General features: G+C 62.8%; 56 protein-coding genes, 1 tRNA gene and 1 pseudogene (2 of these 58 cut by a window edge). 33 read left to right on the top strand and 25 right to left on the bottom strand.

Annotated features, from left to right (window positions below; all coding sequences use genetic code 11):
* From murJ to ACF3ND_RS06805, 3 genes are all read left to right on the top strand, one after another.
* Positions 1-674 carry the 3' end of a murein biosynthesis integral membrane protein MurJ gene (murJ, locus tag ACF3ND_RS06815; protein WP_394065321.1) on the top strand. 880 nt of this gene lie to the left of the window's left edge, so the window shows 674 of its 1,554 coding nt (coding positions 881-1,554); its start codon lies beyond the left edge, outside the window; its stop codon occupies positions 672-674.
* A gap of 53 nt (positions 675-727) precedes the next feature.
* On the top strand, positions 728-991 hold the full coding sequence (rpsT, locus tag ACF3ND_RS06810; RefSeq protein ID WP_394065320.1) for a 30S ribosomal protein S20: 264 nt from the start codon (positions 728-730) through the stop codon (positions 989-991).
* 276 nt (positions 992-1,267) lie between these two features.
* Entirely contained in the window at positions 1,268-2,215 is a 948-nt protein-coding gene (locus tag ACF3ND_RS06805; RefSeq protein WP_394065319.1) for a 2-hydroxyacid dehydrogenase, read from the top strand.
* A 49-nt stretch (positions 2,216-2,264) separates the two neighbouring features.
* Here the strand turns inward: ACF3ND_RS06805 and ACF3ND_RS06800 are convergent, their stop codons facing one another.
* Entirely contained in the window at positions 2,265-2,579 is a 315-nt protein-coding gene (locus ACF3ND_RS06800; protein ID WP_394065318.1) for a DUF3579 domain-containing protein, read from the bottom strand.
* 253 nt (positions 2,580-2,832) lie between these two features.
* Here ACF3ND_RS06800 and argF point away from each other — a divergent pair, with 253 nt between their 5' ends.
* On the top strand, positions 2,833-3,774 hold the full coding sequence (argF, locus tag ACF3ND_RS06795) for an ornithine carbamoyltransferase (RefSeq protein ID WP_394065317.1): 942 nt from the start codon (positions 2,833-2,835) through the stop codon (positions 3,772-3,774).
* Here argF and ACF3ND_RS06790 read toward each other — a convergent pair.
* The 9 genes from ACF3ND_RS06790 to argG form a co-directional block, all read right to left on the bottom strand.
* Positions 3,771-4,502 (bottom strand): response regulator, encoded by a 732-nt coding sequence (locus ACF3ND_RS06790; RefSeq protein ID WP_394065316.1) that lies wholly within the window; start codon positions 4,500-4,502, stop codon positions 3,771-3,773. The genes argF and ACF3ND_RS06790 overlap by 4 nt on opposite strands.
* Positions 4,499-7,168 (bottom strand): DUF4118 domain-containing protein, encoded by a 2,670-nt coding sequence (locus ACF3ND_RS06785; RefSeq protein ID WP_394065315.1) that lies wholly within the window; start codon positions 7,166-7,168, stop codon positions 4,499-4,501. Before ACF3ND_RS06785 ends, ACF3ND_RS06790 begins: the two co-directional genes overlap by 4 nt.
* A 49-nt stretch (positions 7,169-7,217) precedes the next feature.
* Positions 7,218-9,299, bottom strand: a complete 2,082-nt coding sequence (gene kdpB / locus ACF3ND_RS06780; RefSeq protein ID WP_394065314.1) for a potassium-transporting ATPase subunit KdpB — start codon at positions 9,297-9,299, stop codon at positions 7,218-7,220.
* A 15-nt stretch (positions 9,300-9,314) separates the two neighbouring features.
* Entirely contained in the window at positions 9,315-9,992 is a 678-nt protein-coding gene (gene kdpC / locus ACF3ND_RS06775; RefSeq protein WP_394065313.1) for a potassium-transporting ATPase subunit KdpC, read from the bottom strand.
* 12 nt (positions 9,993-10,004) lie between these two features.
* The gene (kdpA, locus tag ACF3ND_RS06770) at positions 10,005-11,708 is read right to left on the bottom strand and encodes a potassium-transporting ATPase subunit KdpA (protein ID WP_394065312.1); all 1,704 of its coding nucleotides are present in this window, start codon (positions 11,706-11,708) and stop codon (positions 10,005-10,007) included.
* A 137-nt stretch (positions 11,709-11,845) separates the two neighbouring features.
* Entirely contained in the window at positions 11,846-11,941 is a 96-nt protein-coding gene (gene kdpF, locus ACF3ND_RS06765) for a K(+)-transporting ATPase subunit F (protein WP_394065311.1), read from the bottom strand.
* Positions 11,942-12,384: 443 nt separating this feature from the next.
* Positions 12,385-13,497, bottom strand: coding sequence for an S-(hydroxymethyl)glutathione dehydrogenase/class III alcohol dehydrogenase (locus ACF3ND_RS06760; protein ID WP_394065310.1), 1,113 nt, complete (start codon positions 13,495-13,497; stop codon positions 12,385-12,387).
* A gap of 66 nt (positions 13,498-13,563) precedes the next feature.
* Positions 13,564-13,839: a formaldehyde-responsive transcriptional repressor FrmR gene (gene frmR / locus ACF3ND_RS06755; protein ID WP_394065309.1), complete on the bottom strand. Its 276-nt coding sequence runs from the start codon at positions 13,837-13,839 to the stop codon at positions 13,564-13,566.
* Between the two features lie 161 nt (positions 13,840-14,000).
* A complete protein-coding gene (gene argG / locus ACF3ND_RS06750) occupies positions 14,001-15,338 on the bottom strand; it encodes an argininosuccinate synthase (protein WP_394065308.1) in 1,338 nt (445 codons plus the stop codon).
* 174 nt (positions 15,339-15,512) lie between these two features.
* On the opposite strand from argG, the gene ACF3ND_RS06745 reads away from it, so the two are divergent.
* The 4 genes from ACF3ND_RS06745 to ACF3ND_RS06730 all read left to right on the top strand — a co-directional run bounded on the left by ACF3ND_RS06745 (position 15,513) and on the right by ACF3ND_RS06730 (position 17,552).
* Entirely contained in the window at positions 15,513-16,103 is a 591-nt protein-coding gene (locus ACF3ND_RS06745; RefSeq protein WP_394065307.1) for a peroxidase-related enzyme, read from the top strand.
* A gap of 5 nt (positions 16,104-16,108) precedes the next feature.
* Positions 16,109-16,516: a YbaN family protein gene (locus ACF3ND_RS06740; RefSeq protein ID WP_394065306.1), complete on the top strand. Its 408-nt coding sequence runs from the start codon at positions 16,109-16,111 to the stop codon at positions 16,514-16,516.
* Between the two features lie 29 nt (positions 16,517-16,545).
* On the top strand, positions 16,546-16,950 hold the full coding sequence (locus ACF3ND_RS06735) for an NUDIX domain-containing protein (protein ID WP_394065305.1): 405 nt from the start codon (positions 16,546-16,548) through the stop codon (positions 16,948-16,950).
* 119 nt (positions 16,951-17,069) lie between these two features.
* Complete coding sequence (locus ACF3ND_RS06730; RefSeq protein WP_394065304.1) at positions 17,070-17,552, top strand: hypothetical protein; 483 nt, start codon at positions 17,070-17,072, stop codon at positions 17,550-17,552.
* Between the two features lie 86 nt (positions 17,553-17,638).
* On the opposite strand, the gene metC is transcribed toward ACF3ND_RS06730, so the two are convergent.
* A complete protein-coding gene (gene metC / locus ACF3ND_RS06725; protein WP_394065303.1) occupies positions 17,639-18,832 on the bottom strand; it encodes a cystathionine beta-lyase in 1,194 nt (397 codons plus the stop codon).
* Between the two features lie 155 nt (positions 18,833-18,987).
* On the opposite strand from metC, the gene ACF3ND_RS06720 reads away from it, so the two are divergent.
* Entirely contained in the window at positions 18,988-19,446 is a 459-nt protein-coding gene (locus ACF3ND_RS06720; RefSeq protein WP_394065792.1) for an Lrp/AsnC family transcriptional regulator, read from the top strand.
* 33 nt (positions 19,447-19,479) lie between these two features.
* On the opposite strand, the gene ACF3ND_RS06715 is transcribed toward ACF3ND_RS06720, so the two are convergent.
* Entirely contained in the window at positions 19,480-20,349 is an 870-nt protein-coding gene (locus ACF3ND_RS06715; RefSeq protein ID WP_394065302.1) for an MOSC domain-containing protein, read from the bottom strand.
* 577 nt (positions 20,350-20,926) lie between these two features.
* Between ACF3ND_RS06715 and ACF3ND_RS06710 the strand changes: the two genes are divergently transcribed.
* The 5 genes from ACF3ND_RS06710 (at position 20,927) to ACF3ND_RS06690 (ending at position 24,298) form a co-directional block, all read left to right on the top strand.
* Positions 20,927-21,199 carry a hypothetical protein gene (locus tag ACF3ND_RS06710; protein WP_394065301.1) on the top strand — a complete coding sequence of 91 codons (273 nt, stop codon included), beginning with the start codon at positions 20,927-20,929 and terminating at the stop codon, positions 21,197-21,199.
* A 151-nt stretch (positions 21,200-21,350) separates the two neighbouring features.
* A complete protein-coding gene (locus ACF3ND_RS06705) occupies positions 21,351-22,805 on the top strand; it encodes a diguanylate cyclase (RefSeq protein WP_394065300.1) in 1,455 nt (484 codons plus the stop codon).
* Positions 22,806-22,863: 58 nt separating this feature from the next.
* On the top strand, positions 22,864-23,088 hold the full coding sequence (locus ACF3ND_RS06700) for a hypothetical protein (RefSeq protein WP_394065299.1): 225 nt from the start codon (positions 22,864-22,866) through the stop codon (positions 23,086-23,088).
* A gap of 162 nt (positions 23,089-23,250) precedes the next feature.
* On the top strand, positions 23,251-23,943 hold the full coding sequence (locus tag ACF3ND_RS06695) for a 3'-5' exonuclease (protein WP_394065298.1): 693 nt from the start codon (positions 23,251-23,253) through the stop codon (positions 23,941-23,943).
* Between the two features lie 118 nt (positions 23,944-24,061).
* The gene (locus tag ACF3ND_RS06690) at positions 24,062-24,298 is read left to right on the top strand and encodes a DUF3892 domain-containing protein (RefSeq protein WP_394065297.1); all 237 of its coding nucleotides are present in this window, start codon (positions 24,062-24,064) and stop codon (positions 24,296-24,298) included.
* Positions 24,299-24,379: 81 nt separating this feature from the next.
* Here ACF3ND_RS06690 and ACF3ND_RS06685 read toward each other — a convergent pair whose 3' ends face one another.
* Positions 24,380-25,528, bottom strand: a complete 1,149-nt coding sequence (locus tag ACF3ND_RS06685; protein ID WP_394065296.1) for an ABC transporter substrate-binding protein — start codon at positions 25,526-25,528, stop codon at positions 24,380-24,382.
* 210 nt (positions 25,529-25,738) lie between these two features.
* Between ACF3ND_RS06685 and ACF3ND_RS06680 the strand changes: the two genes are divergently transcribed.
* Positions 25,739-26,440: a tellurite resistance TerB family protein gene (locus ACF3ND_RS06680; RefSeq protein ID WP_394065295.1), complete on the top strand. Its 702-nt coding sequence runs from the start codon at positions 25,739-25,741 to the stop codon at positions 26,438-26,440.
* 217 nt (positions 26,441-26,657) lie between these two features.
* A complete protein-coding gene (locus ACF3ND_RS06675; RefSeq protein ID WP_394065294.1) occupies positions 26,658-27,371 on the top strand; it encodes a DUF4377 domain-containing protein in 714 nt (237 codons plus the stop codon).
* Between the two features lie 277 nt (positions 27,372-27,648).
* Here ACF3ND_RS06675 and ACF3ND_RS06670 read toward each other — a convergent pair whose 3' ends face one another.
* The gene (locus ACF3ND_RS06670) at positions 27,649-27,993 is read right to left on the bottom strand and encodes a DMT family protein (protein WP_394065293.1); all 345 of its coding nucleotides are present in this window, start codon (positions 27,991-27,993) and stop codon (positions 27,649-27,651) included.
* A gap of 257 nt (positions 27,994-28,250) precedes the next feature.
* Here ACF3ND_RS06670 and ACF3ND_RS06665 point away from each other — a divergent pair, with 257 nt between their 5' ends.
* Positions 28,251-29,735, top strand: coding sequence for a diguanylate cyclase domain-containing protein (locus ACF3ND_RS06665; RefSeq protein WP_394065292.1), 1,485 nt, complete (start codon positions 28,251-28,253; stop codon positions 29,733-29,735).
* Positions 29,736-29,817: 82 nt separating this feature from the next.
* On the opposite strand, the gene aqpZ is transcribed toward ACF3ND_RS06665, so the two are convergent.
* The 7 genes from aqpZ to glf all read right to left on the bottom strand — a co-directional run bounded on the left by aqpZ (position 29,818) and on the right by glf (position 38,465).
* Complete coding sequence (aqpZ, locus tag ACF3ND_RS06660; protein WP_394065291.1) at positions 29,818-30,516, bottom strand: aquaporin Z; 699 nt, start codon at positions 30,514-30,516, stop codon at positions 29,818-29,820.
* A gap of 496 nt (positions 30,517-31,012) precedes the next feature.
* Positions 31,013-31,771, bottom strand: coding sequence for a M48 family metallopeptidase (locus tag ACF3ND_RS06655; RefSeq protein ID WP_394065290.1), 759 nt, complete (start codon positions 31,769-31,771; stop codon positions 31,013-31,015).
* A gap of 177 nt (positions 31,772-31,948) precedes the next feature.
* The gene (locus tag ACF3ND_RS06650; RefSeq protein ID WP_394065289.1) at positions 31,949-33,097 is read right to left on the bottom strand and encodes an MFS transporter; all 1,149 of its coding nucleotides are present in this window, start codon (positions 33,095-33,097) and stop codon (positions 31,949-31,951) included.
* Positions 33,098-33,372: 275 nt separating this feature from the next.
* Complete coding sequence (locus tag ACF3ND_RS06645) at positions 33,373-34,572, bottom strand: minor capsid protein (RefSeq protein WP_394065288.1); 1,200 nt, start codon at positions 34,570-34,572, stop codon at positions 33,373-33,375.
* 94 nt (positions 34,573-34,666) lie between these two features.
* Positions 34,667-34,933 (bottom strand): hypothetical protein, encoded by a 267-nt coding sequence (locus ACF3ND_RS06640; protein WP_394065287.1) that lies wholly within the window; start codon positions 34,931-34,933, stop codon positions 34,667-34,669.
* 55 nt (positions 34,934-34,988) lie between these two features.
* The gene (locus tag ACF3ND_RS06635; protein ID WP_394065286.1) at positions 34,989-36,149 is read right to left on the bottom strand and encodes a beta-glucosidase; all 1,161 of its coding nucleotides are present in this window, start codon (positions 36,147-36,149) and stop codon (positions 34,989-34,991) included.
* Positions 36,150-36,167: 18 nt separating this feature from the next.
* Complete coding sequence (gene glf, locus ACF3ND_RS06630) at positions 36,168-38,465, bottom strand: UDP-galactopyranose mutase (RefSeq protein ID WP_394065285.1); 2,298 nt, start codon at positions 38,463-38,465, stop codon at positions 36,168-36,170.
* Positions 38,466-38,709: 244 nt separating this feature from the next.
* On the opposite strand from glf, the gene ACF3ND_RS06625 reads away from it, so the two are divergent.
* A tRNA-Ile gene (locus tag ACF3ND_RS06625) sits at positions 38,710-38,788 on the top strand.
* 71 nt (positions 38,789-38,859) lie between these two features.
* Here the strand turns inward: ACF3ND_RS06625 and ACF3ND_RS06620 are convergent.
* Positions 38,860-39,936, bottom strand: a complete 1,077-nt coding sequence (locus tag ACF3ND_RS06620; RefSeq protein ID WP_394065284.1) for a tyrosine-type recombinase/integrase — start codon at positions 39,934-39,936, stop codon at positions 38,860-38,862.
* Between the two features lie 361 nt (positions 39,937-40,297).
* Here ACF3ND_RS06620 and ACF3ND_RS06615 point away from each other — a divergent pair, with 361 nt between their 5' ends.
* The gene (locus ACF3ND_RS06615; protein ID WP_394065283.1) at positions 40,298-40,990 is read left to right on the top strand and encodes a hypothetical protein; all 693 of its coding nucleotides are present in this window, start codon (positions 40,298-40,300) and stop codon (positions 40,988-40,990) included.
* A gap of 154 nt (positions 40,991-41,144) precedes the next feature.
* On the opposite strand, the gene ACF3ND_RS06610 is transcribed toward ACF3ND_RS06615, so the two are convergent.
* Both ACF3ND_RS06610 and ACF3ND_RS06605 read right to left on the bottom strand, forming a co-directional pair.
* On the bottom strand, positions 41,145-42,437 hold the full coding sequence (locus tag ACF3ND_RS06610; RefSeq protein ID WP_394065282.1) for a hypothetical protein: 1,293 nt from the start codon (positions 42,435-42,437) through the stop codon (positions 41,145-41,147).
* Between the two features lie 303 nt (positions 42,438-42,740).
* Positions 42,741-44,063, bottom strand: coding sequence for a hypothetical protein (locus tag ACF3ND_RS06605; protein ID WP_394065281.1), 1,323 nt, complete (start codon positions 44,061-44,063; stop codon positions 42,741-42,743).
* A gap of 397 nt (positions 44,064-44,460) precedes the next feature.
* Here ACF3ND_RS06605 and ACF3ND_RS06600 point away from each other — a divergent pair, with 397 nt between their 5' ends.
* The 3 genes from ACF3ND_RS06600 to ACF3ND_RS06590 all read left to right on the top strand — a co-directional run bounded on the left by ACF3ND_RS06600 (position 44,461) and on the right by ACF3ND_RS06590 (position 46,310).
* The gene (locus tag ACF3ND_RS06600; RefSeq protein ID WP_394065280.1) at positions 44,461-44,904 is read left to right on the top strand and encodes a hypothetical protein; all 444 of its coding nucleotides are present in this window, start codon (positions 44,461-44,463) and stop codon (positions 44,902-44,904) included.
* Positions 44,905-45,032: 128 nt separating this feature from the next.
* Positions 45,033-45,269, top strand: a complete 237-nt coding sequence (locus ACF3ND_RS06595) for a hypothetical protein (RefSeq protein ID WP_394065279.1) — start codon at positions 45,033-45,035, stop codon at positions 45,267-45,269.
* A 426-nt stretch (positions 45,270-45,695) separates the two neighbouring features.
* Positions 45,696-46,310 (top strand): GNAT family N-acetyltransferase, encoded by a 615-nt coding sequence (locus ACF3ND_RS06590; protein ID WP_394065278.1) that lies wholly within the window; start codon positions 45,696-45,698, stop codon positions 46,308-46,310.
* 388 nt (positions 46,311-46,698) lie between these two features.
* Here ACF3ND_RS06590 and ACF3ND_RS06585 read toward each other — a convergent pair whose 3' ends face one another.
* Positions 46,699-48,069 (bottom strand): hypothetical protein, encoded by a 1,371-nt coding sequence (locus ACF3ND_RS06585; RefSeq protein ID WP_394065277.1) that lies wholly within the window; start codon positions 48,067-48,069, stop codon positions 46,699-46,701.
* 304 nt (positions 48,070-48,373) lie between these two features.
* Between ACF3ND_RS06585 and ACF3ND_RS06580 the strand changes: the two genes are divergently transcribed.
* From ACF3ND_RS06580 to nhaA, 11 genes and pseudogenes are all read left to right on the top strand, one after another.
* Positions 48,374-48,496, top strand: a complete 123-nt coding sequence (locus ACF3ND_RS06580) for a hypothetical protein (RefSeq protein WP_394065276.1) — start codon at positions 48,374-48,376, stop codon at positions 48,494-48,496.
* Between the two features lie 49 nt (positions 48,497-48,545).
* Positions 48,546-48,869 (top strand): ArsR/SmtB family transcription factor, encoded by a 324-nt coding sequence (locus tag ACF3ND_RS06575; RefSeq protein WP_394065275.1) that lies wholly within the window; start codon positions 48,546-48,548, stop codon positions 48,867-48,869.
* A 19-nt stretch (positions 48,870-48,888) separates the two neighbouring features.
* Positions 48,889-50,179: pseudogene (locus ACF3ND_RS06570) on the top strand (arsenic transporter).
* Between the two features lie 24 nt (positions 50,180-50,203).
* Complete coding sequence (gene arsC / locus ACF3ND_RS06565) at positions 50,204-50,626, top strand: arsenate reductase (glutaredoxin) (RefSeq protein ID WP_394065274.1); 423 nt, start codon at positions 50,204-50,206, stop codon at positions 50,624-50,626.
* Positions 50,619-51,341, top strand: a complete 723-nt coding sequence (gene arsH / locus ACF3ND_RS06560; protein ID WP_394065273.1) for an arsenical resistance protein ArsH — start codon at positions 50,619-50,621, stop codon at positions 51,339-51,341. The genes arsC and arsH overlap by 8 nt, the downstream gene beginning before the upstream one ends.
* 576 nt (positions 51,342-51,917) lie before the next feature.
* A complete protein-coding gene (locus tag ACF3ND_RS06555) occupies positions 51,918-52,322 on the top strand; it encodes a YchJ family protein (RefSeq protein ID WP_394065272.1) in 405 nt (134 codons plus the stop codon).
* On the top strand, positions 52,315-52,785 hold the full coding sequence (locus tag ACF3ND_RS06550) for a GNAT family N-acetyltransferase (protein WP_394065271.1): 471 nt from the start codon (positions 52,315-52,317) through the stop codon (positions 52,783-52,785). The genes ACF3ND_RS06555 and ACF3ND_RS06550 overlap by 8 nt, the downstream gene beginning before the upstream one ends.
* Positions 52,786-52,819: 34 nt before the next feature.
* Positions 52,820-53,341, top strand: a complete 522-nt coding sequence (locus ACF3ND_RS06545) for a DedA family protein (RefSeq protein WP_394065270.1) — start codon at positions 52,820-52,822, stop codon at positions 53,339-53,341.
* 7 nt (positions 53,342-53,348) lie between these two features.
* On the top strand, positions 53,349-53,693 hold the full coding sequence (locus ACF3ND_RS06540; protein WP_394065269.1) for a DMT family transporter: 345 nt from the start codon (positions 53,349-53,351) through the stop codon (positions 53,691-53,693).
* A gap of 26 nt (positions 53,694-53,719) precedes the next feature.
* Positions 53,720-54,178, top strand: coding sequence for a D-aminoacyl-tRNA deacylase (dtd, locus tag ACF3ND_RS06535; protein ID WP_394065268.1), 459 nt, complete (start codon positions 53,720-53,722; stop codon positions 54,176-54,178).
* 118 nt (positions 54,179-54,296) lie between these two features.
* Positions 54,297-55,114 carry the 5' portion of a Na+/H+ antiporter NhaA gene (gene nhaA / locus ACF3ND_RS06530; RefSeq protein ID WP_394065267.1) on the top strand. Its footprint extends 538 nt past the window's final position, so 818 of the gene's 1,356 nt are visible here — the first part of the coding sequence; the start codon lies at positions 54,297-54,299; the stop codon falls past the right edge of the window.

Below are 55,114 nucleotides of genomic sequence, written 5' to 3'. Positions count from 1 at the left end.
TGCCCAAGCTGTCGGCCGCGCACGCCAGGGGCGATGCGGACAATTACAACGCGCTGCTGGACTGGGGCCTGCGCCTGGTGCTGCTGCTGGGCCTGCCGGCCGCCGTGGGCATGGCCCTGCTGTCCGACGGCCTGGTGGCCACGCTGTTCCATTACGGCGCCTTCGGCACAGCCGATGTGGCCCAGACCCGGCTGGCGGTGGGCGCCTATTCCGTGGGCCTGGTGGGGCTGCTGGCCATCAAGATCCTGGCGCCGGGCTTCTATGCCAAGCAGGACATACGCACGCCGGTCAAGATCGCCATAGGCGTGCTGGTGCTGACCCAGCTTTTCAACCTGCTGCTGGTGCCCTACTACGCGCACGCCGGCCTGGCGCTGTCCATCGGGCTGGGCGCCACCGTCAACGCCCTGACGCTGCTGACGCTGCTGGTGCGCCGCGGCATCTACCGCCCCCGACGCAACTGGCTCTCGTTCCTGCTGCGCCTGGCGCCCGCCCTGCTGGCGCTGGCCGCCGTGCTGGTGCTGGCCGACCGGCACATCGACTGGATCGCCCTGGGGACCGCGCCCCTGCTGCGCGTGCTGTGGCTGGCCGGCGTGCTGGCGGCGAGCGGAGCCGTCTATCTGGGCGTGCTGTTTGTGTTGGGTTTTCGACCCTCTTACTTTACAAAGCGGGGTTGATGACTTAGAATTGCTGTCTTTGCCGATTAAACTTTAAAACTTAGTAAATACATATGGCTAATTCCGCACAAGCTCGCAAGCGCGCCCGCCAAGCAGTGGCCCGCAACAAACACAACGCCAGCATCCGTTCCATGCTGCGTACCGCGATCAAGCGTGTTCGCCAGGCCATCGACGCCGGCGACAAGGCAGCTGCCAACGAAGTCTTCCGCAAGGCCACCAGCATCATCGATCGCGTGGCTGACAAGAACATCATCCACAAGAACAAGGCCGCTCGCCACAAGAGCCGCCTGTCCGCCGCCATCAAGGCTCTTGCCTGATCGCAGACGGTTTTAATGGTTTAATCGGCCCTGGCCTAAAAAACCAGACAAAAAGGGGTGCCAGGCACCCCTTTTTCATTGGCCGAAAAACCATCGCCTCGCCTTGCGAGGCCGGCGTCCCCTTCCAGGCGCGGGCCCGTGCGGACATATCCCGCAGCACCGGAATACGGCGTATTCAACGCCATGGCCACCCGTGCGCCGGAACGCAAAGCCATGCCTTGCCCTGCAAGGCAAACATGCTAAGTTATGGTTTTGAATGCGCCTGCGTTAAATACCATGACTCGACCTGTTCTGCTCCAGCTTGTCCCTCTGGCTGACCACCCTGCCCTGCAGCGTGTGGACGAACACTATGAACGGGTCCAGGTCAGCGATCCGGGCCAGCTTCCTTCCGGCCTTGCCCGGCGCGTCCAGATCATACTGGCAAGCGCCATGACACCCATCACCGCCGCCCTTATGGACCAGTTGCCCGCGCTCAAGGCCATCTGCAGCATAGGCGTGGGCTACGACGCCATCGACCGCCGCCATGCGCACCAGCGCGGCATTGCCGTCAGCAACACGCCCGACGTGCTCAATGACTGCGTGGCCGACATGGCCTGGGCCCTGATGCTGGACACGGCGCGTCGGGTCAGCGAAGCCGACCGCTACGTGCGCGCCGGCCAATGGCGCCAGGCCAACAGCTTTCCGCTCGCTATGCGCGTCAGCGGCAAGAAGCTGGGCATCGTCGGGCTGGGCCGCATCGGCCAGGTCATCGCGCGCCGGGCCGGCGGCTTCGACATGGAGCTGCGCTACCACAATCGGCGGCCCCGCAAGGATGTGGACTGGCATTACGAGCCCTCGCTGATCGAACTGGCCCACTGGGCGGACATCCTGGTGATCGCGGCCGTCGGGGGCGACGAGACGCGCGGCCTGATCAATCGCGCCGTCATGGACGCCCTGGGCCCGCAGGGCATCCTCATCAACATCTCGCGCGGCAGCGTGGTGGACGAACGCGCACTGGTCAAGGCGCTGCAGGAAGGCCGGCTGGGCGGCGCGGGGCTGGACGTCTTCGAAAGCGAGCCAGGCGTACCCGAAGAACTGGCGCGCCTGGACCAGGCGGTGCTGACGCCGCATGTGGCCAGCGCCACCCGCGAAACGCGCGACGCCATGCTGCGCCTGACCCTGGACAATATCCTGCATTTCCAGCGGACCGGCTCCCTGCTGACCCCGGTCGCTTTCCACGAGTAAGGCCGGCGGAATAAAAAAAACCCTGTCACGGACAGGGCTTGCTTGCAGATCAGGACTCGGTCTTGCTCATGTCGGCGGGATCGATGCCGCTGGTTTTCAGGTTGTTGTCCTGGGCAAATCCGCACACGAACTTCCAGGCCAGCGGTTCGAGTTCGCGCAGGCGGGCGTCCACCACCACGCAGCGCACCCCGTCGATCAGGCGAGGCACCACATAAGGGGAGTAGGTCAGGTGACCGCCGGCCGCGCCCGCCGGACGGAACTGGGACATCACCCCGGCCAGGCGCTCTGCCCAGTCGCTGGGACGGAAACGCTGGTCCTGCCGGGTCACGCCATGGATTACAAGTTGCTTAACTGGCTCTGTCATAACAATTAAAGACTGATCGCGCCCGCCGGATAGGCTGCGCCGTTTTTTCCCCCGCCCCGCATTGTATCCGATCGGACGGGCCCGTATGCTTTCCACTCCCAAATTAAGCCGCTTGACAAGCGGCGTTCAAGCGGGCCCGAGCCTTCTTTTTGCCCGCCTGCCGCCAAGCCGGGCCCAAAAGCGGGGAACAGCCCCGACTTTGCTCTAACAGCCGGGACAGGGTAAGATGTTTTTCTTTTACGCAGGATTCTTTATGGATGCCACCGTGCAAGCAGGGCCGCTTCGGCACTTTCTGCAGTTTCGCGACTTTTCTCACGAAGAAATTTTGTATGTGCTGGAACGTGCTCGCCTGATCAAGGACAAGTTCAAGCGCTACCAGCCGCATCACACGCTGCACGACCGCACCCTGGCCATGGTGTTCGAAAAAGCCAGCACCCGCACCCGCGTGTCCTTCGAAGCCGGCATGTACCAGCTGGGCGGCTCCGTCATCCATCTGACCACCACCGATTCGCAGCTGGGCCGCTCCGAGCCCATCGAAGACACCGCCCGCGTGGTCTCGCGCATGGTGGACATCGTCATGATCCGCACCTTCGAGCAGACCCGCCTGGAACGCTTCGCCTCCCATTCGCGCGTGCCCGTCATCAACGGTCTGACCAATGAATTCCATCCCTGCCAGATCCTGGCGGACATTTTCACCTTCATCGAGCACCGCGGCGACATTCGCGGCAAGACGGTGGCCTGGATCGGCGACGCCAACAATATGGCCTACACCTGGCTGCAGGCCGCCGAAATCCTCGGCTTCACCTTGCACGTCTCGGCCCCCAACGGCTACCGCCTGGAACCGGCCCGCACCGGCAATCCCGCCCCCTCCGTACTGCAGGAGTTCGACGATCCGCTGCAGGCCTGCAAGGGCGCGCACCTGGTCACCACAGACGTCTGGACCAGCATGGGCTACGAAGCTGAAAACGAAGAACGCCGCAAGGCCTTCGCCGACTGGTGCGTGGACGAGGAAATGATGGCCGCGGCCGACCCTTCGGCCATCTTCATGCACTGCCTGCCCGCGCATCGCGGCGAGGAAGTCACCGGAGAGGTCATCGACGGGCCGCAAAGCGTGGTCTGGGACGAGGCCGAAAACCGCCTGCACGTACAGAAAGCCCTGATGGAATTCCTGATCCTGGGCCGCCAGCAAAGTTAGGACGGACCGGCCTGGGCGGCCCCGCCCTCCACCATCACGCCCGAAAGCCGGTAGCCGACCTGCAGTTCGGTCAGCAGATGCCTGGGCTGCGAGGCGTCATCCTCGAGTTTCTGCCGCAGCTGCATCATGTAGACGCGCAGATAATGGGGCCTGTCCGAATAGGATGCCCCCCAGGTTTCATGCAGCAGATGCTGATGGGTCAGCACCTTCCCATGCCCCCGGATCAACGCTCCCAGGAGGCGGAATTCGATCGGCGTCAAATGCACCGCCTCATCGCCGCGCATGACTTCATGCGTGGAAAGATCAACCGTCACCTGGCCGAACCTGACCCGGGACGAAGCGGCCTGCGACTGGAAGAACTGCTGCGAGCGACGCAAGAGCGCGCGGATTCTGGCCAGCAGCTCAGGCACGCCGAAGGGCTTGACCAGATAGTCGTCTGCGCCCGCATTCAGCGTCTCCACCTTTTCCTCTTCGCGCTCCCGGGCGGACAGGACCAGGATCGGCGCCGACATCCAGCCGCGCAGCTCGCGGATCAACTCCTTGCCGTCGCCATCGGGCAGCCCCAGATCCACGATGAGCAGGTCGGGTCTGCGCGTGGCGGCATCCACCCTCGCCTGCTCAACCGAAGCGACCTCGCAGACCGTCATCTCCTCCCGCTCCAGGGCAATGCGGACGAAACGCCTGATGTTCGGTTCGTCCTCGACAATCAATATCTTCGGCTTGTTCATGCTTGGGCCTGGTCGATGTCTATCTTGGGTGCGGCGCGCCAGGGCAGGCGGATTTCAAAAATGGCGCCCTGAGGCTGGCGCGGCTTGGCGCAGATGGCGCCGCCATGCGCAGCGACAATGGTACGGCACAATCCCAGTCCCAGACCGACCCCGGCAGTGGAAGACTCTTTCTGCCCGCGGCTGAACGACTCGAACAGCCGTTCAGGATCGCCGGCCGGCAGGCCGGGGCCATCGTCGCCGATCAGCAGATACATGGAATCGCCCGAGCACAGGCAGCGCACCGTAATGGTGCTGGTCGGGGGCGTGTACTTGGCGGCATTGTCGAGCAGATTGGCGAGCACCCGCTCCATGAGCACGGCATCCGTCTCGACCAGCGGCAGATCCGGCGGGACATCCGTCAGTACCGACCGGGGCGACAAGGCCGCCGCACAGCGCGCCAGCGCGGCCCCGACGATTTCGCCCGGCGCATGCCATTCTTTGTGCAGCTTCACCCCTTCGTGCTGCATGCGGGCCAGATCCAGCAGATTGGACACCTGGCGACGCAACTCGTCCGCTTCGATGCGGATGGATCGGGCGATGTCGATGCGTTCGACCTCTGCCAGCCCATTGGGATGCTCCAGGGTTTCGGCCAGGCCGCGGATCGCCGTCAACGGCGTCCGGAGATCGTGCGATACGGCCGACAAGAGCGTATTGCGCATCTTCTCGCCTTCCATGCGGACCACCGTGTCCTGGGCGACTTCCACATAATGGATGCGCTCCAGCGCTTGGGCGATGGTGAAGCAGCAGGCATCCAGCAAGCGCCGGGTGCCCGGCGCGCCGAACGAGGCGGCCCCGGACGGCCGGATCGCCAGCACGCCGCGCGGGGCCATGGGCCCCTTCAAGGGCAGATAGAGCGCAAGAGCGCCATTGAGCGTCTGCGTACCGTGCCCGGCCTGCTCCACATGATCGAAAGCCCATTGCGCGACCGACAGCTCCACGAAGTCCGCGCAGCGCGTGGCCACGAGCCGCCCCTTTTCGTCCGGGACGATCAGGACGACGGGCGTCTCGAACAGCGGCTCTATCGTGTCCCGGCACACGGCGACCACCTGCTCGAGCGCAATCGAGCCGGCCAGTTCGCGCGTCACGCGCGCCAGCGCATTCGCGCGGCGCTCGCCGTCCCGCGCCATGCGGGCTTCCGCCTGCAGCCTGGCCGCAAGCTGGCCTATGATGAGCGCCACGGACAGCATCACCCCGAAGGTGAAGACATACTGAGTGTCGGTGACCGAAAACGAAAACCGCGGCTCGACGAAGAAGAAATCGAAGAAGGCCACGGACAGCAAAGACGCCCACATCCCGGCAAGGCGGCCCAGACGCAGGGCGATGAATACCACGGTGATCAGAAACAGCATGACCACATTCGACAGGTCAAAGACGCCGAGCAACTGTGCAGCCACCAGAGCGGTGGCGACGCAGACGGCCGTGGCGGCCGCCAGCGCGCCGCCCTGCCCCTTGGGCCAAAGACTCCAAGGGCGCCGCGGCGGTCGTCGACCTGAGTCGGTGCGCAGCAGTACCAGGCCCATCTCGGGACTGGTGCGGGCGATCCGCTCGGCCAGGCGGGGCTGAAACGAAAAGCCAGACCGCGCCCCGCCTGCACCCAGGATGAGCTTGGTTGCATTGCGCTGGCGCGCATAGGCCAGAATCGTGCGCGCCACCTCCAGGCCGGCGATATTGACGAACTCGGCCCCGGCATGCTGCGCGCTGGCGGCCAGGCGCGCCAGCGCCTCCTGCGCCTCGGGCCTGGCGCTTTCATGGGGCTGATCCACATGCAGGACAATCCATTGGGCCTGCAGCTGCTGGGCGAGCCTGGCCCCCTCCCTGATCAAGGCGTCCTGGCCGCCTTCCGCGCTGACGCACACCATCAGCAGCTCGCGCGTGGGCCAGACCGTGCGGATCGCATGCGAGATCCGGTACACGCGGACATCCGCGTTGACCCTGTCCGCCATGCGGCGCAGGGCCAGTTCGCGAAGTGCGATGAGATTGCCGCGCCGAAAGAAATTCCGGCGCGCCTGGGCCATCGACGAAGGCAGGTAGACCTTGCCCGAATTCAGCCGCTCCAGCAGATCGTCGGGCGGAAGATCGACCAGCACCACATCGGCCGCCCGGTCAAAGACCCGGTCAGGCACCGTTTCCCGGACGCGCACCCCCACGATGCTTCCCACCACGTCGTTCAGGCTGTCCAGATGCTGCACGTTCAAGGCCGTGTAGACATCGATGCCGGCGTCCAGCAGCTCCTCGACATCCTGCCATCGCTTGGCATGGCGGCTGCCCGCGGCATTCGAGTGGGCGAGCTCGTCGACCACCAGCAGCCGACAGCCCGAGGCGAGCGCACCGTCCAGGTCGAACTCGGCCTGCACGCGGCCGTTGCGCACGCGCTCCTGGCGCGGCAGCACAGGCAGCCCCTGGGCCAGCGCCAGCGTTTCCTGGCGCCCATGGGTTTCGACGATGCCTATGGCGACGGCCACGCCGTCCGCCTGCTGCTGGTGCGCCGCCTTGAGCATGGCGCAAGTCTTGCCCACGCCGGCGCAGGCACCGAAGAATATCTTGAGCTGGCCCCGGCGGGGCCGATGCGGGTCATCGCCCACGATCTTCAAAAGTGCGTCCGGATCAGGCCGCTCCTCGATCATCATCTGCTCCCGTGCTCCTTTCAGGAAAGTTGGCCTCGATATTACGCTCTCATCAGAAGAAAGGCGTCAAGAGCATGTCGATCAGCTTGATGCCCGCGAACGGGGCGACAAGCCCGCCCGCCCCGTAGATGAGCAGATTGCGCCGCAGCAGGCGGCTTGCCGGTTCCGCCCTGTACTTCACCCCGCGCAGGGCAAGCGGAATCAGGGCGACAATGATCAGGGCGTTGAAGATCACGGCGGACAGAATGGCGGTAGCCGGGCTGTGCAGCTGCATGATGTTCAGCGCCTGCAGCGCCGGATAGGTGGCCACGAACGCCGCCGGGATGATGGCGAAATACTTGGCCAGGTCATTGGCGACGCTGAAGGTCGTCAGGGCGCCGCGCGTCATGATCATCTGCTTGCCGACTTCGACCACGCGCAGCAGCTTAGTCGGACTGCTGTCCAGGTCCACCATGTTGCCGGCTTCCTTGGCCGCCTGGGTGCCGCTGTTCATCGCGACGGCGACATCGGCCTGCGCAAGCGCGGGCGCGTCATTGGTGCCGTCGCCGGTCATCGCGACCAGATGCCCCTGCTCCTGGTAGCGGCGGATCAGCTGCAGCTTGTCCTGCGGCGTGGCCTCCGCCAGATAGTCATCCACGCCCGCCTCGGCCGCGATCGCCGCAGCCGTGAGCTTGTTGTCGCCAGTGATCATGACGGTCTTGATGCCCATTGCGCGCAGCTCGGCAAAACGCTCCTTGATGCCGCCTTTCACGATATCTTTCAGTTCGACCACGCCAAGCGCCATATTGCCGTCCGCCACGACCAGCGGCGTGCTCCCGCGCCTGGCGACCTCGTCGACGAGTCTGTCCAGCTCGTCGGGAAACACGCCGCCCAGCGATTGCACATGCGAACGGATGGCGCTGGCCGCGCCTTTGCGGATCCGGCGCCCGCCGATATCGATGCCGCTCATCCGGGTATGCGCGCTGAATGCGACCGTCCGGGCGCCGTGCAGTTCGCGCCCCCGCAGGTTGAATCTGCGCTTGGCCAGCACGACGATCGAGCGCCCCTCCGGCGTCTCGTCCGCCAGCGAGGCGAGCTGCGCCGCATCTGCCAGCCCCTGTTCCGTCACGCCCGGAGCGGGGATGAATGCCGAGGCCTCCCGGTTGCCCAGCGTGATGGTCCCCGTCTTGTCCAGCAGCAGCACATCGACATCGCCCGCAGCCTCGATGGCGCGGCCGGAGGTGGCGAGCACATTGGCCTTCATCATGCGGCTCATGCCCGCAACGCCGACGGCCGACAGCAGCGCGCCGATGGTGGTCGGAATCAGACAGACGAGCAAGGCGATCAAGGCCGTGATCGTCACCGGCGAGCCTGCTCCGGTCACCAGGGTGGCAAAGCGGGAAAACGGCAGCAGCGTCACGCACACCAGCAAAAACACCAGGGTCAGCGCGACCAGCAGGATGTTCAGCGCGACTTCATTGGGCGTCTTGCCCCGTTTGGCGCCTTCCACCATGGCGATCATGCGATCGAGGAAGGCCTCGCCGGGCCGGGCCGTGACGCGCATCACGATCCAGTCGGACAAGACGCGGGTGCCGCCCGTGACCGAGCAGAAATCGCCTCCCGACTCGCGGATCACGGGGGCCGATTCGCCGGTGATCGCCGATTCATCCACGGACGCTGCGCCCTGCAGCACCTCGCCATCGGCCGGAATGAGCTCGCCGGCATCCACCCGCACATAGGCGCCCACCACCAGTTCGTCGCTGGGCACAGGCCAGGAGGGGCTGTCGCGCCTGGGCTCTTTGAGCACCCGCGCCAGCACTCGCTGGCGCGTGGCGCGCAGCGCGTCCGCCTGCGCCTTGCCCCGGCCTTCGGCCACGGCTTCGGCGGCATTGGCAAAAAGCACCGTGAACCAGAGCCAGGCCGCTACCGCCAGGATGAAGCCGGCCGGGGCCTCGCCCTGGCCGAGCAGCGCCTGGACGCCCAGCAAGGTGGAGACGATGCTGCCCAGGTAGACGACGAACATCACCGGATTGCCGATCTGCACGCGCGGCGACAGCTTCCTGAAGGCGGCGGCGCACAGCGCCCGCCAGGCAAGAGGTCCGGGGGCTTCGGAAACAGCGGCGTCTTGTCGCGTTTTCATATCGATGAAGGACATGGCGACCTCTCTGCCTTAACGCGCTTCGGGCCGAGCGGGGACGGCCAGATCAAGCGCGAGATTGAGTTCCAGCACGTGGACCCGCGGATCACCCAGCACGCCTAGCTGGCGCGGGCTGGTGTATCTATCCATGAGCAGCCGCACCTGTTCCACCGGCACGCCCCGGGCCCTGGCGACGCGCGGCGCCTGCAATTGCGCGTTGGCGACCGAAATATGAGGATCCAGGCCCGACGCCGAGGCCGTCACCGCATCGACGGGAACGAGGGCGTCGGCCGCCAGGCCGTTCATCTTCCGGTAGGCCAGGGTGCGCTCGGCCACGGCGTCGCGCAGCTGCCTGCTGAGCACGCCCTGATTGCTCGCCGCGCCGGCTGCGGCGTTGTAGGGCTGGGCGGCGGCGCGGGACGGGTCGTCCGGGGCGGCGCCCATGGTCGCGCTGGGTCGGCCGTGGAAATACTCCGGCCCGGTGAAGTGCTGGCCGATCAGGCGGGACCCCGCCACCTTGCCGTCCTTCACGACCAGGCTGCCCTGAGCCTGATCCGGAAAAAGGGCGACGCCGACCCCTGTCGTGGCGAGCGGGTATGCGACCCCCGCGAGCAGCATGAAAAAGACGGCCGAAACGATCACGGGCCGGGCCAGGCTCTTGAAAAATGATGGCGATGAGCTGCCCGCAGCGGAAATAATGCTGGTCGACATGAAATTCGCACCTCAGAAACTTGTTCCGTCGAGCATCAGCAGATGTTCGACAATCGGGCCGAGCGCGAGCGCCGGCATGAAGGTCAGCCCGCCAACCACCAGGACCACGAAGATCAGCAAGCCGGTGAACAGCGCCGAGGAGGTCGACAAGGTGCCCGGCCCCTCGGGAATGGTTTTCTTGGCCGCCATGACGCCCGCGACGGCCAGCATGGGCAGCAAGGTCAGGTAACGGCCGATCAGCATGGCCAAGCCTATGCTTGTATTGAAGAATGGGGTATTGGCATTGAAACCCGCGAACGCCGAACCGTTGTTGGCCGTGCCCGACGCATAGGCGTACAGCACTTCGCTGAAGCCGTGCGGCCCCAGGCTGGATAGGCTGTCCAGGGTCGCCGGCATCAGGCTGGCGAGCGCTGTAAAGCCCAGAATGCTGAACGAATGCGCAAGCAGGGCCAGCATCACGTACTTCATCTCGCGCGCCTCGACTTTCTTGCCCAGGAACTCCGGCGTGCGCCCTATCATCATGCCCACCAGGAAAACCGTCAGAATGGCGTAGCTGACCAGGCTGATGAACCCGACGCCTATGCCGCCGAACACATTGTTCAGCATCATCTGCGCCATCGGAACCAGGCCGCCGAGCGGCGTCAGCGAAGAATGCATGGCGTCCACCGAGCCGGTCGTGGCCGCCGTGGTCACGGTGGCGAACATGCTGCTTTGCGCGATGCCGAACCTCACTTCCTTGCCTTCCATATTGCCCCCGCCCTGCACGGCGCTCGGCCTCTGATCCACTCCCAGGGACGACAGCAAGGGATTGCCGGCCTGCTCGGCGCTGTAGGCCAGCCACAGAAATCCGATGAACATCACGACAAAGGCGGCGAACAATGCCCTGCCCTGGCTCCTGCGCCGCACCATCGCGCCGAAGGCATAGGTCAGGGCGGAGGGCACCAGCAACATGCCGAGCATGTGCAGCGTATTGGTGAGCGGGGTCGGATTCTCGAAGGGGTGCGCGGCATTCGTGCCGAAGAAGCCGCCGCCGTTGGTGCCTATGTGCTTGATGCTCTCCAGGCTGGCGACAGGGCCCAGAATGATCTGCTGCCTGGCACCTTCCAACGTGTCCGCCACGATCTGCGCGTCCAGCGTCTGCGGCACTCCCTGCCAGACGTAGACCAGCGCCATCAGAAAGCTGGCGGGCAGGAGCAGGCGATACAGAGAACGGGTGAAGTCCACCCAGTAATTGCCGATGTCGGCCGCGCTCTTGCGACTGAGGCCGCGCATGAACCCGCCGGCCGCCGCCAGCCCCGTGGCCGCGCTGACCGACATCAGGAAGGTGATCACGGCCATCTGCGACAGGTTGGAGAGGCTGGATTCGCCTGAATAAGCCTGCCAGTTGGTATTGGTGGTAAAGGACACCGCCGTGTTGAACGCCAGATCAGGCGGCTGTGCGGCGCGCGCGAGCGTATCGCCGGGCAGCAGGCCCTGCAGGCGCAGCAGCACATAGCCCAGCAGCAGCATGGCTGCGTTGCTCAGCAGCAAGGCCAGGCCGTAGCGCTTCCAGGACATTTTCTCGTCCGGATCGACGCCCAGCATCCGGTAAGTGCCTCGCTCCAGAAAGCCATGACGGGGACTAGTGAAAAGATGCGCTATCCATTTGCCTAGCGCCACGGCCAGCAGCGCCATGACCGCAAGAATAACGGCGAATTGAAAAATGTCCTCAAGCATGACGGCCTCCATCAGATTTTCTCGAGACCGATGGCAAAACCGACCGCCGCCGCAAAGAACATCAATATCAGGGACACGAATACAAGATCACCCATATATGCACCTATGAAAAACGCGAAGGTCCCTTGGACCGGACATCAAAACTTTTCAGCCTTCACCAGGGCATACAGCAGATAGACAAAGAGGCAGGCTGAAACGGCGCCCGCCAGCATGGTGGTCAATGAGGCATTCATCGAGAACTCCCAGTCGAATCCGGAAGGCGGCCGCCTCAGGCAGGCACTGGCCGGAAACCGGAATTTCAAGTTTTCAGGACTGCCGATCCTGGAGCGCCCGGACCGTCGGTGGACCGGACGGCGCAGACACTGCGCAAACCGGCAGCAGACGTGAAAAGTCTAAGATTTCCCGTATAAATTCAGAGATGTGTTTAGACGCCTGCGTATAAAGACGGCATATGGATGAGCGCCGCGCCCGACGGGGCCAGCTTGTCGATGCGCCTTGGGCTGGTCCGGTTTGCCAAGGATGGACCAGGCGTTCGAGCCGCCCCTCGAACCAGCGCTGAGCAAAAAAATCCCCGGCCAGAACCGGGGGGCTTCGATTCGCCCCGGGCGCGTCGGCTCCGGGGCGTTCACGCAGCGCAGCCGCGGCATCGAGCCTCGGCCGCCGGCTGCGCATGATCTCAGGCGTAATGCACGACCGAACGAATGGACTTGCCTTCGTGCATCAGATCGAACGCTTCGTTGATCTGCGTGAGCGGCATGGTATGCGTGACGAAAGGCTCGAGCTGGATGCGGCCGGCCATGGCGTCCTCCACCATGCCGGGCAGTTCGCTGCGCCCCTTCACGCCGCCGAAGGCCGTGCCCATCCACTTGCGGCCCGTCACCAGCTGGAACGGACGGGTGGAAATCTCCTGCCCCGCGCCGGCCACGCCGATGATGACGCTCTGCCCCCAGCCGCGGTGAGCGCTTTCCAATGCGGCGCGCATCACATTGACGTTGCCGATGCACTCGAAGCTGTGGTCCACGCCCCAGCCGGTCATCTCCACGACCACTTGCTGGATCGGCTTGTCGTGATCGTTGGGGTTGACGCAATCGGTAGCGCCGAAGGTGCGAGCGAGTTCGAACTTGGCGGGGTTGGTATCGATGGCGATGATGCGGCCGGCTTTGGCCAGCTTCGCGCCCTGGATCGCCGCCAGGCCGATCCCGCCCAGGCCGAACACGGCCACGGTGTCGCCTTCCTGCACCTTGGCGGTATTCTTGACCGCGCCCAGGCCCGTGGTCACGCCGCAGCCCAGCAGGCAGACATGCTCGGGATTGGCCTCGGGGTTGACCTTGGCCAGCGAAACTTCGGCCACCACGGTGTATTCGCTGAAGGTGGAGCAGCCCATGTAGTGGTAGATGGGTTCGCCATTGTAGGAAAAGCGGGTGGTGCCGTCGGGCATCAGGCCCTTGCCCTGCGTGGCGCGCACGGCGGTGCACAGATTGGTCTTGCCGCTCTTGCAGAACAGGCATTCGCCGCATTCGGCGGTGTACAGCGGGATGACGTGATCGCCGGGCTTGACGCTGGTCACGCCTTCGCCGACCTCCACCACGATGCCGGCGCCTTCATGGCCCAGCACGGCGGGAAAAACGCCTTCAGGGTCGTCGCCGCTGAGCGTGAAGGCGTCGGTGTGGCAGACGCCCGTATGCGTGATCTTCACCAGCACTTCGCCTTTTTGCGGCGGGGCGACGTCGATCTCGACGATTTGCAGTGGTTCTCCAGCTTTGAAGGCGACGGCTGCGCGTGATTTCATGTAACTGTCCTTTGGTTGGTGAGCGTAAGAATGAGATGTCCAGGAAGCGATCCGCGGCCAGGCGGATCAGCGCAGATACGCGCGCACCAGAGCGATGGCGTCATCCACGGACGATTGCCGGGCATCATCCTCGCTGGCCAGTGGAGCGAGCTCCTCGCGCAGATGGCTCTCCAGCACTCCGGCCATCAGTCCATTGACGGCGCCGCGCACGGCGGCGATCTGTTGCAGCACGGGCCCGCACTCTTCCCCCTGCTCCAGCGCCCGTTCCAGGGCATCGAGCTGCCCGCGTATGCGACGGACACGGGAAAGAACACGTTTCTTTTCTTCTGGCGTGTGTGGCACGAAGAGCTCCCTGAACATACATGCCCCCAGTATATCAAATATACTGCCCAGGGGTATATGGAAAACCCCTAGACGCAGGCTGCGCACCGGAAAGAGTCAAGACGCCATGCAAAAAAAAACCGGGAACATCGTTCCCGGTTTTTTTCATCGCGACAAGGCGGTCAGTCCTGCTTGCCATCCTTGAGCTGGGGCAGAGCCGAACCGGCCGCAGGCGCCAGCAAGCCGGTCTGGGTATAGGTGAACAGCTTGTTGCGGGTGTCCACGATATCCAGGTTGCGCATGGTGAGCTGGCCGATGCGATCGCGCGGCGAGAACATGCTGTCGACCTTTTCCATGCTCAGACGCTCGGCCTTGTAGGTCAGGTTGGGCGAGACGGTATCCAGGATGGAATAGTCGTTGCCGCGGCGCAGTTCCAGCGTGACTTCGCCGGTGATGGCGCGGGCCACCCAGCGCTGGGCGGTTTCGCGCAGCATGATGGCCTGGGGGTCGAACCAGCGACCCTGGTAGAGCAGGCGGCCCAGGCGCAGGCCGTTGATGCGGTACTGTTCGATGGTGTCTTCGTTGTGGATGCCGGTGACCAGGCGTTCGTAGGCGATGTGCAGCAGCGCCATGCCGGGAGCTTCGTAGATGCCGCGGCTCTTGGCTTCGATGATGCGGTTCTCGATCTGGTCGCTCATGCCCAGGCCATGACGGCCGCCGATGCGGTTGGCTTCCAGCATCAGTTCGACGGGATCGGCGTACTCCACGCCGTTCAGGGCCACGGGCTGGCCTTCCTCGAAGCGCACGCGCACTTCTTCGGCGGGCACGGCCACGGCGTCCTGCCAGAAGGCCACGCCCATGATGGGCTTGACGATGCGTATGCCGGCGTTCAGGTGCTCCAGGTCCTTGGCTTCATGGGTGGCGCCCAGCATGTTGGAGTCGGTGGAGTAGGCTTTTTCGGCCGACATCTTGTAGTCGAAGCCGTTTTCGCGCATGTACTCGGACATCTCGGCGCGGCCGCCCAGCTCGTCGATGAAGGTCTGGTCCAGCCAGGGCTTGTAGATCTTCAGGTCGGGGTTGGTCAGCAGGCCGTAGCGGTAGAAGCGCTCGATGTCGTTGCCCTTGTAGGTGCTGCCGTCGCCCCAGATATGGACGTCGTCTTCCTTCATGGCGGCCACCAGCATGGTGCCGGTCACGGCGCGGCCGATGGGCGTGGTGTTGAAATAGGTGACGCCGCCGGTGGAGATGTGGAACGCATTGCACTGCAGTGCGGCGATGCCTTCGGCCACCAGTTGCTGGCGGCAATCGATCAGACGCGCGACCTTCGCACCGTATTCCTGGGCCTTGCGGGGGATGGCGTCGTAGTCGGGCTCGTCGGGCTGGCCCAGGTTCGCCGTGTAGGCGTAAGGGATGGCGCCCTTGTTACGCATCCAGAGAAGGGCGGCGCTGGTGTCCAGGCCGCCGGAAAAGGCGATGCCGACCTTCTGGCCGACAGGAATGGATTCGAGGATGGTTGTCATTATCGAGTCAGTAGTGGTGTGCAAGTACGTGCCCGCCCGCCGGACCGCGTGGCGGCCCTGCCCGGGACAAGGTCAATATGTCATTATATCGTCAGGACCGGCACTGGACACCCTCGCCCTGGAGGGATTTGACCACCCGGCGCGCGCGAACCACCTTTTCCGTGGAGAATGCTCATGCCCGACACCCCCACCCTGCCCTCCATCAGCCGCTATCCAGTGCCGGCGCTGGCCGACCTGCCCGACGACATCCGCGCCCGCATCGAGGCGGTGCAGGAGAAATCCGGCTTCATCCCCAACGTCTTCCTGGCCCTGGCGCACCGTCCCGACGAATTCCGCGCCTTCTTCGCCTACCATGACGCCCTGATGGACAAGCCCGGCGGACTCACCCAGGCCGAGCGCGAAATGATCGTGGTCGCCACATCGGCCGCCAACCAGTGCCACTATTGCGTCATCGCCCACGGCGCCATCCTGCGCATCCGCGCCCGCGACCCGCTGATCGCCGACCAGGTGGCCATCAACTGGCGCAAGGCGGACATCAGCCCGCGCCAGAAGGCCATGCTGGACTTCGCCATGACGGTCTCGCAACGCTCGCAGGAGCTGGGCGAGGCCGACTTCCAGAACCTGCGCGACCATGGCTTCAGCGACGAAGACGCCTGGGACATCGCGGCCATCAGCGCCTTTTTCGGCCTGAGCAACCGCATGGCCAATTTCATGTCCATGCGCTGCAACGATGAATTCCACCTGCTGGGGCGCGTTCCGCGCTGAGGTCCATGCGCATCGTCCTGTTGGCGGCGGGCTTTGTGTGCGTGGCGCTGGCCGTGGCCGGCGCCATCCTGCCCTTGCTGCCCACCACGCCCTTCGTGCTGCTGGCCGGCTGGTGCTTTGCGCGCAGTTCGCCGCGGTTCCATCTGTGGCTGCTGGAGCATCGCTGGCTGGGGCCGTACCTGCGCAACTGGCAGGACGGCCGCGGCCTGACCCGGCAGGCCAAGCGGCGCGCCCTGGCGCTGCTGTGGCTGTCCCTGGCGCTCTCGGCCTGGCTGGCCGAACAGGCCGGCTGGCTGCGCGTGCTGCTGCTGATCCCCGGCGCGGGCGCCACCTGGTACCTGCTGCGCTGCAAGACCCTGGAAACGGGCGGCCCCGTCGCCGCGCCGGATCGCATCCAAAAAGATTTACACTAGCGTTTTTGCTCGAATTCTCGTTCAGTCCCATGTCCGCTCCCGTCATCCTGCTGGCCGCCGCCTTCATCACCAACCCATCTGGCCAGATCCTGCTGGTCCGCAAGCGCGGCAGCCCGTATTTCATGCAGGCCGGCGGCAAGCTGGAAGCCGGCGAAACCCCGCTCCAGGCCCTGCAGCGCGAGCTTGAAGAAGAACTGGGCCTGGCCGGCTCCGAAACCGCCCACGCCCGCTACGAGGGCTTCTTCGAATGCCCGGCCGCCAACGAACCGGGGCATGTGGTGCACGCGCACGTCTTCACCCTGACGCTGGATCGCGCCATCCAGGCCGCCGCCGAACTGGAAGAAGCGCGCTGGGTCGACCCGGCCCAGGCCCGCGAACTGCCCCTGGCCCCGCTGCTGGAAGAACACATCCTGCCGCGCCTGGCGGCCGTCTGAACACCCCGTGACGATGCGTTTTTTGGCATAATGACTGGCCTTTGGCCGCCAGTGCGGCGGCCGCGGCTCCACGCCCAGTCCGGCCCGCAAAGCGGGCTTTCTTCATTTGCCGGTTATCTATGTCCTCTGTTCCCAGCCAAGGCGCTGTCGTCACTTTCACTTTGCAGCAATTGCGCGCCGCCACCCAGGCGGGAGGCATTCTGGGCGTGTCGATCAAGGGCCAGGGAAACCATTTTTTCGTGCAGATCGCCACGCGCGCCGGCCAGGCCGTGCTGGTGACGGCGCGCAGCAAGGACCCGCGCAGCTTCAAGAGCCCCTTGCAGGCCATGATCCTGCTCAAGCAGATCGGCATCGTCACCGGCCAGTTCGACCTGAGCCAGTACTCTCCCGACCAGCATGAAACGCCGGTGCGCACGCGGCGCCGCCCCGCCACGCCCAGCAAGCTGGGCCTGCGCTGGAACCGCATCGCCGAGCGCATCTCCAGCCCCGAACAGCCTTCGCTGGACGACCCGTTCCTGAACATCAATGAAGAACAGGCGCGCCGCCTGATGGCGCGCCAGGAAAACCAGCAGCTGAGCCTGCTGGGAGGCAAGCCTAACTGAACGACGACGCTGTGGCCGGCGTTGTCCTTGGCGTTGAAGAAAGGCAAAAAAAGAGCGCCCGCAGGCGCTCTTCGCATGGCAGGCCCTTAGGCCCGGCACAGCTCGCCCACGCGGTAGGCCTGCGCCAGCGCCGCCTGCAGATCATCCTGCAGATCTTGCACATCTTCCAGGCCGGCATGCAGGCGCAGCAGCTGCCCCTGCCCGAACAGCGGCCGGCCATCGCGCCGGGGCATGTCCAATGGCAAGGCAAGGCTTTCGAATCCGCCCCAGGACAGGCCGATGCCGAACAGCTTCAAGCTGCGGAAGAAGCGCGACAACTGCTTGGTGGACAAGGGCTCCAGCACCACGCCGAACAGGCCCGTGGAACCCAGGAAATCCCGTTTCCAGAGCGCATGCCCCGGGTGCGAGGCCAGGGCCGGGTGCAGCACCTGCAGGACCTGCGGCTGCCGTTCCAGAAAGCGCGCCAACTGCAGGGCGCTGGCCTGGTGCTGACGCAGGCGCACTCCCAGCGTGCGCAAGCCGCGCAAGGCCAGGAAGGCATCGTCGGGGCCGGCAGTCTGGCCGAAGTCATGCGCGGCGCGGCGCAGCAAGGGCCAGGCCCGTTCATTGGCCGTGGCCACGCCCAGCAGGGCATCCGAATGACCGGTCAGGTATTTGGTGGCGGCCTGCACCGAAATGTCGACGCCATGCTCGAAAGGCCTGAAGAACAAAGGCGTGGCCCAGGTATTGTCCATGATCACATAGGCGCCGGCCGCGTGCGCGCAGCGGGCGATGGCGGGAATATCCTGGATCTCGAACGTGCCCGAACCGGGCGACTCCACATAGACCGCCTTGGTGCCGGACCGGATCAAGGCGGCGATCCCTGCGCCGATGGACGGCTCGTAGAACTGCACCTGGATGCCCATGCGGCCGGCCAGCACCTGCTGGGCGAAGGCGCGAATAGGGCCGTAAACAGAGTCAGGCAGCAGCACATGGTCGCCTTGCTCCAGCACGCTCAGCAGGGCGTGGCTGCAGGCTGCCAGACCTGAAGGAAACAGCCAGGCACGGTGTCCGCCCTCGAGCTCGGCCACGGCCTGCGCCAGCGTCTGCAAGGTGGGATTGGTGAAGCGGCCGTAGGAGGCATAGGGATTGTCCGGCTCCTTGCGCTCGGTCCACTGTTCCAGTGTATCGGCCAGGATGGTCGAGCCCCGACAAACCGGCACGTTCACGAAACCGTTCGATACCGCCGCATCGCGGCCCAGATGAGTCAATCGGGTGTTCCTGTATTCACAATCACGCATGCTGTTTTCCTGTCTATGACCGGTCCGTCTGCGGACCGATAGGAACAGTCTACGCAAGGCGCAGGAAGGAATATTGCGTTTTTCCGCCTCTGGACCCACAATCAGGACAATTTAATTCCCATTACTTGCTTAAGTCTGGAAAATGATTGCTCATGCTGGATAAATTCGACAAAAATATTCTTGAGCTGCTGCAGAACGACGCCACTTTGTCCATCCAGGACATCGGCGATCGAGTGGGCCTGTCCAGCACGCCCTGCTGGCGCCGTATCCAGCGCCTGGAGCAGGACGGCTATATCGAGAAACGGGTGGCGCTGCTGAACCAGGAAAAGCTCAACGTGGGCGTGACGGTGTTCGTGGCCATCAAGACCAATCAGCACAACAAGCAGTGGTACCGGCAGTTCTCCGCGGTGGTGGACGCCATCCCCCAGATAGTGGAGTTCTATCGCATGAGCGGCGACACGGATTATCTGCTGCGCGTGGTCGTGCCGGACATCAGGAGCTTCGATCGGGTCTACCAGCGCCTGATCAGCGAAATCGAGCTGACCGATGTCAGCTCCAGCTTCGCCATGGAGCAGATCAAATACACCACCCGCCTGCCTTTGGACTACGCCTGAACGCCCGGACGGACCTGGAACCCGTCCAAGGCGCTAGAACTCGTATTCCACGTCCAGCGTGCGGCCCGGCATCAGGCGCTGCGGCTCGGATTGCGCCAGCATGGCCTGCATGCCGAACAAGGTGCCCTGGGGAAACTGCCGGCTGGCCGCCAATGCCAGCCCCGGCTGCACGCCGACTTGGCCAGTGGCCTGATTCACATTGGGCATGGGGCAACGCGTACAAGGCCGTATGAAGGCAAAGCTCAGACCCGGCGCGCTGACGCCCAGCACATAATCCTCTTCGTAGGCGGGCAGGCCTTCAAACACGATATTGGCCCGGAAGCGGTCCATGGGCACGGCCTGCTCGCCGGACTGCACCACACGCTGATTGAGCTCATCCAGGGACGCCTGGTTGGCGAACAGAAACGGCAAGGCGTCGGCAAAGGCGAAGCCCTGCTCCTGTCGGCTCACGTCCCGCCAGCCATTCGCCTTGTCCAGCCAGGGCTGGACGCGTTCGGGCAGCACGTAGCGCCGCGCCGCGTCGTGGCGGCGCAACAAGCGGCACGGCGTCTGCAGGAAGGCGCTGAACCATTGCGCAACCTCGTCGCCCTCATCCCGTCCCAGCGTATCCGCGCTCCAGATGCGCACCGGCACAGGCGCCTGCGCGCGGTCCGCGCCATCCAGCGACCAGGACAGCGTCTGCATGCCGGGCGCCTGGACCGTGATGCATCTCGCGGACACCTGCGGCCGGATCAGGGCCATGCGCGGCCAGCGCCGCTGCGTCATGAAGATCCCCGCCTCGTCCACTACGACCCATTCCCGGTCGTGGTCCAGCCCCGCCGTGCTGATTCCCACTCCTTCCGGATGTGCCTGGGCGCCGCAGGATTTGATGGGGTAGGTGTACAGGCCGGTAATGGTGATCATGACGATGCAGAGCAAGATGATGGGCAATGGCACATTCTAGAGCATCAGCCCGACCGTCTGCACGCTGGCTGCTGTTCGTCGCCATGAGCGGACGCGGCGCTTGACGTGGCGTCCTGCGGACAAGCACCGCTTGACAAAGCACTTAACTTATGACTTAATAGTTGCTTGATCGCGCAAATCATCCATTACATTAAGAACTTGCGATCGAACCCAAGCGCATGGCGTTACCCCGGTCAGCCTTGCTTGAAGTCCATGGCTGCTGCCGTCGGACCTTGGGTAAATACCGAGGCACTTGCGTGCCAAAACTTTCATAATCATTTTTCACGCCGCCCGAACAGGGAACCTTTCCCAAAAGGCTGCGTACAAAACCAGCTGTGCAACCGGCGCTCCCGACCCGACACGGGACCGCCTGCCGCATCGATGCGCCACATCGACCCTGTTGCCGGCCTGCATCCGTCTTTCAGGCGGATTTTTAAAGCATGAGGCCTGTTTGCTCACCAGAGCGCGGCCCGTTCCGGTGTCATAAAACTTCAACAAGAACACGATGTAATGGCGCCATACGAATAGGAAGAAATACATGAAGAACATCTATCCAACCGGCTTGATTTCGCGTCCCGACCATATCGCCCTGAACAAGACCGACATCCGCATCGGCGACACGGTCTATCTGCAACCTAAGAACGGCCCGCGCATGGCCGGCACCGTCATTTTCAGCTCGCCAGTGCATGGCTGCACCACCTACACGGCCGACAGCCTGACCGAAGGCCAGGGTCCCAAGGTACGGTTCCGTTTCCGCCTGCAGGACGTGCATCACGTGGCCCCGCGCCACGCCGGCCATCACCTGAACTGAGGATCGCGGCGCCGCGCCGCCCGCTCCTTCCTCTGACGGCAGGAAATATTACAAACCGTAAAGAAACTGCCGGTTTCGACTTACAATAGTTGCGGCTTAAAACTTACCCGGCGCCGCCAGGCGTCTTTCACACGCGCGCGCGTAAATGGCAATGGGTTTTATTTCGACGCAACTTCCCTGGTTACGTCCTCCCTGGCGCCAGACCATCCTCACCGGTCTTTGCCTGTTCGGACTGATCTACATGCTGACGCTGCTGGGCATATCCACGCGGCGTCACGACATGCTGGCGACCTTCTGGCCGTCCGACGCCATCGCGCTGGGGCTGTTCCTGCGCCACCGCGACTGGGGCGCCCGCCCCGCCTGCTGGCTGGCCGCCGCCCTTGGCTACCTGTGCGCGGAACTGAGCAATCAAAGCCCCGCCCTAATCTCGACCATGCTGGCGGCAGCCAATATGCTCAGCTTGGGCCTCGCTTACCGCCTGCTGACTCGCGGCCCCCATGTGGACCTGTCGCTGCGCCGTCCCCAGGCCATTCTGGCGCCGGTCGCCTACTGTGCGCTGGCTTCCTTCGCCTCCTCGCTGCCCGGCGGACTGGCCCATCACCTGTACACCCGGCAGGATCTGCTTTCGGCCTGCCTGTCCTGGCTGATCACGGGCTTGCTCACCTACACGGCGATCCTGCCCGTGCTCCTGACTGCGCCGCCCGAGCCCCTGAAGCGTCTGCGTCAATACTGGAACGAGCCCCACACCCTGACGCTGGCCGATCTGGCGCCCGCTGCCCTGCTGCTGCTCAGTTGCCTGCTGAGTCTGTTCATCGGCGGGCCGGGCTCGCTGGCCTTCCCCGTGCTTCCCTTGCTGTGGTGCGCGTTGAGCTATCCGCTGTTCGGCACCGCCCTGCTCACCCTTCTCTACGTCCTGTGGTCCCTGTTCGCGGTGTGGCAGGCAGCCAGCCTGTTGCCCGATGCCTCCTCGTCTTCGTTGAATTCGCTGTCCATCCGCATCGGCATCGCCTCCATCGCGCTGGCGCCCATCACCGCCGCCTGCATCATGGCCGCACGCAACGAAGCAGTGGAAAAATTGCAGCGCCTGGCCCTGTACGACGCACTGACCGGCATGCTCAACAAGCCCGCCTTCCACCAGCAAGGCCAGGCCCTGCTGATCCGGTGCAGGCTGAGCCATACGCCGGTCAGCGCGCTCCTGCTGGACATAGACCATTTCAAGCCGGTCAACGATACGCATGGACATCATGCCGGCGACCAGGCCCTGGTGGCCGTGGCGCACCGCATCCAGACCGCGCTGCGCGATACCGATCTGTGCGGCCGGCTCGGCGGCGAGGAGTTCGGCATCCTGTTGCCAGACTGCAGTCCCATGCAGGCCCATGCGGTGGCGGAGCGCGTGCGCCAGAGCGTTGCCCGCGAACCCGTACTGCTCGAGGACGGGCAAGAACTGGCGCTGACCGCCAGCCTGGGGGTGGCCACGCTGGGAGCCGACACGCCCGACCTGAAGTCCTTGCTGCGCCAGGCGGACAAGGCCCTTTACCGGGCCAAGCACGCCGGCCGCGACCGCAGCCATTCCTTCGACTGGCCGGATCCCGCAGCGGACGCTTGACTGTTTTCGTAACGGGCATGATACTTGTGTATCAATAGGAAACATAACAGAGGCGTACATGCCCCAGGTTCAAAGCTCGACCTTGTGCGAAGCCTGCCTGCAATTGCCGCAAGGACTGGCCACGGCGGAACCGCATGCCGATCTGCGCCTGCTCGGCCTGCATCCGCCCGCCCGCGACGGCTCTCACGAAACCCAGTATCGCTGTCAGCGCTGCCAGACACATTGGCTATTGCGCACCAACCGCTGGGGTGTGCCTGAAGGTTTCCGGCTCAAGCCGCTGTAGAAACCGCACTTATCCACAAAAAATGTGGGTAACCCTGGGGAGAATCCCCGGCCGGAGCCCCGGGGCCAGCCAGGAGCAAGGCCTCGCGGCGGCCCGCATCGCTCCCGTCACCGCTTGACCAGCGCCTGCGCCGTGTAGGCAAAGCGCAGCGCATGAACTACCATGACTGCTTTGCCTGTTACCCGTTCCCGTATGTCCGCCCTGCTGTTTGACACCGAAACCACCGGCACCGCCCAGCCGCAGATCATCGAAGCCGCCTGGCTGCGCCTGAGCGACCCCGTCTTCCTGCTCGTCGACGAAGAATTCGAGCAACGCTACCGCCCCGATGAAGCCATCGCTCTGGGCGCACTGGCCACGCATCACATCTACGACGAAGAACTGCAAGACTGCCCTCCGCACACCGACTTCGCCCTGCCGGCGGACACCCAGTACCTGATAGGCCACAACGTGGACTACGATTGGGGCTGCGCCGGTCGCCCGGAGATCAAGCGTATCTGCACCTTGGCGCTGGCCCGCCACCTGCTGCCCGGACTGGACAGCTACAGCCAGTCCGCGCTGATCTACCACATTGATCGCGCCAATGCGCGCGAGCGGTTGCGCCAGGCCCACTCCGCCTTGGCGGACGTGCGCAACTGCCTGTCGCTGCTGCAGTTTCTCCTGAGCCATACCCAGAACGTCCACACCTGGGAGCAGCTCTGGCAACTGTCGGAAAAAGCCCGCATCCCCACCGTGCTGCGCTTTGGCAAGCACAAGGGCATGGCGATCGCCGACGTGCCGCAGGACTACAAGAACTGGCTGCTGCGCCAGCCCGACCTGGACCCCTACCTGATCAAGGCGCTGAAAGGCCAGGCCTGAACCGGACAGCCTCGCGATATCCCTAATGGAGCGGCGGGCGTTTTTGCCCAACCATAGAAGTCCCTGCAAGCACTTCATGAGGTGGCAAATGACCGAGGTTTCATACGTCACGAAAGATATGAGTCGGGACCCCTACGAACGCATCACGTATCTGGGGGGAGCAGGCTGGCAACGTTCGCAGCCTGAGGTCGTACAACGCATCGAGCAAGGCCTGGAGGATTACTACATCACTCTGCATGGCGTCCCGGCCAAGCTCGTGGTGGCGCTCAGCCGCTTCGGCGCCAAATACCTGAAAACCGAGATCGAAGGCGAGGAACCTCATTTCCTGCTGAGCCTGCCGGCCAGCCCGGGTTGACCATGATCCGCCCCGCGGCGGGGCATTCCATCCGAAGCAAAAAACGCGGCCTGGCCGCGTTTTTTCGTGGACCTGCGCTTTTTACTTGACCAAGCGCCACTGGCCGTCGCGCACGGTGATCAGCTCCCGCCCGCGCTCGTCAAAGCCGCTGTGATCCTCGGGCGACATATTGTAGACCCCCTGCGTGGCCACCAGTTCGCGCGTCTGTTCCAGAGCGTCGCGCAAGGCGGCGCGGAACTCGGGCGTGCCCGGCTTGGCCTTGGCCGCCGCCTGCGGAATCGCTTTTTCCAGCAGCAGGCCGGCATCGTAGACATTGGCGCCGAAGGTGGCCGGGGCCGTGCCGTACTTGGCCGTGTAGCGCTGGATGTAGTCCTGCGCAATGGGCTTGGACGGATTGCTGTCGGCGATCTCGGGCAGCACCAGCATCAGGCTGGCGGCCAGCACCGTGCCCTCCACCTGGGCGCCGCCCAGTTGCAGGAAGGCCGGCAGCGCCGCGCCGTGGGTCTGGTAGATCTGCCCCTTGTAGCCCTGCTTGACCAGCGTGACCTGCGGCAGCACGGCCGCCGCCCCGGTGCCCGCCACCAGCACGGCGTCAGGCTTGGCCGCAAAGATCTTCAGCGCCTGGCCCGTCACCGAGGTGTCCGAACGCACATAGCGCTCGGTGGCCACGATCTGGATGTTGTTCCTGGCGGCCAGATCCTTGAAGACATTCAGCCAGCTTTCACCATAGGCGTCGTTGAAGCCCAGGAAGGCGGCGGTCTTGACTCCGTGTTCGACCATGTGCTTGACCAGCGCGGCGGCGATGATGTCGTCGTTCTGCGTGGTCTTGAACACCCACTTCTTCTCCGGCGTCATGGGCAGCACCACGGAAGCCGCCCCCACCGGCGCCAGCACGGGCGTGCCGGAATCGGCGGCGAATTGGATGATGCCCATGGCGTTGGGCGACCCGGTGGGCCCGATCAGGGCGTCGATCTTGTCCTCGGAGATCATCTTCTTGAACAAGGTCACCGTCTGGTTGGGATCGCTGGCGTCGTCCATGGACACGTACTCCACGCTCAGGTCGCCGACCTTGGCGGGCAGAAGAGGCACCGTGTTGCGTTGCGGCAGCCCCACCACCGCCGTCGGCCCGGTGGCCGAAGCGATCACACCGATCTTGACCTGGGAATGGGCCGGCGCAGCCACGGCGGCCAGCAGGACGGATGCGGCAAGTAAAGTTCGAGTCAGCTTCATGGTTTTCGTGGAGCCGGCGGCGCGGCCCTTCCCCCTAAAAATCGGCGCGCACGCCTCTATGAACGGATCAGCGCATAAGATACCAAATTCAGTCCGGCACCGGGTGCGCAAAGCCGGCACTTTGGCCAGGTCTGCTTACAATTGCGGACCGGTGCCCCTGGGAAAGTAGTTTATAACTAGCCTACTGTTTATTACTGCGAAAGGCGTCCCATGTCACTTCAGCAACTGCTGCAACAGATCCTGCAAAACAGCCAGAGCACCGATCCCGATCGGCAGCAGCGCGGCCTGGGCGGGAAGCTGGCTGAGCAGGCCGGCGGCTTTGGCGGCGGCGCCGTCGTTGGCGGCCTGCTGGGTCTGCTGCTGGGGAACAAGAAGTTCCGCAAGATGGGCAGATCCATGGCCGGCTACGGCGGAGCGGCGGCCCTGGGCGCATTGGCCCTGAAGGTCTACCAGAACTGGCAGGAACAGAACGCCGGCCAGCGCCTGGAACCCGTACCCGTGCAGGCGGTGCCGCCGGCGCCGCTGCCCGTGCAGAACGCGCCCTCCAGCGCGGCCGATACCCACGCCATGGTGATTCTGGCGGCCCTGGTGTCCGCCGCCAAGGCCGACGGGCATATGGGCGAGCCCGAACGCCAGTTGATCGAAAACGAAATCGCCAAGCTCTCCGCTCCCGAGCAGGCGCGGCTGTGGCTGTCGAAGGAACTGCTCAAGCCCGTGGATCCGCAAGCTGTGGCCGGCCTGGCCCAGACGCCGGAATTGGCGGCCGAGATCTACCTGGCCAGCCTGCTGGTCATCGACGAGCAAAGCTATATGGAACGCGCCTACCTGGACGAGCTGGCGCGCCTGATGTCCCTGCCGGACTCCCTGCGCAAGAGTCTGGAAAATCAACTGCAGTCGGAGGCGCAAACGTAAGACATGGTCAAGAAGGCTTGTCAGGGGGCCATGAGCCGCCCACAATGCATGCCTGTTTTTTCTCCCGGGTGCATGCTTCACCCGTCCTGATGACTCAACAAGGAAGAAACCCATGAAAAAAACACTGACTTTGGCTGCCAGCTCGCTGGCATTAATGGGTCTGGTCGCCTGCACGGCTCCGCAAACCGCGTCTGACGCCCCTATTTCGAAACGTCAAATGGACAAAGAGATTTCCCTTGAGGCCTATCACTGGCGCCTGTTCGCGGCCACCGGCAAGGATGGGCAGCCGCTGCCCGCCATCCCGGGCGCGGACGGCAAGCAGGTGACCCTGAACTTCACGGACCGCCAGGTGTCCGTGGACGGCCTGTGCAACCTGCTCAGCGGCGGCTATGTCGTCAACGGGTCCAGGATCAGCATCACGCACCCGGTGAGCACCATGAAGGCCTGCGCCGACGAAAAGCTGATGCGCGACGAACATGCCGTGGGTCAACTGCTGCCGACCGCAACCGACTGGAGCATGGCCAAGGCCGATTCCGCGCCTGACAATCCGGCGCCCGTCCTGACCCTGACCTTCCAGGACGGCACCAAATGGCGCATGAAGGGCGAGCCTACCGCATCCACGCGCTACGGCAGCGAGCCCGAACGCGTCTTTCTGGAAGTGGCGCCGCAGCGCGAAGCCTGCTCGCATCCGCTGATGCCCAATTACCAGTGCCTGAAGGTGCGCGAGATCCAGTATGACGGCAACGGCGTCAAGACCCATACCGGCCAATGGATGTACTACTACGGCGACATCGAGGGCTACACTCACGAACCCGGCGTGCGCAACGTGCTGCGGGTCAACCGCTACACCTTGAAGAACGTTCCTGCGGACGCCTCCAAGCATGCCGACGTGCTGGACATGGTCGTGGAGAGCGAGGTCGTACGGCCCTGAGCACTCCGGCGCTCGGCCCCAACCGGCCTGCGGGCCGGTTTTTTCATGGCCCGCGACACCCGCCGACACGATATGGTAACCATACAGTACAAAGCCGAGGGAAACAGTGGCAATGGCCATAAACGGTTACGCAATGCCCGCTTCGGACACACCGCCGGGAGGCTGGATGCCCTTAGTATGAACACATCCCGGGCGTAAGCATTCACCTCCCCGTACGTCCGGCTTCAGGTCCCCCGAGATTCGGGGGACTTTTTTTCGCCCGCCGCCAGCTTGCTCCCTACTTCAACGGCCCATAGAACACAAAAAAGGCCCCGGCGCAGATCAGGGTGAACCCCACCAGATGGTTGAGGGTGAAGCTCTCTTTCAGGTAGAGCACCGAAAACACGGCGAAAACCGCCAGTGTGATGACTTCCTGGATGGTCTTGAGCTGGGCGGCCGTGTAGACCGTATGTCCCAGACGATTGGCGGGCACGGCCAGGCAATACTCCACCAGGGCGATGCCCCAACTGAGCAGGACGACCTTGAGCAAAGGGCTGTGAGGAAACTTCAGATGTCCATACCAGGCGATGGTCATGAACACATTGGATGCCAGCAGCATCAGAATGGGCAGGATCTTGGCCATGTTCCATATATACCGAGACAAGCGGCCGGGGCCGCGACCGCGCCAGTGTAGCGCTACTGGAGCTCGAACGTCGTCAGGCTCATCCAAGTGCCCGGCCAGTCAGGCGATCCGCATGCGCGCCCCTCCCCTCTGCGCAACACTCGGGCGCCCGGCGGTCTGGACATAGGCATGCCCCCTTCCATAGACCCCGACTGCACGCTACTATTTGTCGCATTTGCCGCCTTACGGCAAGGCGACTCCTCTTTCCGCGCGCCATCATGCCACTTCCCCTCCGGACCACTCCAGCCCTCATCCCGGGCTTCGACGCTTCCCTGACCCTCTTTGACGCTTCCCCCGTATCCATGTGGCTGGAGGATTACAGCGACGTCTTTGAATTGTTTGACCAATGGCGGGAACAAGGCATAAGCGATCTGGGCGCTTTCCTGCAAGCTCGCCCGCAGTTGGCGGCGCAGTGCTCGGCGCGCATCCGGCTGCTGCATGTGAACCCCGCCACCCTGGCGCTGTACGCCGCTGGCAGCTTCGACGAACTATCCGAGAGGCTCGACGAAGTGCTGCGCGGCGATACCTTGGAGTCCCTCATCCAGGAACTGCTGCAACTCTGGTCCGGGCAGGCGCGCTTCCAGGGCCGCAGCGTCAACTACACGCTGGACGGCCGGCGCCTGGACATCCTGCTCAAGGGCGTGCTGCTGCCCGCCCACGAACGCCATGGCGACCGCGTGCTGGTGGTCATCGAAGACGTGAGCGAACTGGAACAGGCCCGGCGCCGCGCCCGCGACAGCGCCCTGCATGCGCTGAGCCTGTTCCAGCAGGCGCCCGTCTCCCTGTGGGTGGAAGACTTCAGCACCATACGCGGCCTGCTCGATGAACTGCGCAGCCACGGCATCACGGACCTGCGCACCTTCACCGACGTACACCCTGAATTCGTGGAGCGCTGCATGGCGGAGATCAAGGTGCTGGACGTCAACCAATACACCCTGGACATGTTCAAGGCCGGCAGCAGGGATGAACTGCTGACACGCCTGCCCGAGGTGTTCCGGGAGGAAATGATTCCCAGCTTCCGCGAGCAGCTGATCGATCTATGGGAAGGGCGCCTGCTGCAGCAGCGCGAAGTGCTCAACCACACCCTGGACGGCACGCCGCTGAACATCCACCTGCAGTTCTCCGTATTCCAGGGTCATGAAGACAACTGGAACCAGGTGCTGCTGGCCCTGACCGACATCACCGCCCGCAAGAAGGCCGAGACCTACCTGGAGTACCTGGGCAAGCACGATGTGCTAACCAAGCTCAAGAACCGCTCCTTTTACGTGGATGAGCTCAACCGCCTGAGCCGCAAGAACATCCTGCCCACCTCCGTCATGGTGCTGGACCTGAATCATCTGAAGGAGACCAATGACAGCCTGGGCCACATCAGCGGCGACGCCCTGCTGCAGCGCGTGGGCGAGGTGCTGCTGCAGGCCGTGGACAAACCCTGGCACGCCGCCCGCGTGGGCGGAGACGAATTCATCATCCTGATGCCCGGCGCCGACGAGGCCGCCGCCCACGCCCTGGCCGAGAACATCGGCAAGCTGGCCGAACTGAACAATCAGTTCTACAGCGGCCCGAAGATCGCCCTGTCGATCGGCGCAGCGACGGCGCATGAGCCCAACTGCCTGGAAGCCGTCCTGCGCCTGGCCGACCAGCGCATGTACGACGCCAAGCGCGACTACTACGAGAAGACCGCCCGCAACCGCCGCCAGGCTTGAAACCACGAAAAACGGGCCCGGGCGCATAAGGCCCGGACCCGTTCATCAGCGGCGCGGCGCAGAAAGCCGCAGCCCGCGGCGCTTACGCCTCGTCGGACTGCAAGGCGCGGAACACCAGCGCCCCAAGCATGCCCCCGACAATAGGCGCCAGCCAGAACAGCCAGAGCTGGTCGATGGCCCAGCTGCCCTGGAACAGCGCCACGCCGGTGGAGCGTGCCGGATTGACCGAGGTGTTGGTGATGGGGATGCTGATCAGGTGGATCAGCGTCAGGGCCAGACCGATGGCCACGCCCGCCAGGCCGGCGTGGCCGCGCTTGTGGGTGGCGCCCATGATGATGAACAGGAAAAATGCCGTCAGCACCACTTCGGCGACCAGGGCGGAAGCCAGCGGATAGCCGTCAGGCGAATGCGCCCCGTATCCGTTGGAGGCAAAGCCCGCGGATACATCGAAACCAGCCTTGCCGCTGGCGATCAGGTAGAGCACGGCGCCGGCTGCCAATCCGCCCAGCACCTGAGCCACCACGTAGGGCAACAGTTCACGGGCCGGGAAACGACCGCCCGCCACCAGGCCGAAAGTCACGGCCGGATTGATGTGGCAGCCCGAAATGGGCCCGATGGCATAGCACATGGTCAGCAAGGTCAGGCCAAAGGCCAGGGCCACGCCGGCAAAGCCTATGCCCAGTTCCGGGTAGGCCGCGGCAAAGATCGCGCTGCCGCAGCCGCCAAAAACCAGCCAGAAAGTCCCAAAAAATTCCGCACCGCAACGTTTCGTCAAAGTCATGGCCGCCTGCCCTCATCAGTGAAAAGAAGAACGAATTCTAGACAGGCCCGTTTGCGCCTGTCCATGGAGCAATCTTCAATAATTGACAAGCCCGTGGCGAATGGGCGGATCAGCCCAGACTCCATTCAGATGCGTCGCAAAACATTGTCGTTATTGTTATTTTTTGAACCGAAATAGCAAGAAAGAAAAATAAAACACGAATTGAAGCAGGTTTTTCTCCAAAGAAATCCAGGGGCCAATTTGCCAAGTCGATGCCGAAATGGTTTCTTGAACGGCTCAAAACGCTGATGGCATCAACCCAGTCCTAGGCCATCCATACCAAACAGAAAATTCAGCGGATGGCTGATACGTTGTACGGCTTTTGCGCGAACGCTCCGCCGTTTGGGCCAACTACAGCGGCGCCGTTCTCGAAGCATCTATTTTTTTCAGGCGTTCCGCATTTGATGCAATAAAAAACGCCCGCGGCGCGGGCGTTTCTTCAAGCAGGACGGGCGCCTTACTTGGCGGCGTCGATGCGCTGCTGCATGCGCTGGGCGCGCTCCTTGGAACCGGGGTGCGAGCTCATCACGCTGCTTTCGCCACCGTCCAGCTCGGCCAGTTTTTCAAAGGCCGTCACCAGGCCCTGGGTCTTGAGCTTGCGTTCGGTCAGCAGATCGAAGGCGTAATCGTCCGCGGCCGATTCCTGGGACTGGGAGAATTGCGCGTTCAGCAAGGCCTCGGTGAGCTCGCCCAACTGGCTGGAGTTCAGCTGCGTGACCACGCCGTTGCCCGAGGCGGCCGCCAGATCGCGCGCAGCCGACAGGCCGTAGGCGGTCTGCATGGCTTTCTTGCTGTGGCCCAGCTCGACGTGGCCCATTTCGTGACCGATCACGCCGCGCAGCTCGTCGTCGTTCATCTTGTCCATCAGGCCGGCGTACACGCGGATGCAGCCGTTGGCCATGGCCCAGGCGTTGACTTCCTGTACCTGGTACACCTTGAAGTTCGGCGTCTGGCCATTGAGCGACTTGCTCAGCGGCTTGACGATGCGCTGCAGACGCTTGTTGTACTTGCTGTTGGGGCTGGCCACCTTGTTCTGTGCGTCCATCTGCTTGCAGGACTGATCGGACAGGGCGATCACTTCCTGATCAGACAGGTTGTAGGCTTGCAGCGCCTTGCTGCCCGCGCCCACCATGCCGCCCACGTCCATCGTCTTGCAACCGGCGGTCAAACCCGCCACGGCCAATACGGCAGCCAATGCACCAAAACGAAAAGTCATCACTCTTCCCTTTTTTTTCAGTTTGAACAGAACGGGGATTTTAATGATGCCGAGCGTCCTGGCCATCTTTTAAAACAATATTTAACAATTAAATTATATACATTTATTCACATATTTAATGGATTGAAAAATCAGCGGAAATTCAATCTTCTGTTCCAATTTCTTTTCAACGGAATTTCATCCGGATCGGCGGCCCGGGCAGGCCGCGCCCACTGCCAGGCAGGCGGCCCCGGCCGCAAGAACGGCGGCGACCGCTGGCAGGTAAGCTACGGTGAACCGATCCAGTGTGAGGCCGCCCACGAAGGTGCCCAGGCCCACCCCCACGTGCATCGCGGAGAAATTCAGGCTGATGCCCGCCTGGGCCGTCGGCGCGTCCGTGCGCAGCAGAAAGCCCTGCACCACCGGCGAGATCATCCAGCTGATGCAGCTCCAGATCATGACCACGGGAGCTGCCGCCCAGGCAAACCTGCTCAGCAGCCAGGGCAATATCAGCAATACCAGCAAATAAGCCGCCGGCACCAGCACCAGCGCCTTCCCGGCCGGCAGCCGGTCGGCAATCCGCCCGCCCAGATAGCCGCCGGCCACGCCGGCCGCGCCGAAGGCCGCGAAGGCATACGCCGCGTCGGCGGCGTCCAGGTCGGCGGCATGCACGAGGTAAGGCAACAGGTAGGCGAACAGGACGAAATGCCCGGCGATCATCAGAACCGACACGCCTTGCGCCGCCACCAGGCGGCCATTGGCGAGATGGCGCCGGTAGGACAGGCGAGGCGCATCCGAGGGCCGCGCCTGCGGCACGAACAGCATGGACGCCAGCAGCACCAGGGCGGCCACGGCGGCCAGCGCCCAGAACACGCCTCTCCAGCCGCTCCATTGACTGAGCAGCATGCCCGCCGGCACGCCCAGCACCAGGGATCCGCTGATGCCCATGAATATGATGCCGATGGCGCGGCCGCGCAGCTCCGGCGCCACCTGCTCGGTGGCCAGGGTGGTGGCCAGCACGCAGACCAGGGCGCTGGCGCCGGCCATGAGGATCCGGGCGGCAAACAGCACCGCATAGACCTGGCTGCAGGCAGCCAGCGCATTGCCGGCCACGAACAGCGCCAGCGCGCCCAGGTAAAGCCGCCGGCGCTCCAGGCGCGCCGCCAGCAAGGGCGCCCAGGGCGCGGTCAAGGCAAAGCTGATGGAAAAGACCGCGGTCAACTGGCCGGCCAGCGCCACGGAAACGTCAAGACTGCCGGCCACATCCAGCACCAGGCCGACGATGATGTTTTCGGCGGTGCCGGTCACGAAAGTGGCCAGGGCGAAAAGAAAGACTCGGGGATCCATGCACTCCATCCTCTGAACGTGAATGGCCATGTCATGGCGTCCCGACACGGCCGAACAAACCGATCGGGTTTCGAGGCAGAGCTTCGGTTATCCCTGAATGCGCAAGAAACGCTTGCAAGAAGCGGCGCTGAAGAAATTGCAGAAAAACAGGCGCGTGCCGGAGCGTTCCGGCGCGAAGCCGCCGGCCCCGGCAAGGGCTGCGGCTGATTCTAGCATGCTTTCAAATGGCGCCGCGGCGGCCGCATGCCCGCCCCTCCTGCATATCGTCCCGGCATTCACTGGCCGAAAAGGCGTTTGAACGTCTCCTCGTCCCGGGCGCGCAGCTCGGCAAGCGTGTAGGTCTTGCCCCGCGGGTCCACGAAACGGTCGAGTTCGTAATACCCTTCTTTGTAGAGTTTGTAGCGCGCGGGTCCCAGCCATTCCTTCTGGTAATGCGGATCCTGGCGAGAAAACCAACGGCTGTAGTTCGTCTCCAGGCCGACTTCACCTCTCTTCACCCCCGCCTTCCTGCGTTGGGCCGGGCTCATCCGCTCCACCGGCCGGTAGGCCGCCGGCCGGGGCACGCGCTCGCCTTCTTCGCCCAGGCGATAGGAGCCGCGTACCTTGAGCGCCAGCACGAACGGCCGATTGCCGGCCAGGCTGCCGTCAAAGCTGGGCACCAGCTGCGTGCGGCACTGGATATGGTAGGGCGGGCGCGGATAAGCCGTGCCGCGCTGATACAGGGCGCCGTCCATGGCGGCGCAATATTTGCTGGTACGCCCGTCCAGCACGGCTGTCACCACGACATACCTGACTCCCGCCTGTTCGTAGACGGCTTCATGCGCGGTAATGGCGACATGGTGGCGCGCCGTGCGTATCATGCGTTCCACATCGAACCTGCCCCGCTGCCAGAGCCCGTTGCGCCAGCGCAGCCGGGCGCTGCCCCGCAGCAGCCGGACGCTGTCCTTGTCCGCCCTGCCCGCCTGCATGCCCTCGCGCAAGGCGCCCACAAGCCGCAGCCTAGCCTGGGCGGCAATCTCCGCCAACAGGTCCTCGACCTGTACGATGTCATCCAGTACGGGAGTCGCCTGGGCCGTCTCCAGGATGCGTGCGCCATCCGCTTTCATAGGAGGCAGCCCGTCCACGGCCCGCTCCAGGACCTTGCCCATATACTCGGCTTCGTAGGCGGCCAGCTCGACGGCGCTCTTGCTCCACTCGCGGCTGACCACGACCTGTATGTCGGCCACGGCCTGGTCGATGCGCGCCAGCAAGGGCTGCAGGCCGGCCGCCTCCAGGTCTTCATGAATGAACGCCTGCCGTTCGGCCGGTCCCAGCGCCGCAAGCAATTCAGGCAGGTCATCCAGCACATCCTGGCCGATCTGCTCCACCTCGTTCCAGACGCGATTGACCGCCGCCGTGGACGCGCGGTGGCTGTAGGTCGAGTGGCGCACCAGGGCGGTCACGACCGCCTGCTGGGCCCGGGCCAGTTCAGTCACGGCCTCCCCCTCCCGCAGAATCGGTGAAAACCATGCGGGGCCGGCCTGTTCAGGCAGGCCCCGCCGGAGCCGGGGCTACGGCGGGAGCCGGGCGTCACGACTTCATGCGACCGCACAGATAGGCAAGAGCGGCAACCACAGCCACGGCCGTGATGGGGTTGGCGCGGATGACATCCTTGCCGCAAGCCAGCGCGCTTTCCAAGGCGTCGCGTCCCACTTCGCCCGCATCCTGTGCAACGATGCGAGCACGCTGAGCGACTTCAGAGCTCCTGGCGGCAAACTCCCGGCCAGCTTGCTCGGCCGTGTCCACGCCCTCGTCGATCGCGCCTTTGAGTTTTTCAGTCGATTGTTCAAGTGCCATCGGTTTCTCCTGGTCATACCGCAGCATGCGGTACGGTTAGTATGGCCCTGCGGGCCTAAAAATAAGTGCTAGCTTGAAACGCCTTATGTCCAGATGTGCGCAACCGGGACGGCGCGCCGAATCGCTGCTGCTGCAAGGCGAGCTCCGCGGCCATTTCTTTATTGACCGGCCGCCCGCCGCCTTCGTCGGGATAGCCAAGCAATCCGCAAGGACAATGACGGCCGTCATCCCAACCCGGATAGTCGGTGACCGGATAGAGGCAGACGCCGTCCACGGGCACCCCTCGCTGCCGGGCGGCCCAGACTTCGTCGCACACGTAGCGGAACCACGGCCTGAGCATGTCTCCCTCAGCCCCCGTCTCGGACACGATCAAGCGCCTGCCGTACCGCCTGTAGGTCTCCTCCAGCAATTGCCGGAACGGCCGGTAGGCGGGATCGCCGCGGTCAAGCGGAGGCCCCAGATGGAACCACTGGTTGTACGGGTAGTAATTCACCCCCAGGATGTCCAGGCAATCGGGCCCGCCTCCCAGTTCCGGGTCCCGCATGCCGGCCAGCATGTCCCACGCTTCATACTGCGCCAGACGCAGGCCCTCGACCTCGGCCTGGCTGTGCGGCGGCTGGCCGACAATATGAATGACGGGCTCCGCCTGGACAAAGCGCGCCCGCGGTTCGACGTTCCTGATGGCCTGTATGGCGCGCACGGCGCTGCGCACCAGCTGCCTCTTCAGCTCCGGCCCCCTGCCCCCGGCACAGGGCGCGAACAGGCGCAGATCGCTCCCCGCCCATGCCCAGAACGAAATCTCGTTGATGGGGCAGTAAAGCGGGGGCGCATCGCTTTCGTCGCGCACCAGCCTGGCTGCCGCCGCTGCGAAACGCGCGAAGCGGTCGGGAAATTCGTCGGACCAGATATCGATGTGCGACGGCCAGCCGTAGTGGCACAAGTCCCAGATGGGCTGGACGCCCGCCTGCACCGAGGCCCGCAACATGGGCAGGAAGCTGCTCCAGTCGAACCGGTAAGGGCTGGCTTCGATCAGGTGCCAGCGCAACCCGTCGCGCACGGTCGCCAGGCCATGCCTGAGCATGGCCCGGTAATCCGAACAGGCATGGCGCGCATGCTTTGTGCCTTCGAGCAGGTCCAGGCGGACTCCGTCCGAGCGCTGTTTGGTCGAACATTCGAAGCCGCCCATGAAATAACTGTGAAATACCGTGTCATCCATGGCTTCCCGCACCCCTGTTCACATTGCATACTGCTGCTGGAGCTGCGCGTGCGCCGCTTGCTTCCGTCCCCGCGCCAGGCGCTCATAGACCGACAGCGCCTGAGCCACCACCTGGTCCATGTTGTAGTAACGATAAGACCCCAGCCGGCCCACGAAGGTCACTCCGGGGTTGCGGTCGGCCAGCATCTGGTAACGCCGGTACAAGGCTGCATTTTCGGGCCGGGGCACAGGATAATAAGGATCGCCCTGCGCGCTGGGGAACTCGTACGTGATGCTGGTACGGTCATGCTGTTGGCCGGTCAGGTACTTGTACTCCGTGATGCGCGTGTACGGCACGTCCTCCGAGGGACAGTTGACGACGGCAACCGGTTGAAAACGCGGCTGGTCCAGGGTCTCGTGCCGGAACTGCAACGACCGGTAAGGCAGTTTCCCATAGCAATAGTCAAAGAATTCATCGATCGGACCGCAATAGATCAGGTGCCCGAAATCCACGAGGTCCCGCACATCCTCATAGTCCGTGCCGGTCATGACCTCGATATTGGGATGGTCCAGCATCTTCTCGAACATGGCCGTATAGCCGCGCCGCGGCATGCACTGGAAGACATCCGTGAAGTAGCGGTCGTCTTGCGAGGTGCGCGTCGGCACGCGGGAGGTCACGGAGCTGTCCAGTTGCGAGGGATCGAGTCCCCATTGCTTGCGGGTATAGCCGCGGAAAAACTTTTCGTACAGTTCCCGGCCCACCGTTCCGACAACCACATCCTCCGACGTCTTGAAGCGCCCCACGGGCTCCGCGCGGGCCGCCAGGAAGGCCGTCGCCTCCCCGGAGGTGAAACGGCGCCCGTAAAGCAGGGACAAGGTCGTCAAGTTGATGGGCATGGGCACCAGCTTCCCATCGACGCTGGCCAGGACCCGATGCTCGTAGGGACGCCAATCGGTGAAGCGCGAGAGGTAGCCGACCACCTTCGCGCAGTTCGTATGAAAGATGTGCGGTCCGTACTTGTGGACCAGGATGCCCGCCTCGTTGTGGTAGTCATAGGCATTGCCCGCGATGTGGGGACGCTTGTCGATCACCAGCACTTTCTTGCCCAGCCCGGCGGCCAATCGCTCCGCCAGCACGCTGCCCGCAAAGCCCGCGCCCACGATCAGGTAATCGTAGCGGCGGCGGATCGGCGCGCGGCGCCGCCGCACGCGAATCATGATGTCCCGCATGCGGCGCCAGGTGTCGTCCCAGGACATGCTGGCCAGGATGGCGTCTGCCTGCCGGCACAGGTCCTCGCGATCCTGACCGCGGGGCAGCTCGCGCTCGATGGCCTGTACGAACTCCCCGGCCGTGGCCGCGATGTGCACCAGTCCGCAATCGCCATAGCTGCGCAGCACATCGGGAACCGGGGTGGACACCACGGCGCGTCCGCCGGCCAGATACTCGGGCGTTTTCGTGGGGCTGATGAATCGCGTGGACTCGTTCATGGCGAAAGGCATCAGGGCCACGTCCCAGCCCGCCAGGTAGGCGGGCAGCGTCTCGTAGGTCTTGGCGCCCAGGTAATGGATGTTCGGGCGGCGCGGCAGGCAGGCCGGATCGATCTTGACCACCGGCCCCACCATCACGAAATGCCAGTCGGGCCGCAAGACGGCCAGCTCATCGAGCAGAGCCGTATCCAGACGCTCGTCCAGCACGCCGTAGAAGCCCAGGCGCGGACCCGGTATCCCTGCCTGGTCCGCCGGCTCGGGCCCGGGCGCCCGCGCCTGTGCAAAATGAGCCACATCCACGCTGCTGGGGAACAGATGCACGTTGGAATGCAGCTTGCGCTTGCTCTCGTACAGGCTGTGCCCGCCCGTGAACACCACGTCGGCCCGCCGCATCAATCGGCGTTCGCGTTCGATCAGTTCCGGCGGCGCGCCATGAAATGCCGACAGCTCGTCCATGCAGTCGTAGACCACGGTCACAGGCTGCAGATGCTCGGAGAAAGCCAGGCTCATGGGCGTGTAGTACCACAGGTGCAGCTCTTTGGCCGGATGAGCTGCCAGGTAGGCGTCCAGCAAGCTGCGCAGCGCCCGCTCATCAGCCGCGCGGCCCTGCCCCGGCATCAGGTGGGGCACCAGGACCCGCAGGCTCGCGCAGGGCTGCTGCTCCTCAAGGTGCGGCTCATCCTGGCGGGCATCGAAGAGCGGCTCTTCGAAGTACAGCACGCTGTAGTCGCGCGCGAACCGCGTGATGAGATGCTGCGGTCGCTGATAGACAAAATTCCAGCGCAGATGAGAAAAGCACAACAGCACAGGCTGCCTGCCGCCCGCCAATAAGGAAGTAGCCGGTTTCATGAGTTCCACCTTGAAGAAATAGGATCTGGTGCTGGAATACGCCGCCCGGACAGTCCTGCAGAGCCGCAGCTCCCGCCCTGCCGGCAAAGGCCTGCGATGCGCCTGGACGGCCTGGGTGGGCACGCTTCAGCAAATAGCGCTCCCAAGGCCCTGCGCGAACGCAGGCCTCCAGGCACTGCGGAAAACACGCTGTGCACAAGGGGAAGACTTTGTGCAATAATTGCCGACTTGATCGCACAGATCTGCCCCTCTAGCTCATGCCTGGTTAGAGCAGCGGACTCATAATCCGTTGGTGCCGTGTTCGACTCACGGGGGGGGCACCAGTATTCATGCGGCTCACAGCGATGTGGGCCGTTTTTTCTTGCACCGCAATTTCAGCCTCGCTCCGCAAAGCCTATTTTGTAGGTCCGACTTTTTCCCCTCGACGGTTGCGGACGTAATGCTCGGTCATTGCGACCGAGGTGTGCCCGAGCTGGCGCTGAGCCTGTCGAATATCCCCCGCGCTGTCCGCCTTGTCAGTGCCAGCTTTGGCCCGGAGGTCCCGGAACTGGAAAAGGTTCTTGGGCACGCCGGCTGTCTCCCTGGCCTTGTCAAATCGGCTGCGCAGGGCATCGCGGTCCAGAGGTTGCCCGCGCTCGTTCACAATCAGGGCGGTGGCCACGATCTTGTAGGATGCCTTGCGCAGGCGAATGCGAGTGATGACCGCCGCCAGCTCGCCTTCAATGGTGATCCGCAGTTTCTTCCCCGTCTTTCCCTGCTGAATCTCCAGCGCCCCATCCCGAACATCGCGTTCATCCAGGCCGAGCGTATCGGCTGGCCGTTGGCCAGTAAGGTAGGCTAAGTCCATGGCGTCACGTAAGGGCTGATCGGCGGCCGCGTATACCGCGCTGTAGACGTCATCCTCAACATAGACATCCCGTCCGGTCTCGCGCGTTTTCCGGACGCCCGCTGACGGGTTTGGGGCACTCGTCAAACCCATCTCTCGGGCATAGTTGAATATGTGACTGAAAAGAGCCAGCTCCCGATTGGCTCGAACGCCGCCAGCGTCCGCCGGTGCATCTTTCCCCTGCGCCCTAAGACGGGCCCGCGTCCTTTCGATGCGCCAGGTCCGATACTGGCAAATGTGTTGCGGCTCAATCAACTCCAATGCCGCGGGCGGGTTGTCAAAAAACTCATACAGGACTTCCAGCTCTTTGATGTTGTCCTCGCGCGTGTGCTGGGCTTTGGATGGAAGAACGTCGCGCACGTAGCGCAAGGCGGCATCTCGGAAAATGACTGTAGGGGCTGGAGTGCTGGAATCGGCCTCCAGCTCGGCCCATCGCTGCACAGCAAACACATAATCGGAGCCGAGCGGGATTTCTTTGCGTGGCTTACCGCCCGCGTCGTAATAGTAGAACACTCGGCCGGATCGCTGGACCCGGCGCCGCATTCGCGGCGGCAGGTTGGTGTTCTTGGTGGGCTTCCTCCCCATGCGGACCTATCCTCCTGACAGAACATTCGGCTGCCAGGCCCGTGCTGGGCCTGTGTCGGGTCGGCATAACCACCGATACCGCTCTGCATCCACCTTGTCGGCATCCTGGCTGGACTGCGCAGCGTCGCAGTTCTCGCAATGCCCAGCAGCAGCGATGAAGCCCGCGCCGTAGCTCATAGATGGGTCGAGGTCGCCGCAGCCGCAGAAAACCATGTCGCCGTCCTGCTGCGCCTGGGTGACAAGTGCTGCTGCACAAGTCCCGCGGGCACGGTCATTTCAACAACGGATGTGCATCCCTCTGCCATGAGCTCGATATCGGGTGTGTGGTGGGGGGGAGTGAGAACGGATGGAGAGCCAAGCAATGGTCACCGAAGAACAATTCTTGAAGGACGTGGAGAGCCACGTCAGGGAGATCATCATGGAAGACGGCCTGTACCGGCATATCCGCTTTCGCCGGCCCGGCACGATGTGTATGCACTTCGACCTGATCACCTGGCCGGGATACCTCTGTTACACGGTCGATATGGGCACGTACGTGTTCTGGCGCCTGGAGAATATGTTCGAGTTCTTCCGCACCGACCGAGAGTATGCCCAGCGTCACGGCAAGCAGTTGGTCATCAATAAGGGCTACTGGGCCCAAAAGCTGCAGGCCGTTGATGGGAATAGCCACCGAGCCAGCGTGACTGAGTTCGATCAGGACAGATTCAAGGAAGTCATCAACGAGTACCGCAAAAACTGGATCAAGGCCGCCAAAGAGGACGGGTCTCTCAACGCAGTAGAGCGCCGCGAGCTATGGGAAGAAGTGGAAGACCGAGTGCTTCGTTGCGTGGATGACGGCGGCGAGCGCGCCCAAATAGCCGCATATGACTTTTCCTGGAACCCCGGACTCCCCGGCTCAGGCCGCCCGCGCTGGCAGTTTGATGACCTGTTCGAACACAGCTTCGCAAAATTCACGGGGCGCTTCATGTGGTGCTGCTACGCACTGGCCTGGGGCATTCAAAAATACGACGAACACAAGGAGGCCGCCAATGCGCCAGAACCAGCCCATGCATGACGACATGCGCCGCAACCCCGTCCAGGCCCTCAGTCAGGAATCCATCAACCTGCAGCGTGCCGCCCAGGTCTACTACGGCACACGCTCATTCATCGCGGTGGTGTCGAACGCCGCCCCCAACCCTGGCTACTACAGCCTCAAAGACAATCACCAGTTACCAAGCACGCAACGCAGGGTCCAGCTCCAACCCAAAGGCCCATAATACCTGGGCGGCGTCGCCGAGATTTTTGCGCATGCCGTCATCCAGCTTGCCCAGGGAATGCCAATTGAGTGGACCAGTCGGATTATTCTGATGATCACGGAGCAGGATCATGCTTCGATCGACCAAGTTCTGCAACTCCACAACCGTCGGGTAGGGCAGCGTTTGCCAGTCCTGATAGGAGGCCTCCACCGCGAGGCTCAAACCACGCAAAGCATCGGACACGGCGGGCCCATTTCCCGCGATCAAAGCCGACCACAGAAGGCTTCGCGCGTTATACAGGCTCGGAGCCCGATTAAGAACAAATTCGGTCCCTACCCTCTCTGCCAGCAAGCCGAGACGGCTCGCCTCCGCACAATAGCCCTTATGCTGCAGGGCCTGTTGGACAGCATGTATTTTTTGGAAATCCAATGCGCCCAGCAGCGTCTTGAACTCGTCCCTAGAGAAATTTTCCAAATTGCCGAATTGCCTACCGTCGGTGAGTGTCATCAAATGCGCACGCAGGTCTTGCTCATTCTCTGGGTCAGCAGTCTGCACATCGACAATCCGCGACCAGTTATACACCTTATAGCGGGACACTTCCTGATTCACGGCTTTTGCAATATCCCCCAGCAAGCGAGACATTTGCATACGCAACGCATCATCAGGACGAATCGAAATCTTGTCCAGAACAGCTTTGCAGGCCGCCTCGCTACTCAGTACCCCATGGGTCAGAGCGACAAGTTCGAATTCACTTAATTCCTTCAGGTAAGTGTCCAGGCAGTACTTTGCCCCCTTCAGCGAGTACAAGTCACCTGTCGCGGGCGCATTCAGCGCTATCAGCGCTCGGACAATTCTGGAGCAGTCACGGGCTTTGACGAACCGGCCTTCCTCATCCACTTTGACCGTCAAACTGCCCAGCAAATCGCCGATATAACGGCTATTGACGCGGACCTCGACACGGGCCTTGAGCAATTCCTCGCGCTGCGCCCGCGCTTCTGGAGACTCGCGGGTGAAGTAAGCTTTCAAATTAGTGCATCTATCGGCCAGTGAACGGCGCATTTCCGACAACAGCACACCGGCGCGGCTGGCAGGGGCCGTGGCGCCCACCTCCGTGAAACGCAGATTACCCTTGGTTCCCAAAGTACAAGATCCCAGGTCTGTCCGCTTCAGCGACGGACCCTGCGAGTTATCCATCTGGGCAAAGGAGCTAGAACGGCTCAGGCTAAGGGAGCTAGGAATGGTGAACGTTCTTTCGTGCATGATCATCTCTCTCAGGAAAATTGGACGCCGGCACCCAAACCAGGATTAAGAACGCTAACGGTCTTCGCCACGGATCAAAGCACATAGCCGCCCCCACGGACGCCGTCAACTCAACATTTGGTAACCGATGGGTATTTGGCGTTCCTTTACCCGAACGTTGAACGCATTGCGGGCTCGGCCATACCTCACTCAAAGACACAGATCAGCCTGCAGCGCGCCGCCCAGGTCTACGGCACACGCGCATTCATCCCGGTGGTGTCGAACGCCGCCCCCAATTCTGACTATTACAGCCTCAAGGAGAGTCACCGATTAGCAAACACGCGACTCGAGATCCATCTCCAGCTTCAACCCAAACCTGCGCAAGACCACGGCGGCGGCGTCGAGATTTTTGCGCATGCCGTCATCCAGATCGCCCAAGGAATACCAATTGAGGGGGCCAACCGGATTACTCTGATGATCACGGAGCAGGTTCTTGCTATCCTCAACCAGTCGCTGCACTGGCCAAACTGAACCGTCGGGCAGAGCCCCCCAAGTCTGATGGGTTTCCTCCATCGCGAGACTCAAACGATACAAAGCATCGGGTAGGGCGAGCCTGTTGCCCGCGCCCAAAGCCGAGCGCAGATTGAATTGTTGGTCATGCAGGCTATCCGGAGCCCGTCTATGAAACTCGGACTCCAACGAGTGCAGCAGCTCAAGGACATGATCCTCCATCCATAAATTCTCAGTCTGTCGCAGTGCCTGTCGGATGACATCCAAATTTTGGGAAGAATGCAGTACGCCCAGCAACCCCTTGAACTCGTCAGTAGACAACGTCGCGAAATAATACAAATGTGCGTCTACATCTTGGGAGACCTCCATCAATTGCTTGGTCAGGTCTAGCGCATTCACTGGATCAGCAGCCAGCAACTCGACAACCTTCGATAAGGGGGCATGCATGGCATCATGGATTAATCGCTGATTCAGGGCTTCTTTAATATCCCCCAACACCCGAGACGCCTGTATACGCAACGGGTCATCAGGACGAAGCGAAATCCTGTCCAGAACGGCTTCGCAGGATGAATTGTTGCTCAGCACCCCATCACACAAAGCATCGATGTCAAGTTCATTTAACTCAGCCATGTAGGTGTCCAGGCAGTTCCTCGCTCCCTTCAACGAGTACAAACCGCTCTCTGGCGGCAGATTTAGCTCTTTTAGCGCTTGGGCAATGCCGGAGAGCTTCTTGGGATCGATAGGCTGGGGGAACGCCCGGGCCGTCAGACTGCCCAGCAAATTGCCGATGCGACGGCTGTTGGCACGAGCCTCGGCCAGCTCCTCGCGCTGCGCTCGCGCCTCCGAGGACTCCCCGGTGAAATAAGCTGTGAAGTCCGCCCCTCTAGCGGCCAATGACCGGCGCATCTCCGACAATAGCACCCCGGCCCTACGGGCAGGCGCTGTCCCTCCCTTATTGTATTTCAGGTTGCCGATGGTCCCCAGAGGACAAGATTCCAAATCTTCCCGTTGTAGCTGTAGCACCAGCTCCTGCTGGCCATCTGCCGGGACAGCAATGTTAGAGGTTTGAGTAAACATGATCTTTTTTTTTCGGTCGAATGAGACCCCGGCACCCAAACCAGGATCAGGAGCGCTGCCGGTCATCGCCACAGACCAAAACACATGGCCATCACAACGCAGTCGCCGGCATATCAAAGTTAGGTGACCGACGCCCACCTGACGTTCCTTTAACCGCTCGTTGAGTGCGTTGCGGGCTCGGCCATCCCCCCCACAGAAACAGCTCAGCCTTCAGCGCGCTAGCCAGGCGTACGGCGCGCGCGTTCATTTCCGATCGCGTAGAACGCTCCTTATCACCCCAATTCCGAATATCACCTGCTAAAGGAGAATCACCGATGAGCAGCATCAACACCCAAGCGCAGGCCTGCGTTGCTTGCGAAGGAAATCCAGCACCAGAGAATACGCCCTGCGCTGTGTGCGGCACCGCCAGCCTGCCGCGAGCAGGGGCATAAGCGAAAGCAAAACCGCAATCCTGGCGGATGCCATGCGGTGGGCAGACGTTCGCAACAATTACCGCAGCGTGGAAGAACTGCACAAATCAAACCGCGACTTTGTGCTGCGCATCGAATCCGAATTGATGCTTGTGGCTGAACGCGCTGCCGAGGATGCGAGTATTGCCGCCCCTGTGAGCGCGGAGCCGGTGGCGTGGACACGCGCCCACCCTGACGGATCATTGACCACGGAAATTCTTCTGAGCAGCGCAATAGAAAATGTACGGAAACAGTCTGGCGCATGGGTTCCTCTTTGCCCCGCCCCCGTTGCCGCCCAGGCGCAGCAAGAAGCCGACAAGGTGGATGCAGAGCGGTATCGGGCATGGCGCGACGCGCTAATCACGGGGAAAACCTCGGAGCACGACTTTATCCGCTTGGTGGCCGACAGCCTACCGACAAGCGTGGGAGTGAGCAGGCGACCGACCGTTGCAGAATAGGACGCCGCCATCGACGCAGCCTGTAAGGGGACAGGCCAGTGACCGGCACCATCGCGGACATGCCCGCCGTGAGCGCTAAAGACTGGAATCTGCCCGGCCCTGTGCCGGGTTTTTGATGGGAGTAAGATATGCAACAACGAGACCTGATCGACATCAAGCAGGCTGCTGCAATGTTGGGCGGCCTGCACTCTGAGCACGTCCGTGGGCGCCTGATGAAGCGGGCGGACTTCCCCAGGCCCTTCAGAATAGCCGGCCGCGTGATGCTGGACCGCCTGGAAGTGGCGAAGTGGATTGAGATGCAGCGCCAGCCAATTGATGGTCGCACTACGCAAAAATCACGCGACGTCGTCTCAAGAGCAGCATGAATGCTCTACCCCATGGTGCTCGGGGGGGCACCAGTATTCATGCGGGTTTGCAGGCTTTCTGGGAACCAGCGCAAAATTTCGGTGGGGGAAAATTTGACACTCACCGCAAGAGCCCGCCTTCAAGGCGGGTTTTTTTATGCACCTCTCCTGCAGCCTAGGGGCGTCTGCAGGGCAAACCCTGTAGGCCTGATTGGTGAAAGAGCTGCAGCAGATCACAATAAAGGGAAGCGATCAGCGCGAGCGTGGCAGAGGCTGGGCGCTGTGGAAAACACTGATTGCGCTAACAAGAACGAATCCCAGCCAGCGTCAGAAGACCTGCCTTTTTACACGCTTTGCCAAGTGTGGATTGACCAAGCACAAGAGTACGGTAACTGAAATGTCCTAATACGGTCTAAAACCACTTTTGCTCGGCGGCGGGCAGCCACTATGGAAATATTCAAGGAAATGCCGCCCAGGCGCATCAGCTTGGTGATGCGGTACCATATCGACTACTCGTTTACCGTCGATCTGCAGTCATACAATAAAGGAAATGTCGTGATCTCCGTCCGGTCGATTAAAGCGAACGAGTGGCATAAATACCGAGAACTACGACTGCGCGCGCTTCGTGACTCACCAAATGCTTTTGGAAGCACTTACGAAGCAGAAAAAACAAGAACGAGTGATATATGGATGTCGCAAATCGACGCAGCCACATCCTCCGGAATAGACTGTGTTTTATTCGCCGAAATGCATGGAGTCGTATGTGGTCTGGTTTGGTGCAAATTGTCCATCACTGATCCAGGCACGGCAGATATCTACCAGATGTGGGTTGACCCCGCCGCACGTGGATTAGGAGCCGGTTACGCTTTGCTCGATGCGGCTGTCACATGGGCACGAAGGACAGATGCTCGCCGTGTCCGCTTGGGGGTCACGGATGCCGACAGCCAGGCAATGCGACTGTATAAGAGTTATGGCTTTCACCAGACTGGAGAAACATGGCCGCTACGTGACGGCTCTCGACTCAAGGCGCAGACACTGGAGTTGAACTTCGGCGCCGACTAATTCGCAGTTACCGGACGCATGGTTTAAGTTTCTCCTTGACCACATGCAACGCGCCTGAACTTGAACAACCGCTTCCGGTCTGCAGTAGCGGACATCTTTGGCGCAATACGAGCTGGACATCAGTCGTCGATATAGCAGACCTTACTCGACAGAGAGATTTAATTCCCGACGAACGGTCGGTTCAAAAGCATCGAAGAGATGGGCGGCCTGCGCGGTAAGAGCGAGCGTCATCCCTTCCGGACACCCCGGCCCCACCCTAAAGGAATCTGCCCATGATGCAAATCGCCGTCGGCAAGCATGTTTCCGTCAAGACCGGCCCGGTCCGCTCCAAGAACCTGGCCGAGCAGAACGCCGCATCACCGCTATCGCAGACAAGGAGCGTCACCGATTAGCAAACACGCGACTCAGGCTCTATTTCCAACCCAAAGTTGCGCAGAACCTCGGCGGCGGTGTTGAGGTTCGCGCGCATGTCGTCATCCAGCTTGCGCAGAGAATGCCCGTTGAGCGGGCCAGCCGGATTATTCTGATTGTCACGCAGTATGTCCATGGCTCGCTCGATGGACTCCTGCAAATACACGATCGAGTGGGAATGCAACTGTCCAAAAACCGCTAGAATCTGACTTGCCCCGACGCTCAATTCATGCAAGAGTCTGCAGGCTTCGTGCTGATCTCCGCTGAACGAAGCCATATTCAGACGCATCGTCATCTCGTCCTTCATCAGGATTTCGTAAGACCGGACACAGAACTCTGATTCAAACGACTTGCTGACCTGCACCCACACAGCAAAGGCCTGGTCCCCGATGTAGTCCTCATTCTCCACATGAACGATCATTCGAGACAGAATCTGTCGGACGCGATTCAAACTCTCAGGCATCACTGCGGACCGCAGATTCTTCAATTCGTCCGCCGATAAGCTTCTGAAATAATGGTTCAGCCTGCCCTCGTCTTCGGAAACATTCATCAGTTGCGCGCCGTCGGAAACCTTCATCAGTTGCGCGCACAGCTCGCGCGCGTCCACTGGAGAGGACGCCAGCAGATCGACCACCTTGCACAAAGGCTCATGCACGACGCGACGGACCTCCCGCCGGTCCACGGCTTCTGCAATATTCATCAACGCGTGCGACGCCTTCCTACGGAGCGCATCGTCAGGACAAATCGAAATCCTGTCCAGAACGGCGTTACGAGCTTTTGTATTGGTCAGCACCCCACCAGTCAGAGCTGCAAGATCCAACCCTCTTAGCTCCTCCAGATAAGTGTCCAGGCAGCACTTCACTCCCTCCAGCGAGTCCAGGTCGCCCGACCGCGAGCGTAGCGACAGCTCTATCAGCGCTCGGGCGATTCTAGAGCAATCATTATGGTTGACGAAATCACCTCGCTCATTCACCTTGGCTGTCAAGCTGCCCAGCAAACCACCGATGAGACGGCCAGTGACGCGGGCTTCAACCGATCTCTGGCGCTGCGCTCGCGCCACTATGGAATCATGAATGGAGTAAGCGTTTAAATCCGCCTCTCCGTCGGTTAATGACCGGCGCATTTCCGGCAACAGAACGCCGACGCGACTGGCGGGGGTCGCGGCGTCCTCCCGCACAGTGAACTGCAGGTTACCATTGAGCCCCAGAGCGCAAGGCTCCGAGTCTACCTGCCCCAGCAGCAGATCCTGAGTGCCATATGCCGGACTATCCAGACTATCTGTCGGGGCATGGAGGCTAGAAATGCTCGGGTTACGGGAGCTAAGAGTGGTAAACGGTGTTAGGTTCATGACTATATTCCTCGAAGCGATTAAGCCCTGACCTCAAAACCAGGGTCAGGAACGCTAACGGTCTTCGCCACAGATCAACGCACCTAGCCGTCCCATCGCAGTCGCCGTCATACCACGGTTTGGTAACCGGCGACCACTGGACGTTCCTTGTCCGCGCGCCGCACGCATTGCCGACCTGGCCGCATACCCTACAGGCACTGGTCCGGCTGCAGCGCGCCGGCCATGGCTATGACGTGCGCGCACGGTCGCCCCGCCCCTGCCGGGCGCCCTCCCCCTCGGGGCGGGTGTCTGACGGGAGCAAGATATGCAACAACCAGTCCTGATCGACACCACGCAGACTGCTGCCATGCAGGGCGGCCTGCACGCCTCAGCGCTTGCACTTCTTCTTGAAAATGCCCGCCCTGCCCGCACCAAGCCTCAGGATTAAAATAATGAAGGGCCTGACAATAATTCATCAACTCATGTATTATTGAAGTATGCAAGAAATCAATGCCATCCAGGCGCTATCGGCCCTGGCCCACGAAAGTCGATTGCGAATTTTTCGCATATTGATCATGGCAGGACCAGAAGGTCTGACTCCCAGCAACCTCGCCGAGCAACTGGGCATCGCTCCCAACGCGCTCTCCTTTCACCTCAAAGAGCTCTCGCATGCCGAGCTGGTCAGCCAGGAACGGCACGGGCGCAACGTGCTGTACCGTGCTCAATTTTCCACGATGAATGATTTATTGGCGTATCTCACCGAGAACTGCTGCCAAGGCGCTTCGTGCACACCCGCTTCTGCTACTGCCTGCAAATGCTGAACGATAGAGCTCGATGAGCATGTTGACCGCCATCCTGATTTTCGTCTTCACACTGATCCTGGTCATCTGGCAGCCACGTGGCCTGGGCATTGGCTGGAGCGCATCGGCAGGCGCGGCCCTTGCCTTGCTGCTGGGAGTCGTTCACCTGAGCGACATCCCCATTGTCTGGGGCATCGTCTGGAACGCCACCGCCACTTTCACAGCGATCATCATCATCAGCCTGCTGCTCGATGAGGCCGGTTTTTTTGAATGGGCCGCGCTTCACTTTGCACGCTGGGGCGGCGGCAGCGGACTCAAGCTGTTCGCCTTGATCGTACTGCTTGGAGCCGCTGTGGCCGCATTGTTCGCCAATGACGGCGCCGCCCTGATCCTGACGCCCATCGTAATGGCCATGCTGCTTGCCCTTGGTTTTTCCCCTGCGGCAACGCTGGCTTTTGTCATGGCCGCCGGCTTCATCGCCGACACCGCCAGCCTGCCGCTGGTTGTCTCCAATCTGGTCAACATCGTGTCCGCCGATTACTTCGGCATCGGTTTCACCGATTATGCGTCCGTGATGGCGCCCGTCAATATTGTCTCGGTCCTGGCCAGCCTGTGTGTGCTGGCCCTGTTCTTTCGACGAGACATACCGGCCGCCTACAAGCTGGAGCAGCTCAGGCAGCCTTCCGCGGCAATCAAGGATCTGACCGCTTTCCGCACCGGCTGGGCCGTATTGGTCCTGCTTTTGCTCGGTTTTTTTGCACTTGAGCCCTTGGGGGTTCCCGTTAGCGCCGTCGCCGCCGCCGGCGCCGCGCTCCTGCTGGGGGTGGACGCCCGCGGAACCGCCATCAGCGCAAGAAAAGTGCTGCATGGCGCGCCATGGCAAATTGTCGTGTTCTCGCTGGGCATGTATCTGGTGGTGTATGGCCTGCGCAATGCCGGCCTGACCGACTACATCGCCGTGCTGCTGAATCGGTTCGCTGAAGCAGGCGTCTGGGGGGCGGCGATGGGAACCGGCGTGCTCTCCGCGCTGCTGTCCTCGATCATGAACAATATGCCCGCTGTGCTGGTCGGCGCACTCTCGATCGATGCATCCGCTGCCAGCGATACGGTCAAGGACGCCATGATTTATGCCAATGTGATCGGCAGCGACCTGGGCCCGAAGCTCACCCCCCATCGGCAGCCTGGCCACGTTGCTGTGGCTGCATGTACTGGCCAGGAAAGGCATGACCATCAGTTGGGCCTACTACTTCAAAGTGGGCGCCGTACTGACGACACCTGTACTGCTCGCCACCTTGGCTGCGTTGGCCTTGCGCCTGAGCGCCGGCTCCTGAATCTGCCTTGAGGAATCGAACACCATGAGCAGCATCACGATTTATCACAACCCAGCATGCGGCACATCCCGCAATGTGCTGGCCATGATACGAAACAGTGGTGAAGAGCCGAGCGTCATCGAGTATCTGAAAACGCCGCCCGACCACGCCACCCTGACAGCGCTGATCGCCCAGATGGACGTTCCCGTGCGCGCGGTGCTGCGCGAGAAAGGCACGCCCTATACGGAACTCGGTCTGGATGACCCGAAGTGGACAGATGAGCAACTGATCGACTTCATGCTCCAGCACCCTGTCCTCATCAACCGGCCTATCGTAGCCACGCCATTGGGCACGCGCCTGTGCCGTCCGTCGGAAGCTGTGCTGGACATTCTTCCCCAGCCGCAGCGCGGCGCATTCAACAAGGAAGACGGCGAAGTGGTCGTAAACGCGGAGGGACGCCGTGTCTGAATCCCTTCCTGATCTGCCCAATATCGACGCCTCACGGTTCCAGCAAGCTGACGTCCAGCGGCTGCTGGCTGCTGAGCGCGCTACGCACGCACCGCGTTTTCTGCTGCTTTACGGCTCGCTTCGCGAGCGCTCTTACAGCCGACTGGCCGCGGAAGAAGCGGCGCGCATTCTGCGTGCCCTCGGCGGCGAAACACGGATGTTCGACCCTTCGGGTCTGCCCCTGGTGGATGATGCGCCGGTCGATCACCCCAAGGTCAAGGAACTGCATGAATTAGTGCAGTGGGCCGAAGGCACGGTATGGAGTTCACCTGAACGTCATGGCGCAATGACGGGCCTGATGAAAACCCAGATCGACTGGATTCCACTCTCGGTCGGCGCCGTACGCCCGACCCAGGGCAAGACTCTGGCGGTGATGCAGGTATCAGGAGGCTCGCAATCCTTCAACGCGGTCAACCAGATGCGCGTGTTGGGACGCTGGATGCGCATGCTGACCATCCCGAACCAGTCGTCGATCGCAAAAGCCTATCAGGAGTTCGATGACGTCGGACGCATGAGACCCTCGGCCTACTATGACCGCATGGTGGACGTAATGGAAGAACTGATGAAGTTCACGCTGCTCACACGCGACCTGGCGCCGTATCTGGTGGACCGCTACAGCGAACGCAAGGAAAGTGCGCAAGCGCTGACCAGGCGGGTCCACCAAAAAAGCCTTTAAGCCGAAGACATGGATCCAAACCGCGCCTGAACCACTACCATGCCAGATACCGGCTCAATCCGACGCGGCGTGCTGATCGACTTGACATCTCTCTCGACTCGAAACGCTGGACGAAGACCCGCGCAGCCTCATAGTCGCCGCCTCCTTTATCCATCCCATGACAGTTTTCTTGCACCTGGGTCGGCCCCAACGAGCCAGTACGCAGAAATCAAGCAGACGGCTAGCGGACGACTCGAAGAAACGCGCAGATCAAGCTCGCCTGGTCGCGCGGCAAATTTTTAGCATGAGCACCAGAGCGTGTGTTCAGAAAGCATGTTCAGTCAGCCCATTTAATGCTCTAGTTAAGCCGGCCTCATTGCATTTCATCACCGTGGCTCCAAGCTCGCTCCAGACCTCGCCGCTGCGGCCAAGCACCCTTCGGCAGCAACCGCGTCCGCATGCTCTCGATTTTCCTGCCTGGAGCGCGCCGCGACGAAAGCCAGGCTGGGAAGGCTACGTTTGCTCACCGGATTCAGGAAACATTCAGCTATCTTTCAGGTATGCTTTTGGACTTGTCCGATTTCCCTGATTCTTCCCGTGAAAAAGTCGTCTTTCCAAGCCGCCTCCTGCCCCTGCGGCAGCGGCGCGGCCTATGAATCCTGCTGCGGCCGATGGCATGCGGGCGAGCGGCGCCTGCTGGCGCCCGATGCCGCGGCGCTGATGCGCTCGCGTTACAGCGCTTTCGTGCGGGACGAGCTGGACTATCTGCTGGCCACCTGGCACTCCTCCACCCGACCTGCCGCGCTGGAGCCCAACCCTCCCGGGCTGCAATGGCTGGGACTGCAGGTGCGTCGCCACGAGCAGATCGATGCCGACCACGCCATCGTGGAATTCGTGGCGCGCAGCCGGCTGAACGGGCGCGCCAGCCGCCTGCACGAAACCAGCCGCTTCGTGCGCGAGGACGGGCGCTGGTTCTACATAGAGGGGGATTTCCATGACTGAGCCGCTGGATGGCCTGCGCATCGAACAGGCGCCTGGCGAAGACCTGCCCATGGAGCTCCTGCTGGAGGCCGATCCCAACCCGTCGCTGGTGCAGGACTATCTGCGCACCGGCACGGCCTGGCGGGTGACTGACGGCCGGCAGACGCTGGCCGCCGCCGTGCTCCAGCCCCTGTCTGGGCAGGCCTGGGAACTGATGAACATCGCCGTGCGCCCGGAACGTCAAGGCCAGGGCCTGGGCGCCCGCCTGCTGCAGGCCGTGATCGCCCATGCGCGCGCCCAAGGAGCGCGGCGGCTGGACGTGGGCACCGGCGCCTTCGGCTATCCGCTGACTTTCTATCAGCGCGCGGGCTTTCGCGTCGTAGCCGTGGAGCGCGATTACTTCCTGCGGCATTACCGGCAGCCGCTGTTCGAGGACGGCATCCAGCACAAGGACAGGCTGATGCTGAGCCTGTCCCTGCCCTGACGCTCCCTGCCCCCTGCCCTTACTCGGACCTTTCATGTTGAGCACGCTGACCAACTTCGCCGACCAGGCCACGCAACTGATCTCCGCCAACCCCCAATGGGTGGCGCCCGCCGTGTTCGCCCTGTGTCTGGTCGAGTCCCTGCCCTTTCTGGCCCTGCTGGTGCCCGGCACCGCCATACTGCTGTCCGTGGGCGCGCTGGTGGGCGCGGGCGAGATGGAGCTGCTGCCCGTGTGGCTGGCGGTGTCTCTGGGCGCGGGCCTGGGCAGCTGGATTTCCTTCTGGCTTGGACAGCGCTATGGGGGTAATCTGTTTCATTTCGAATGGGCCCGCAAGCGCCTTCACCTGTACGCCAGGGCGCAGGCTTTTTTTTCCCGCTGGGGCTGGTTCAGCATCGTGGCCTGCCGCTTCATCGGCCCGCTGCGCGCCACCGTGCCCCTGATCGCCGGCACCTGCGGCATGTCGCCGCTGGCCTTCCATGTCTCGGCCTGGGCCTCGGCCTGCCTGTGGGCCAGCGTGCTGCTGCTGCCGGGCTGGCTCAGCTTCCAGAATTTCTGACTTCGCCATGACGCCTCTTGCCGCCAGCTACCTGACCCTCTTCATCGCCATCGTCTGCGAGATCATCGCCACCAGCCTGCTGCAGCAATCGCAGCAGTTCACGCGCCTGATGCCCAGCCTGCTGACCGTGCTGTTCTACGCCGGCGCCTTCTACTTCCTGTCGCTCAGCCTGCGCACCATGTCCGTGGGCGTGGCCTACGCCATCTGGAGCGGCGTGGGCATCGTGCTGATCTCCCTGATAGGCTGGTTCCTGTTCAAGCAGAAGCTGGACCTGCCCGCCATGATAGGCATAGGCTTCATCGTGGCCGGCGTGCTGATCGTGAACCTCTTTTCCAAGACGGTCGCTCACTGAACGCGGCCCGACTCGAGACCCGAACCATGATAGCCCTGATTCAACGCGTGCGCCGCGCCCAGGTGGACATCCAGGAACAGACCGTGGCGCGCATCGACGCAGGCCTGCTGGTGCTGGTCTGCGCGGAACACGGCGATACCGCCGTCCAGGCCGAGCGCCTGCTGGACAAGCTGCTTGCGCTGCGCATCTTCAGCGACGCCGACGGAAAAATGAACCTGAACCTGTTGCAGACCGGCGGCCAATTGCTGCTCGTCAGCCAGTTCACCCTGGCGGCGGACACGCGCAAGGGCAACCGCCCCGGCTTCAGCCGCGCCGCGCCGCCGGCCGTGAGCCAGCCGCTGTTCGACGAACTGGTGGCGCGGGCGCGCCAGCGCCTGCCGGATACGCAATGCGGCCTGTTCGGCGCCGACATGCAGATGAGCCTGATCAATGACGGCCCTGTCACCATTCCCCTGCACATCCCGCCCGATGGCGTTGCAAGCTGACATTTGCCTTAAAAAATAAGGCTCCCTATAATGCCGGCTGGGTGTCTTTGCGGCATGGTGCCGCAAAACAGGTTAAATACAAGCGCAGGTCGGGCCGCCTCGCGGAGACTTGCCGACCATGTCCCCTGTCACCCCCGGGGCGCCGCTGCCGCGCGCCCACATGTTCACCCGCCGCCTGCAGCAACAGCTGCAACGCCTGCTGCACATCGAGGCGCTCGCGGGCGTGGCCCTGCTGCTGGCCGCCGCCCTGGCCCTGATCTGGGCCAATTCCTCCCATGCCGACAGCTACCACGCTCTCTGGCACACCCAGGTCACCCTCGAACTGGGCTCCTGGCGCTTCTCCCAGGACCTGCATTTCTGGGTCAACGACATTCTGATGACGCTGTTCTTCCTGGTGGTGGGCATGGAGATCCGCCGCGAGATCCATGACGGCGCCCTGTCGGACTGGCGCTCGGCCATGCTGCCGGTCTGCGCGGCCCTGAGCGCCATCACCCTGCCCGCCTTGATCTATGCCGCCCTGAACCGCGAACCCATGGTGCTGATGGGCTGGGCCATCCCGACCGCCACCGACATCGCCTTCGCCGTGGGCGTGCTGGCGCTGCTGGGACGTTCGCTGCCCGGCAGCCTGCGGGTATTCCTGCTGGCGCTGGCCATCATCGACGACCTGGTCGCCATCCTGATCATCGCGTTTTTCTATTCGGGCGGCCTGGACTACGACGCCTTCCTGATCGCCGCGCTGGGGGTGGCCGCCGTGCTGGGCCTGCAGAAAATGGGCATAGGCTCGGCCTGGGCTTACGTGCTGCCCGGCGCCGTGCTCTGGTTCGGCCTGCTCAAGACCGGCGCGCACCCCACCCTGGCCGGCGTGGTCCTGGGCATGATGAGCCCGGTGCGCGCCCTGCCGCTGCCGCGCAAGGCCCGCCACCTGAACCTGGAGCT

Origin of the sequence: Alcaligenes sp. WGS1538, assembly GCF_043187505.1 — a bacterium.
Taxonomy (GTDB): domain Bacteria; phylum Pseudomonadota; class Gammaproteobacteria; order Burkholderiales; family Burkholderiaceae_B; genus Alcaligenes.
This window is presented reverse-complemented; position numbering and strand designations above follow the sequence as displayed.

Excerpts from the sequence above, each read along its gene's own strand:
- rpsT (WP_394065320.1), top strand. The coding sequence starts at position 728 with ATGGCTAATTCCGCACAAGCTCGCAAGCGCGCCCGCCAAGCAGTGGCC.
- ACF3ND_RS06805 (WP_394065319.1), top strand. The coding sequence starts at position 1,268 with ATGACTCGACCTGTTCTGCTCCAGCTTGTCCCTCTGGCTGACCACCCT.
- ACF3ND_RS06800 (WP_394065318.1), bottom strand. The coding sequence starts at position 2,579 with ATGACAGAGCCAGTTAAGCAACTTGTAATCCATGGCGTGACCCGGCAG.
- argF (WP_394065317.1), top strand. The coding sequence starts at position 2,833 with ATGGATGCCACCGTGCAAGCAGGGCCGCTTCGGCACTTTCTGCAGTTT.
- ACF3ND_RS06790 (WP_394065316.1), bottom strand. The coding sequence starts at position 4,502 with ATGAACAAGCCGAAGATATTGATTGTCGAGGACGAACCGAACATCAGG.
- ACF3ND_RS06785 (WP_394065315.1), bottom strand. The coding sequence starts at position 7,168 with ATGATGATCGAGGAGCGGCCTGATCCGGACGCACTTTTGAAGATCGTG.
- kdpB (WP_394065314.1), bottom strand. The coding sequence starts at position 9,299 with ATGTCCTTCATCGATATGAAAACGCGACAAGACGCCGCTGTTTCCGAA.
- kdpC (WP_394065313.1), bottom strand. The coding sequence starts at position 9,992 with ATGTCGACCAGCATTATTTCCGCTGCGGGCAGCTCATCGCCATCATTT.
- kdpA (WP_394065312.1), bottom strand. The coding sequence starts at position 11,708 with ATGCTTGAGGACATTTTTCAATTCGCCGTTATTCTTGCGGTCATGGCG.
- kdpF (WP_394065311.1), bottom strand. The coding sequence starts at position 11,941 with ATGAATGCCTCATTGACCACCATGCTGGCGGGCGCCGTTTCAGCCTGC.
- ACF3ND_RS06760 (WP_394065310.1), bottom strand. The coding sequence starts at position 13,497 with ATGAAATCACGCGCAGCCGTCGCCTTCAAAGCTGGAGAACCACTGCAA.
- argG (WP_394065308.1), bottom strand. The coding sequence starts at position 15,338 with ATGACAACCATCCTCGAATCCATTCCTGTCGGCCAGAAGGTCGGCATC.
- ACF3ND_RS06745 (WP_394065307.1), top strand. The coding sequence starts at position 15,513 with ATGCCCGACACCCCCACCCTGCCCTCCATCAGCCGCTATCCAGTGCCG.
- ACF3ND_RS06740 (WP_394065306.1), top strand. The coding sequence starts at position 16,109 with ATGCGCATCGTCCTGTTGGCGGCGGGCTTTGTGTGCGTGGCGCTGGCC.
- ACF3ND_RS06735 (WP_394065305.1), top strand. The coding sequence starts at position 16,546 with ATGTCCGCTCCCGTCATCCTGCTGGCCGCCGCCTTCATCACCAACCCA.
- ACF3ND_RS06730 (WP_394065304.1), top strand. The coding sequence starts at position 17,070 with ATGTCCTCTGTTCCCAGCCAAGGCGCTGTCGTCACTTTCACTTTGCAG.
- metC (WP_394065303.1), bottom strand. The coding sequence starts at position 18,832 with ATGCGTGATTGTGAATACAGGAACACCCGATTGACTCATCTGGGCCGC.
- ACF3ND_RS06715 (WP_394065302.1), bottom strand. The coding sequence starts at position 20,349 with ATGATCACCATTACCGGCCTGTACACCTACCCCATCAAATCCTGCGGC.
- ACF3ND_RS06710 (WP_394065301.1), top strand. The coding sequence starts at position 20,927 with ATGAAGAACATCTATCCAACCGGCTTGATTTCGCGTCCCGACCATATC.
- ACF3ND_RS06705 (WP_394065300.1), top strand. The coding sequence starts at position 21,351 with ATGGGTTTTATTTCGACGCAACTTCCCTGGTTACGTCCTCCCTGGCGC.
- ACF3ND_RS06700 (WP_394065299.1), top strand. The coding sequence starts at position 22,864 with ATGCCCCAGGTTCAAAGCTCGACCTTGTGCGAAGCCTGCCTGCAATTG.
- ACF3ND_RS06695 (WP_394065298.1), top strand. The coding sequence starts at position 23,251 with ATGACTGCTTTGCCTGTTACCCGTTCCCGTATGTCCGCCCTGCTGTTT.
- ACF3ND_RS06690 (WP_394065297.1), top strand. The coding sequence starts at position 24,062 with ATGAGTCGGGACCCCTACGAACGCATCACGTATCTGGGGGGAGCAGGC.
- ACF3ND_RS06685 (WP_394065296.1), bottom strand. The coding sequence starts at position 25,528 with ATGAAGCTGACTCGAACTTTACTTGCCGCATCCGTCCTGCTGGCCGCC.
- ACF3ND_RS06680 (WP_394065295.1), top strand. The coding sequence starts at position 25,739 with ATGTCACTTCAGCAACTGCTGCAACAGATCCTGCAAAACAGCCAGAGC.
- ACF3ND_RS06675 (WP_394065294.1), top strand. The coding sequence starts at position 26,658 with ATGGACAAAGAGATTTCCCTTGAGGCCTATCACTGGCGCCTGTTCGCG.
- ACF3ND_RS06670 (WP_394065293.1), bottom strand. The coding sequence starts at position 27,993 with ATGGCCAAGATCCTGCCCATTCTGATGCTGCTGGCATCCAATGTGTTC.
- ACF3ND_RS06665 (WP_394065292.1), top strand. The coding sequence starts at position 28,251 with ATGCCACTTCCCCTCCGGACCACTCCAGCCCTCATCCCGGGCTTCGAC.
- aqpZ (WP_394065291.1), bottom strand. The coding sequence starts at position 30,516 with ATGACTTTGACGAAACGTTGCGGTGCGGAATTTTTTGGGACTTTCTGG.
- ACF3ND_RS06655 (WP_394065290.1), bottom strand. The coding sequence starts at position 31,771 with ATGACTTTTCGTTTTGGTGCATTGGCTGCCGTATTGGCCGTGGCGGGT.
- ACF3ND_RS06650 (WP_394065289.1), bottom strand. The coding sequence starts at position 33,097 with ATGGATCCCCGAGTCTTTCTTTTCGCCCTGGCCACTTTCGTGACCGGC.
- ACF3ND_RS06640 (WP_394065287.1), bottom strand. The coding sequence starts at position 34,933 with ATGGCACTTGAACAATCGACTGAAAAACTCAAAGGCGCGATCGACGAG.
- ACF3ND_RS06635 (WP_394065286.1), bottom strand. The coding sequence starts at position 36,149 with ATGGATGACACGGTATTTCACAGTTATTTCATGGGCGGCTTCGAATGT.
- glf (WP_394065285.1), bottom strand. The coding sequence starts at position 38,465 with ATGAAACCGGCTACTTCCTTATTGGCGGGCGGCAGGCAGCCTGTGCTG.
- ACF3ND_RS06620 (WP_394065284.1), bottom strand. The coding sequence starts at position 39,936 with ATGGGGAGGAAGCCCACCAAGAACACCAACCTGCCGCCGCGAATGCGG.
- ACF3ND_RS06615 (WP_394065283.1), top strand. The coding sequence starts at position 40,298 with ATGGTCACCGAAGAACAATTCTTGAAGGACGTGGAGAGCCACGTCAGG.
- ACF3ND_RS06610 (WP_394065282.1), bottom strand. The coding sequence starts at position 42,437 with ATGATCATGCACGAAAGAACGTTCACCATTCCTAGCTCCCTTAGCCTG.
- ACF3ND_RS06605 (WP_394065281.1), bottom strand. The coding sequence starts at position 44,063 with ATGACCGGCAGCGCTCCTGATCCTGGTTTGGGTGCCGGGGTCTCATTC.
- ACF3ND_RS06600 (WP_394065280.1), top strand. The coding sequence starts at position 44,461 with ATGCGGTGGGCAGACGTTCGCAACAATTACCGCAGCGTGGAAGAACTG.
- ACF3ND_RS06595 (WP_394065279.1), top strand. The coding sequence starts at position 45,033 with ATGCAACAACGAGACCTGATCGACATCAAGCAGGCTGCTGCAATGTTG.
- ACF3ND_RS06590 (WP_394065278.1), top strand. The coding sequence starts at position 45,696 with ATGGAAATATTCAAGGAAATGCCGCCCAGGCGCATCAGCTTGGTGATG.
- ACF3ND_RS06585 (WP_394065277.1), bottom strand. The coding sequence starts at position 48,069 with ATGAACCTAACACCGTTTACCACTCTTAGCTCCCGTAACCCGAGCATT.
- ACF3ND_RS06580 (WP_394065276.1), top strand. The coding sequence starts at position 48,374 with ATGCAACAACCAGTCCTGATCGACACCACGCAGACTGCTGCCATGCAG.
- ACF3ND_RS06575 (WP_394065275.1), top strand. The coding sequence starts at position 48,546 with ATGCAAGAAATCAATGCCATCCAGGCGCTATCGGCCCTGGCCCACGAA.
- arsC (WP_394065274.1), top strand. The coding sequence starts at position 50,204 with ATGAGCAGCATCACGATTTATCACAACCCAGCATGCGGCACATCCCGC.
- ACF3ND_RS06550 (WP_394065271.1), top strand. The coding sequence starts at position 52,315 with ATGACTGAGCCGCTGGATGGCCTGCGCATCGAACAGGCGCCTGGCGAA.
- ACF3ND_RS06545 (WP_394065270.1), top strand. The coding sequence starts at position 52,820 with ATGTTGAGCACGCTGACCAACTTCGCCGACCAGGCCACGCAACTGATC.
- ACF3ND_RS06540 (WP_394065269.1), top strand. The coding sequence starts at position 53,349 with ATGACGCCTCTTGCCGCCAGCTACCTGACCCTCTTCATCGCCATCGTC.
- dtd (WP_394065268.1), top strand. The coding sequence starts at position 53,720 with ATGATAGCCCTGATTCAACGCGTGCGCCGCGCCCAGGTGGACATCCAG.